The sequence below is a fragment of the Oculatella sp. LEGE 06141 genome (assembly GCF_015207605.1).
In the GTDB taxonomy this organism is placed as follows: domain Bacteria; phylum Cyanobacteriota; class Cyanobacteriia; order Elainellales; family Elainellaceae; genus Oculatella.
In genome coordinates this window covers 115,343-170,259 of sequence record NZ_JADEWO010000007.1, presented here as the reverse complement: position 1 = coordinate 170,259, position 54,917 = coordinate 115,343, and the positions used below count along the sequence as shown (strand labels likewise).

Here is a 54,917-nt window from a genome sequence, read left to right as displayed (position 1 = left end):
TTTGGAGCGAAAGACGAGACTCGAACTCGTGTCTCCTGGTTGGAAGCCAGGGATGCTTGCCGCTGCACCACATTCGCATTCTGGGGCTGGTGACAGGAGTTGAACCTGCAACCGACTGTTTACAAGACAGTTGCTCTACCGTTGAGCCACACCAGCATCCGGTGACGGAGGTGAGAATTGCACTCACTGATGTGAAGGGTATGAACCTTCCGAGCCACTGTTGCTCCATCTCCGCATACCCCTGACAGGATTTGAACCTGCACCAATCCCGGTTTAAGCGGGCTACGTCTGCCAGTTGCGTCACAGGGGTATGTTTGGTGGGCTATGTAGGATTTGAACCTACGCTCTTCCGCTTAAGAGGCGGCTGCTTTACCGCTTAGCTAATAGCCCATTTGTGACTTGCTCAACTTAAAGTTGAACATGGGTCGCCCAGGGGTTGAACCTGGATCTCTCCGCTTAAAAGGCGGCTGCATATCCGCTCTGCCAACGACCCGAAGGGTCACCAGTGGTAGGGATCGAACCTACGACCTCCGGTTCCCCGTTGGCGAAGCCTGCCGTAGGCATACCGACGTGCTCCCACTGCACTACACTCAGATATTTGGTACACCGAGCAGGAGTCGAACCTGCTAATAACACGCTTATCGGGCGTGCGCGTCCACCACTTCCGCCTTCGGTGCTTGGTACTCCCAACAGGATTTGAACCTGCACAATCTAGGCTCTCGACCTAGCACGTCTTCCAGTTCCGTCACGGGAGCACAGTACCCTTGGTGGGACTCGAACCCACAAAATCTGGTCTCTGAAGCCAGCACGTATTCCGGTTCCGTCACAAGGGCAAATGGTCGGGATGGTAGGATTTGAACCCACGACTCCTTGGTCCCAAACCAAGGCTTCTGACCACTGAATTACATCCCGATGCCTGGTACTGCTGGTGGGATTTGAACCCACAACCTCTGGTTTCTAAGACCAGCACCTCTTCCAATTGGGCTACAGCAGCATGATTAGTACTCCTGGTGGGATTTGAACCCGCACAAGACTGTTTTTGAGACAGCCGCCTCTTCCGATTGGGCTACAGGAGTGAGAAATGGGAGGGATACAGGGGATTGACCCAGGCGACTGTTTACCTCCCAACTGCCCCGCCAGGGTTTGAACCTGAAACTTCGCTTTCAAAGAGCGACGTGGATGCCAGTTTCACCACAGGGCATTGAAATGGATGCAGGAGTTGGGGTCGTAGCTTGCTTCCCGAAGGGTACCAACCTCTCTCTGATTCAGAGTCAGAGCGACTTGCCAATCGTCCATCCTGCAATAAATGGCTGCCCCGACAGGGATTGAACCTGCGACCGTTCGCTTAACAGGCGACTGCTACTGCCACTGAGCTACGGGGCAATGAGTGGGAAGTGACAGGATTCTCCGAAGGAGACGCTTCGCGAACGAACTGCCTTCTCGCCGTCTTCAGCGGCACGTGAGCACCAGCTTCACCAACGTCCCACAAGCGGAGAGCAGAGGAATCGAACCCCTAGCCCAAGGACTACCCTAGTTTTCAAGACTAGTTGCCGACCATTCAGCAGTGCCCTCCATCATTGGCGAGAACGGAAGGAGTTGAACCTTCACTCTATGGCTACGCCACGCTACGCGAACGGTTTCGTAGACCGATGTGTTCATCCAGTTACACCACGTTCTTAGAGGCGGAGAGCAGTGGAGTCGAACCACAATTGTTCATCCATCTGTTTAGCAAACAGCGCCGTTAGCGAAGCTCAACGAAGTTGCTCGCCTGATCGATTTACTCTCCATAATTGGTAGGTCGGGCAGGAGTCGCACCTGCAACGCAAGAAGCGGCTGTTTTACAGACAGTTGCCCACGCTGATAGGCGAGCCGACCTATGTCGAATTTGGCAGTGCCGACGGGAGTTGAACCCGCAAGCGCAGGATTGAAAGACCTGTGGCTTTACCAATTTGCCTACGGCACCAAACTTTGAGATTTCTACGGCGTGCAAGTTTGAGAAGCTGTTTTTTCAGCCTCCAGGGTTAGCGGAGGCTGTAGGAATCGAACCTACTTCGCTGTTCAGGCGAGTGACCAGTATGTAGGCTTCTCGGATGAGGGCACACTGTAGAACGCACAGACCAGGATTTGAACCCGGACAAAAGGCTTTGGAGACCCTTGTGCTGCCGTTACACTATCTGTGCATTGGTCGCAGTGGTGGGAGTCGAACCCACATATCCTCGGTTATGAGCCGAGTACCTTAGCCGTTAGGTGACACTGCAATGATTGGACTCCAGGGAGAGAATCGAACTCTCGCTAGTTGGTTTTGCAGACCAACACCTTCCCACTTGGCGACCTGGAGATTTGGTGGAAACGTGGGGAATTGTAGGCTTTGCCTTCCCGGAGGGTACCCCAATCTTGCAACCGTCCATTTGTTGGTTTCGGAGCAAGTGATGCCAATCCGTTCCCACGAGCGAGGATGACAGGGATCGTAGCTTGCTTCCGCGGAGCGGTACCTGTGACCACTTGTCTCGGAAACAAGCACTCTGTCCATCTGAGTTACACCCTCATTGGAAGCATCGACGGGAGGCGTTCGGCGAGCTCAGCCGAGCCGTTGCACCCGCTTCTCCATGCTTGAGAGGCACGGCGACTTCTCTATACCCTTCGGGAAGCGAGCTACGTCCACGATGCTACAAAACGGGGGAGATGGGATTTGAACCCACGATCTTTCGCTCGACAGGCGACTGCTTTGAGCCACTAAGCTACACCCCCAAAGGTGGCATTTATGAAGTTTTCAAGGTTCAGGCTGGCTGATGAATCAGCAGGAATTAGAGGAAGCAACGCCGTTCCAGATAATAGATTTGCTGGATGTTCTGTCGCTTTTGTTTGTACTGAGTGAAAGATGAATTTCCCTGATTTGGTGAGTCGTCTTGAAGTGGCGTGGAAATGCCAGAAACATAAGTAGGTAATAACTCAAAGAGCTTCAAGTGACCATTGCTTTTAGTGAGGGAGTGAGTGTTCATTGGATTCGCTCCTCTGTGTTTCATCTCATACTACAAATGTAATACAGCATACTACAAGGTGTCAAGGGGGTACTACAACTTTTTTTGAGATGGGAGAGAACGACTCTCAGAAAATACTTGTATCGCTCTCTCCCGCTGGATCTACTCACTATGCTGGAGAGGAAATGTGGGCTTCGCTCATCTGCCACAGCTTGTAGATGAAACGCTCAATTCGATCGCTCATCACAGTCAGGAACATCCCTTCGTGAGCGTCCTTGTCCTCGGCAATCCAGCTTCCGCTGATTCCGACCTCGACATACTCCTCATCTACAGCAATGAGGGTGACTACTGAGCCGTACTCCCGGTGCAGCGCCATCTCCAGCACTTTCAGTTGGGGAATATCAGCAGGCAGCAGAAAGGAGGCTCGACTGGGTTCGATATGGAGCGATCGCCCTAGCCGCATTGCTAGAAGCACTCGTTGGGCAATCAACAGTTCGGGGTTGGTCATGGTTCGCTCCATGTACAGCCCAACGTCGGTGTAGTTCAGCTTCAACATCGGTCTTGCCTCCATTATTGGCTTGAGGTCAGGTGTCAACAGGGTGCTGTTCTTTCCAGAACAGCTCAGCGAACGCAATCGCAGGATGCATCGGTGCTTTGGGTTTGGTTTTGAGTACCATTCCGGTTTCATGTAGAAGGCGATCGCCCTTACTGGAATTGCACTTCTCGCACGCGGTTATCACGTTGTCCCAGGTATGGGTTCCGCCCTTCGAGCGGGGAACCACGTGATCCAGCGTCAGACGCTTGGTGCTGCCGCAGTATTGACAAGTGTGGTTGTCGCGCCGGAAGACTTCCCGACGATTCACGGGAGGGACTTTCCAATGCCGCTCTGGATTGCAGCTCGTCAACCGGATGTGATCTGAGATTTGTAGTACGACACTGGGAGAGCGAACTTCCCATTGCTGGGTGCTGCTGAACTCCAGGGTCTCTGCCTGTCCAGTGACCAGGAGTACGATCGCCCGTTTAAGGTTGATCCGTGCCAGGGGCAGGTAGTTCTTAGAGAACACTACGACCTGGTTTTGGAGTATTGGAATTTTCTGTCGCTGCTGAGTTTGCATCAGTTTTCTCCTCAAAAAATAACCCCCCGCCTCTGACGACCAGGAGCGGGGGTTGGGGAAGTGGATATGCTTTTCCCTATGTCGGTGTCAGGATTGCCCTGCACCTCCCGCTGCTAGCCAGTAGATCCGGATTGAGCCATTCGGCGATGTTGCTATCAATGCCTTCGCTGACGGATTTACCGCCGTTAAATCGATACGTTCCCTCAAACGAAAACAACGCCAATGCTCTGCCCGAACCTGAATGGGGTTGGCACTGCATGGCGCTGGCTAAGGGGGTGAGGATGCGTATCATGGAAGGCTGTAGTATTTGTATTACAATTCTGGATGTCTACATACTACACTTGTAGTATTGACTTGTCCACTCTTTTAGAAAAATTAAGGCGTTGGTTATGAATACACCCAAACGAGGTAGCACTTCGGAAATGCAGGTCACAAGTATCCGACTAGAAGCGGAACTGAAGGAGCGATTGCGGGAAATCTCCGGAGAGCAGGGGTATCAGACCCTCATCCGAGACGTACTCTGGCGGTTTGTGGAACGACAGGTGCGACCAGACGAGTTACGACATGACGGGAGTTGGCAATTACCCCCAAAGGAAAACGTCTCCACACTGCCCTCCTACCCCTCGATGTTTTCCATATCAGATATTCGAGCGACGTTTAGGGCTGTTGCCCAGCAAGAACAGCAATGTGTGATTACAGGTCAACTGATCCGTCCACAACAACCCATGTGGTTGGGATTGACAATGACTGGAGATATGGTTCCTCTGAGTTGTGAAATGACTGTTTATGGAGAGTGAGGCGTTTACTCCGAAGGGAGAACTGCTTCGTATCGCCAGTAATTGGCACAACCAGCCGATTGCGATGGCTAGTCGTTGCTGTCTCAATATTCACCGTCAAGGCAGACACAAGCGATCAGGGATGGGGAACACACCACGCCAACGTAAAAGAGCGGCAGCATGGGCTTTGTATAACATGAAAAATCTGCCTGCGATCGCAGTTCTACCAACTCCACTTGCTCTGATGGAGTAAGAGTATGTTCCTTGTTACGCTCCAACAACTCGAAATGCTGTGCTATATCCTCCTCAGTTTTATGACCTGTGGCAACCTTCCATAGAGCCTCATCTTCCAATCGGTCAAGAGCGGCCAAATCTGACTGAAACTCGTCGGGTGCATTCTCCCAATTTGGAGGACTACCAACTTTCAGCGCATGGAGTATAACCTCTTCAAGCGATCGCAACAGGATCTGATCATTCCCTCTATCGTTTTAGCCTCACCCCTGTTGAGATTGCTACCACTTTTAACGTGGCCGCAGGTATGGTTTAAAGAAAGCAACTCCAGCATTGTAAACGTCTGCCCACCCTGTCGTTGGCAGCAAATAGAGATCCGGTGGGATAAACATCCCTTCTCCATTTGGCCCGGTGGGGGTAAATTGCTTCCCTTTCTGCACCAGTTTGGTGAATTCGGCATCGTGTTCTGCTTCAGACGGATACACTTTGTCGATCGCCGGCAGTACTTCTTCAGTGACGTAAGTATTAAACGCTGCTTCTGTCGCGGGAGGTAACTTGGCGAGCTGCTTAAATCGCTCGGCGGTTTGCCTAAATGCTTCAATTTGCACTTTTGCCAGGACAGCATTGTAGGCTCTTACCTTGTCCAACGCCTCGCCTGATAGCCCATCTAACTTTTTGCGAGGATAGGTATCTCGAATTGAACCATAAGCAATATCTGCAAAGTCGTAATACATGAATGCCAAACCCGTTCCAGAACGATCGGCATTTGGAAAACGTTGGGTAATGGGTTGCAGATCTAGCCCATCCTTAACGACTCCAATGGAAACATACTTGATATTGGGATTGTCGTTACCTCGCAACACTTCACGGCTGTTGATGCGTTGGCGAACCACATCATACAAATCGGGATAGTTATCTTCACCGTTTTGTTCTGCTAACCTCTGGCGCAGTTGTTCAATAAACGTTTTGGTCAACAACGTTGTTGTGCCAATGTTGATGCCAGCACTGACTAATTCAGCACAGTAGGCCGTGTTGCGGCTTTCACGCAACCAACTGATGGCCTTTGGATCGCCATAAACCGCCAGAATTAACTTCTCTCCGGCCTCACGCACTTTTTCCTGATTGTGAATCCCCAGGGGATCATTGCCATTGAAGTTACTATCAGCAAAGGGAATGAATGTGTTGGCGATCGCCATCATTGTCACAATATTTTTCTCATAGGCCAGCACTTCTTCTGGTGTTGTCCCGGTGGGAAAGTTGATTTTTTGCATAAAGAAGCAACCGTAGCCACCTCCTTCAAATGCTCCTTTGAGGTAAGTTTGAGGGTTGTTGATGGTCATTACACCCTGCTGTTTGACCATGGTTAGCTGACCATTGACCTGTTGCTCTACCTCACGCTCCACCCCAACGGCCAGACAAGCATGGCCAATATTACGCTTATGAGGAATTTCATTTTCATGCAATTCCGGATAGTAGCCACCTACGGCGATCGCAATGTCACCGGGTGGAATCAGGCGGGCTAAATCCTGCTGTTCAAACGGGTCGCCGCTGGACTTTACCAAAAACAGTTTTAATGAGGCATTGGGATCGGGTAAAGCAGGATGTCCAATGATCTGGATGCTTTCATTGACGGGCGTTACGATCGCCAAAGCATCTTGCACGGTCGCGATACCGCTGTCTGGATTCCACTCATAGCGAGAGGGAACCTCCTCGCCGCTAAATGGAACCGTTCTCACAGGACTCGTAGCAGCCGGAGATGGTTCTGGAGTTGCTTCCGGAATACCGTCTGGAATACCTGCCGGAGTCGCTTCCGGGATACCTGCCGGAGTTGCTTCCGGGATACCTGCCGGAGTTATAATGTCCGAGGCTGAAGGCTCTTTAGTAGAAGACGGTTCAGATGGAAGCTCAGACTTGTTGGATTCTGGGTTTTGAGACTGCATAAGATTTAGTACAGATTAGGGCAAATTAGTACAACAATGTTTTACAGAGTAATTAAACGAGTACAGCCGTTAGATTGAATGGACGAAACGATTCTCCTCCAACCTTTAGCATGGTTAAACGATGTTGTCGATGAGGGTTAAAGCGGCGCGATCGCCAATATTCTCTCTCAAAGACGGATGAGCTTCACCCCTTCAAGGGTTTTGCTGCAACTTGGAAAAGCATCCCATTCACAAAGCGTTATACTCTTCCTCCCATGAATGGACGCAAACCATCATTGCTAACATCTGATTGCGCCACAACGCTACTCCGATCGGATGGGTCGGATTGGTTAGAAGCATGTAACGGTTACAACATGTGGCAAGGTCACATCGCGCTCCAGAGGATGTTTAACGGTGCTGATTGCTCAAACCGCTCCCTTTTCTGGCTTGGCGCAGGAAGCCCTTAATGTTGGGGACTTTGCAACAGAACCAGCTCGGAAGTCTCTCAAGGCTGAGGAATTTAAGGGTGAATGCATCACATTCTATACGTTTAAAGCAACCGCTCAGGAACAAAATGGTGCAACAACATTCTGGATCAAATAGAAATTGATCCAGAAAGACAATTTTTTGCGTGAGAACTATCAGCATTGCCTATGAACTAAAACAGACGGTTAACCCAATTTCTCTGTGCTTCAACTGGCGTGAATTCTGCGAATCAGGGGTTGCTGTTTTGCAATGAGCAGCCTGAAGCTGATCTCCAGGATTTCTCGTCCTGCAAACGGAACTGCATTTGTGTTGCAATTGCTACTCAGTGGTTCGTCATTCAAAATAAGTATTGACAGTTATAGATTTTACAATAATTTTGGCTAGGTAAGCATTTATAATGAGGTTGATCTCGTTTTGAGCGTCAAATCAAGAATACTCAAGACTTTTTGATACATAATTGATACGTTAGGGTTGCATCACTTCATCAAGCTAGCAGTAGACTACAACGCCATCAAAGTATATTCGAACACTCCGAATATCAACCAAAAGCGTTATGGTTCAGTGATAGATAGGACTACGGCTGTGAGAGTTGTGACCATGCCCCTGGTATCTGTAATTATTCCTGCATACAATGCCGAACCATTTCTTGAACGAACATTAGAGTCGGTTTTGTCACAGACCTACAATCATCTAGAAGTTCTTGTCATTGATGATGGTTCTACCGATCGCACCGTTGAATTAGTCCAGTCGGTAGCTCAGCGCGATCGCCGAGTCCGCCTGTTGCAGCAGCCCAATTCAGGTGTGGCGATCGCCCGCAACTCAGGCATTCAAGCCGCGCAGGGTGAGTTCATTGCTCCCATTGATGCCGATGATATCTGGTATCCGCAAAAGCTTGAAAAACAAGTGCGGGTCATGCTCCAAGACACATCCGCCGGATTGGTGTACACCTGGTCAATTTACCTCAATGAAACAGGCGAACTGACGGGGGGTTACAAAACGTCCAGGCTAGAGGGAAATGTCTACTTTGCCCTCATCCAGGGAAACTTTGTTGGTAATGCCAGTGCCCCTTTAATTCGCCGCACTTGTTTTGATCAGGTTGGAACATACAACCATCAGTTAAAGGCGCAGAATGCTCAGGGATGCGAAGACTGGGATCTGTACTTGCGAATGGCCGAACGTTACCCATTTCGGGTGGTGCCTGAGTTTCTGGTGGGATATCGCCAAACGGTGAGCAGTATGTCTCGCAACTATGCGGCAATGTCCAGGTCTCACTCCCTCACAATGGCCGAGGCTCGGCGACGAAATCCAGATGCGCCTGCTGTCGTTTATCGCTGGTCTAGCAGCCGTTACTGTGCTTGTTTGGCAATGCAGAGCAGTTGGTGTGGCGATTACCAGGACAGTTTGGTTTGGATGTGTAAGGCGATCGCCCTCGATCTCACTCTTCTGCTCCAGAAGCAGACGTACGAACTGTTGTTCAAGAGTGCTTTAAAGCAAATGGCTCGCCCGTTCGTTTCCGGGATGGGTGGCGATCGCGGCAGTGGGCTATGGGCTAAACGTCGGGTTGAGATGAGTCGAACGGGGGTGTCGATCGCCGAACTAAACACCCGCGCCGTTGAGGAAACCCAGCCCCAGAGCTGGTATCACACCGTTCAAGCCCGTCGGTGGCAACGAATAATTGAGGGTGCATCTACACCGTTTCCACAAGGACAACAGCAGGGTTAAACCAGACTTCAGCGAGTGTTGCAATGCTTGTATTTGTGATCCCTCTTGTAAGCTCAGAGATTGCTAATTCCTGGGAGCAGGTGTGTCGGCTATTTGAACGGTGTGTCAAATCGATTTGCAACCAAACCTCTTCAAACTTTAGAGTGGTGGTGGTTTGCAACGAAAAACCTGCCATTGGGTTTGAACATCCTTCCCTTTCATATATCACGGTTGATTTTTTACCCGACGCTAAGAATATCGAGGCTAAAACACTCGATCGGGGACGAAAAATTCTGGTAGGGCTGAATTGGGCTAGAAAGCTAAATCCAACCCATGCAATGGCCGTAGATGCAGATGATTGTGTCAGTAAACGTTTAGCTACATTCGTTGAACAACATAGCCAGAGCGATGGCTGGTTTATTAATCAAGGATACGTATACAAAGATGGAGCGAAAACGATTTATTTCAAAGGCAAGAAATTTAATGATATTTGTGGAACCTGCAATATCATCAAATACAGCCGTTACGACTTGTATGAACGGTTAGAAGAGCGAGATGTAACGCATACACTCCAGTATTACGGAGGGCACAAATACATCCTGAAGGAATTAGAAACCAAAGGAACTAACATTCAACCTCTGCCCTTTCCTGGCGCAGTTTACGTGGTTGAGAATGGCGAAAATTACTACAATCACAATTTTGGTAACTTAATGGTTCCCAAACGAATGTTTAGTCGGTTGCGATCGATGAAAAACTACCGGATATTAACCCCCTGTATTCGCAAAGAGTTTGGTTTAGTCAACGAATGAGAACAAGCCATGAGGCTAAAGCGTGTAGCAGTGAATGATGATTAAGCTTCCAGAGTCAATTAAACCATTGATCCCCTTACTCAGGCTTTATCCCTGGGCAATGCCAGTGATTGTGACGCTAGGGATTTTGTCGTCTCTTTCTGAAGGGTTGGGAATCAGTTTATTTATTCCACTACTACAAAGCTTGCAGCAGGCCAATACCGGAACCAGCAACAGCTTTTTCTTTGTCAATGCGTTTGACAGGTTGCTCACTCAGGTCGCTTCAGATTACCGATTTATAGTCATTGCCGCATTGATTTTTGGCAGTATTTTAGTCAAAAACATTCTTGCCTATAGCAACACTGCCGTTTTTTCCTGGCTCAATTCTCGAATTACCCATCGATTGCGTTCAGGCGTGTTTGACCAGCTTTTGAACGTCAGCTACAGTTTTTTTGAGGGTCAAGAATCAGGAAAACTGTTGAATACGCTGGCAACGGAAACCTGGCAGACGGGCAAAGCCTTGAGCTTGCTGGTGAATCTAATTATTAGCGTCTGCACAATTCTGGTGTTTGTTGTATTGATGGTGCTCATCTCCTGGCAGCTAACCCTGCTGGTGGGTACGGCAATGTTACTCATTTCACTGACCATTCATGTCGTCGCTCGTAACGCCAAACTGTATGGGCAGCAAGCTGTTCAGCTCAACAAAGTTTTGGCTAGCCGCATGTGGGAAGGCTTTGGCGGTATGAAGGTGATTCGGCTGTTTGGCCGTGAAGCAGATGAGCAGGAACGGTTTGATCACGCTTCCATTAAAGTTCGTGATGTTTTTCTCCAGCTCGATTTGCTCTCTGGCATCGTTAACCCCCTTTCCGAAATCCTCTCAGCGCTGTTACTGCTCTGTATTCTGGTCATTGCCCTGCTGCAAAACCAGGCGGCATTGCCAACGTTGCTCACGTTTATTTTCATTCTCTATCGTCTCCAGCCCAAGGTGAAGCAGTTTGATTCTGCTCGAATTACGTTGATGAGTTTGACGAGTTCGGTCGAGGATGTCATGTCGTTTCTGGAGCGATCGGATAAGCCCTATATTCACTCTGGCCATAGCGCATTTCAACGCTTAGAAACGGGAATTTCCTTCGAGGCGGTTGGCTTTTGTTACCAGGCTCAGGAGGAGCCAGCGCTACAGGATATTTCGTTTTGTATTCCCAGAGGAAAAACCACTGCTCTGGTGGGGCCATCGGGGGCAGGAAAGTCTACCTTGCTCAACTTAATCTGTCGGTTTTATGACCCCACAGTGGGGCAAATTTGCGTCGATCATCGGCCGTTACAGCAACTCAATCTTCACGATTGGCGCAGCCGCATTGCCGTGGTTAGCCAGGATGTCTATCTGTTTAGCGGCACGATTCGCGAGAATATTGCCTATGGCCGATCGCCCGTCACCGACCATGAGGTAATTACGGCAGCCAGACTAGCCAACGCCGATGAGTTTATCACCCAGCTTCCCTACGGCTACGAAACCAAGGTGGGCGATCGCGGCATTCGGCTATCGGGAGGGCAACGGCAACGAATTGCCTTGGCTCGCGCCATTGTTCGCAATCCCGATATTTTGATTTTGGATGAAGCCACCAATGCGCTCGACAGCATTTCCGAAAATTTGATTCAGGAAGCCCTTAATACCTTGAGCAAAGACCGAACTGTAATTGTAGTGGCGCATCGGCTGTCCACCATTGAAGAAGCCGATCAGATTATTGTGCTGGAACGGGGTCGCGTGGTGGAGCAAGGCAATCTTCAGGATTTGCTGAAGCGGAACGGGCTATTTACCAACTTGTACAACTTGCAATATCGCAATACTCAAGCCTGCGAAAACTAGGTGAGCCATGCCCTATTCCATCATTGAGATTGAAACGACGCAGACCTTACCCACCCTGATGCTCTCGGAGGCAGAGAACGGTGTGGCGCTCATTGTGCGGCGAAACGGCAGACCGATCGGGTTCATGATGCGATCGCTCCCTTCCACCCAGACCGTTGCCCCCGACGAGCTGGCTCAATGGATTGCCCAGGCGGTTGGAACAAAGCTCATTCAGGAAAGTCTGAAAGAGGAACTGTTGCCACCCATCGCTCAACCGTCATTCCCTTCTGTAACAGTGGCAATTTGTACAAAAGATCGTCCCGATTACCTGGCACGGTGTTTAGAGACCTTACTACAACTGCAACTTGACGGGCAACCATCCCCTCGCTTCGAGATTGTGGTAGTGGATAATGCACCCTCCAATGAGCAAACGAAGGAACAGGTGGATTTGCTGCCAACGGTTCGCTATACCCGAGAACCCAGACCTGGGTTAGACTTTGCCCGTAATCGTGCTGTGCAGGAAGCAACGGGTGAGATTTTAGCCTTCCTGGATGATGACGTAACAGTCGATCGCCATTGGCTGGATGGACTAATGGAAGCGTGGGCTGAAAATTCCGATGCGGCTGCGTTTACCGGATTGGTTCTACCCTATGAACTGGTCACAGAGGCGCAGATCTTGTTTGAACAACGGGGGGGCTTCCGTCGCGGCTTTGAAAAAATTCGCTATGGTCAGGCATTGAAGGGAAGTTCCCTTTACCCCTGCGGTGCAGGCATTTTTGGCGCGGGGTGCAACATGGCCTTTCGCAGAGAGATTCTACTCAAGCTCGGCGGGTTTGATGAAGCGTTGGACACCGGAGCGCCCCTGCCGGGCGGTGGCGACCTGGATATGTTTTATCGGGTGATTCGGGCAGGCTATCCACTGGTGTATGAACCCCGCTATCTCGTATTTCATCAGCATCGACGAGACACGAAACAGCTTCGCCGCCAATACTGGAGTTGGGGGTTGGGGCTAATGGCATTTGTGGTTAAATCCAGCCGTACAGATGCATCCCGACGCGTTCAGTTCTTCCGACTGGTGCTGTTTTGGTTTCAAACGTTAATACAACAGCTTTTTAGGAGCGTTAGAGGACGGCATACCCTACCGCCCGATTTCATCCTGGCGGAGCTGTGGGGTAGCGTGGTCGGGCTTTTGGGTGCCTACTCTCGTTCCGTCAGACGCACTGAAACGATTCGGAAACAGTTTTCATGATGAGGTTAGCGTAGATTCATTGACAATGACATACATGATTACAGCTTGATTATGCAAACCAGGTAACACGATGGATGAGCCAATTCAGTTTCGCGCCACCATTGCCCCGGTGCCAGACGATCATCGACCGTTGTGGTCGGTGATGATTCCCACGTACAACTGTGCTACCTATTTGCGGGAAACGCTGGCCAGTGTCTTAGCCCAAGCGCCAGAACCCGATGTCATGCAGATTGAGGTGGTGGACGACCATTCCACTCAAGATGATCCAGAAGCGGTGGTGGCCGAGGTCGGCCAAGGACGGGTTGCCTTTTATCGCCAGCCGGAGAACCTGGGACATGTTCGCAATTTTGAGACATGTTTGCAGCGATCGCGCGGCCATTTAATCCACCTGCTGCACGGCGATGATTGTGTGCGATCGGGCTTCTATGACAAACTGCAATCCGCCTTTGCCACCCATCCTGAGATTGGTGCTGCGTTTTGCCGCCATATCTTGATGGACGAACGGGGACACTGGCAGGATTTTTCTCGTCTGGAGCAATCTAAAAGCGGCATTCTTGACCAGTGGTTAGACCGCATTGCCATCACCCAACGGCTGCAAACGCCATCCATGGTGGTGCGACGAGAGGTATACGAGCGCCTGGGTGGGTTCGATCGCCGCTTAACCTGGACAGAAGACTGGGAGATGTGGGTGAGAATTGCGGCTCAGTATCCTGTCTGGTTTGAAGTAGAACCCCTGGCCGCCTACCGAATGCATTCTGCCTCCAATACAGGAAATGCGGTGCGAACAGGTGAAAACATTCGAGATGTGTGCCGGGCGATCGATCTCTTTCAGCCCTACCTGCCCGAACCACAGGCCAACAGACTCGCCAACCAGGCCAGAGAGCATTGGGCGCTGTATGCCCTCACCGTTGCCAGACAAATGCTAACGACGCATGACGTGGATGGAGCGATCGCCCAAACGCGAGCAGCGCTCAACTGTAGCCGATCGCCAGCGGTGGTTCGAGCCTTCTTGCGGCTACTGGCGAAGCTGTCCAGGCAATCGCTGCAAATGGTGGGAGGAGAACTGCTGCTTCCTTTAAATCAGTTCATCCGCAAGCGGTTCAGCCGTCTTTAGAGGGTGTTTGAAAAGTATCTTTTACGTCTCGGTAGGGGCGAAGCATTCAAATATAGCTGGAACAACCGAGAAATTGTCTACCGAATGCTTCGCCCCTACACCTATCTTGATTCATGTCATTTAGCAAAGAGTTTCAATGGTCATTCTCAGTACATTGCCACTCGCCAGCGTCAATTCGGTTCGTCCACCCGTGCCAACAGATGAGCGGTTTCTGCATCGTGCCGTGATTGCTCCAGTACCAGAGGAGTGCGATCGCCCCCTGTGGTCGGTGATGATTCCCACCTACAACTGTGCGGCCTACTTGCGCGAAACGTTGACCAGCGTGTTAGCACAAGCCCCTGCTGCTGAAGAGATGCAGATTGAGGTGGTGGACGATCACTCCACTCAGGATGACCCGGCAGCGGTAGTAGCAGAAGTAGGACAGGGACGAGTTGAGTTCTACCGCCAGCCCCAGAACGTCGGCTACATCCGCAACTTCGAAACCTGCTTGCAGCGATCGCGTGGTCACTTAATCCACCTGCTGCATGGCGATGATGGCGTGCGAGACGGCTTCTATCAGACGATGCAACGCAGGTTCGACGAACATCCTGAGATGGGTGCCGCCTTCTGTCGCCACATCTACATGGATGAACATGGCCACTGGCGGAGACTGTCCCCCTTAGAGCAACCCACCAGCGGTCTGTTTGAGCAGGGGCTAGAGAAGATTGTGGTGCGCCATCCCATCCAAACGCCTTCGATTGTGGTGCGTCGCAGCGTCTATGAGCAGTTGGGTGGGTTCGACCGTCGCTTTTCCTGCTGTGGGGAAGATTGGGAGATGTGGGTCAGGATTGCGGCAGCCTACCCGGTGGGCTATGAGGTGGAGCCTTTGGCAATCTATCGTTCTCATTCCACCTCGCTCAGTGGTCGATCGGTGCGATCGGGTCAAAATATTCGAGATGTGCGGTTAGCCAGTGAAATCATTGAGCCGTACTTGCCCCCTGCCGCTGCGGGTCAACTCTCTAACAAAGCCAGGGAACTTTGGGCACTCTGGGGGCTTCATTGTGCCCGCGAGCTGCTGGCGAACCGCGACGTTACTGGGGCGATCGCTCAACTGCAAGAAGCCCTGAACTGTAGCCGATCGCCCACCGTCCTTTTTGCTGCCGCTCAGCTTTCGACCAGGCTTGGCAAGCGCTGGTTACGGCAGAACGTCCGCAGACCCAACGTTCAGAATGCACGGCACTAGAGAGACTATGACCCAGCCCCCCTCCCACACTCATGCTTATAGAGACACCATTGCCCCGGTACCAGAGGAGTGCGATCGCCCCCTGTGGTCGGTGATGATTCCCACCTACAACTGTGCGGCCTACTTGCGCCACACCCTGACCAGCGTGTTAGCCCAGGCTCCTGCACCCGATCTCATGCAGATTGAGGTGGTGGACGATCACTCCACTCAGGATGACCCCGAAGCGGTGGTGGCTGAAGTGGGACAGGGTCGCGTAGCCTTCTACCGCCAACCCCAGAACATGGGCTACATCCGCAACTTTGAAACCTGCTTGCAGCGATCGCGTGGTCACTTGATTCACCTGCTGCATGGCGATGATGGCGTGCGATCGGGCTTCTATGTCACTCTGCAACAACCGTTTGAGCAGCATCCTGAGATCGGTGCGGCCTTCTGTCGCCACATCTACATGGACGAGAACGGCCACTGGCGACGGCTATCACCGTTAGAGCAACCCACCAGTGGCCTGTTTGAGCAGGGCTTGGAAAAGATTGTGGTACGTCATCCTATCCAAACGCCTTCAATCGTCGTGCGGCGCGAAGTATACGAGCAGTTGGGCGGGTTTGACCGTCGCTTTTCCTGCTGTGGAGAAGATTGGGAGATGTGGGTCAGAATTGCGGCGGCTTATCCGGTGGGCTATGTGGTCGAACCGCTTGCAATCTATCGTTCTCATTCCACCTCGCTCAGTGGTCGATCGGTGCGATCGGGTGCCTATATCCGGGATATGCGGCTGGCGAATGACATTGTGCAATCTTACCTGCCGCAGTATTTGCCGCCCGATCGAGCGATTGGGTTGTTGATGCAAGCGAGAGAAGCCTGTGCGGTGGGTAGCCTCAACTTTGCCCGCCAGTTCTTTGAACAGTCGGATAGGAAAACGGCTCTGCTGTATGTGCAAGAAGCGCTGAAGTGCAGCCAGTCGATTCGGGTGATGCGAACGACAGTTCGTCTCATTGTCAAAGCGGCACTGCGCGGAATCTGGAGAAAGTTGCGATCGCCCCTATCCCGTTCTCGTCGTCCAGCTTTGCAACACACCACAGGTCAATCATGATCATGAGCGAACAGGCTCACCGAGCCACTATTCTTCCTGTGCCAGAGGGAACGAATCGACCGTTATGGTCAGTGATGATTCCCACGTACAACTGTGCCGCTTACCTGCGCGAAACCCTGACCAGCGTTTTAGCACAAGCCCCGGTTGCTGAGGAAATGCAGATTGAAGTGGTAGACGACCACTCAACCCAGGATGATCCAGAAGCGGTGGTCACTGAATTGGGAAAAGGCCGTGTCACGTTTTATCGCCAGCCGCAAAACGTCGGCTATATCCGCAACTTTGAAACGTGCTTGCAGCGATCGCGCGGTCAATTAATTCACCTGTTACATGGGGATGACGTAGTCCGAGACGGGTTCTATCGAACGCTGCAACGAGGATTTGAGCAGCATCCTGACACAGGTGCCGCTTTTTGTCGGCACATTTACATGGATGAACACAGCCATTGGGAAAGTTTCTCGCCGTTAGAGCAACCCACCAGCGGCATTCTTGCCAACTGGCTGGAAAAAATTGCGGCAGGCCAGCGGCTTGCTACGCCTGCTATGGTGGTGCGACGCGATGTTTATGAACAACTGGGTGGGTTCGATCGGCGCTTTTCGCGGGCAGGTGAAGACTGGGAGATGTGGGTCAGAATTGCCACACAATATCCCGTCTGGTTTGAGGTCGAACCGCTGGCGCTGTATCGGGTTAAGCGGTCTGGTTCGCTAACGGAAGATTCTGCCTTTACTGGTCAGTTAGTCCAGGAGATGCGCCTTGCCACTGAAATCATTGACGCCTACTTGCCGAGCTATTTACCTGAACCCCGCGCCACCGAGCGGCTAAACCTGGCCAGGGAGATGTATACCCGCTGGTCAATGGATACGATGCAGCAGATGATTGCCGCCGGACAGTTCAACCGGGCGATCGCTCAGGCTCAAGAGGTGCTTCGTCACAGCCCGTCCCCTAAAACGGTGCGTGCAGTTATGTCGTTATTTCTGTGGCATAGCTTGCGCTGGAGCGGGCGATCGCTCTATACAAATGCTCTGGTGTCGTCCATCCCATGAAATCGTTTCTCAGCATCCAACCCATAGTTGATATCAGTTCGTCCTGTTTTGAACGCAGAAAGAGGCCATACGGATGAGTTGCTTTAAGCCCTGGAGGGTTGTCCACCTGGAGTTAAGTGACGGTGTTCCTACCTTAGCCGCCGAACCAAATTATCAAGGGCTGTATGTTGTATTTTGGTGGCACCGCATTCCCCTGGGGCACCAGGAGATTCTGGCGGCTCAGCTTCCCATGCCTGCTACCCAGCTAGCCAACCTGATGGTGCAAACCATTGCTCCGGGGGTGGGCGATCGCCTCCTGGCTCAAGGCTTCCATGCTCCTTTACCGGGAATAGCACAATCGCCGACCACAGAGCCTCCTGACTTACAATCTCTTCTGGCGTTAAACCAGCCCTTGGCGATGCTCCAGGCACAGGAGGAACAGAAAATAACAGGGGATATGCCGTCTGTTTCTGTGGTGATTTGTACGCGCGATCGCCCCGAACCGTTGGCACGCTGTTTGCAAGCGCTACAAACCCTATCCCATCCGCCCTCCGAAATTGTGGTGGTGGATAATGCGCCAGCCTCAGATACAACTCGTCAGCAGGTGGCTCAAATGCCCGGAATCCGCTATGTTGTGGAACCGCGTCCGGGGTTGAGCATCGCCCGCAATACCGGAATTGAGCATAGTACAGGCGAGATCATCGCCTTCACAGATGATGATGTTCAAGTTCATCCAGACTGGATCAAGCGATTGCAACAGGGGTTTCACGATCCCAAGGTGATGGTTGTAACGGGTCTCGTCTTACCCGTTGAACTGGACACTAAAGCACAACTGCTGTTTGAAAAACGCTGGGGCTTCAGCCGTGGCTATCAGCCGTTGGTGTTTGATCAGCAGTTCTTTGAGCAGACCCAGCATCGCGGCGTTCCGGTGTGGCACATTGGTGCGGGTGCCAATATGGCAATCCGGCGGCAGGCGTTTGATTTAGTCGGCGATTTTGATGAACGGCTGGGGGCGGGCGCTTCCGGCTGTAGTGAAGATTCGGAATTATGGTATCGGGTGCTGGCCGCAGGCTGGAGTTGCCGCTACGAGCCAACGGCTGTGGTATATCACCAGCATCGCCGCGATTTGCAGGGACTAGGCTACCAATTGCATCAATATATGCGTGGCAATGCGGCATCGCTCCTCATTCAATTTGCGGAGTCCGGACACTGGGGCAATTTGCATCGACTGTTTGTGTCAAAGCCCATTTACTATCTCAAGGTTCTGCCGCGTCAGTTGCTTAAACAACTTTTGAAAAACGAGTTTGAAACCGGATTAATAGAAGTCACAGGGTTGCTATCAGGGGTGCTTTTTTATCTAAAGAATAGGCATCGTCAAGGAGTTTAAGCGTGCGTTCATCGTTTGGCGATCGCCCTCCCTTTCCTATTTCTATACAAGATTTTTGAAACAGCAAAGCATCGTTCATTAACCAGATCAATGACATCAACTCACCCGCCTGCTTCCGTTCAAAAAGAAGGAGTGTATAAAGCATCCTTGGGCAATTTTTTGGGACATAACCCGTTTGCCGATCCGCTGACCCAGGGCTTTTTTTACCGTGAAAAAATGCGTGCAATTCATCGCATTGCGCCCGATCGCCCATTTCAAGCCATTCTTGAGGTTGGAGGAGGACAAAGCGGTTTAACGGCGTTTCTCTATCCGCAAGCGCACATCACCAACCTGGATTTCAATCCCGATTATGCTGAATCGCACCGCAACCAGCAAGCACGAGTCCGCTTTGTCTGTGGCGACGCAACGAATCTACCCTTTGATGATGACTCATTTGATGCAGTCACCATGTTTGATGTTTTAGAACATATTCCTGATGACCAAAAAGCCATATCAGAAATGATTCGAGTTCTGCGACCCGGTGGCTTTTTCCTGATGAGTACGCCTAACGAAAATTGGCGATTTCCTTATTACGGATTGATGAAACCTATTTGTCCTGATGAAGCCGACGTGATGGCCGAGTGGGGACATGTTCGGCGCGGTTACACCTTGGATGAACTCAAACAATTGATTCATCTGAATTATCAAAGTCATGCCACGTTTATTAATCCAGTGACGGTACTGTGTCATGATGTTGCCTTCTCACGCTTGCCCCGACGATTGCGACAGTTGACGTGCCGCTTGCTCAGTCCAGTCACCTGGTCGAGCTATTACCTGCATCGCCCCCAATCGTTGGGTACGGAAACGGCATCGGCTTGGCAAAACGGGAATGAGTAGCCATTTGCCACCGTCGATCGCACTCCTGCACTGGGGAGATGTGTGGGAAGACTTTTTAGACCCCATTGGCGTGTCGCTGGATGCTTTCTGCACCGAAGGCCCCAGCGGTTGGATGTTAGGATACATCCAGGCTTTACAGACCACTGGTATCCGCACCGTTCTGGTTTTGATTTCGGCTCGTGTGACCGAACCAGTCCGGTTTAATCATGCTGCCACGGGTGCCACGATCGCCGTTTTGCCAGCATCCTCTCTATATCGGCTGATCCGGCGACAAATGCTGAATCCCCACGGGCAAACCTTAAAGGACGTATTCGGCTCGGTGGCAGAAATCCGGCCAATGCGTCCCCTGCTGGCATTGCTCAACGATGCGGCCTCTTATTGTGCGACACCATTGGTCTGGCTCTCGCGTGAACTGAAACGCGAAGGCTGTCGGGCGATCGTTTGCCAGGAATATGAATACGCTCGATTTGATGTTTGTGTAGGGCTGGGGCAATGGCTACACCTGCCCGTGTTTGCGACGTTTCAGGGTGGAAACTTCCAGGTGAGCCGAATAGAGCGGTTTTTGCGTCCGCTGGCCATGAAAGCCTGTGCCGGGTTGATTGTGGCAACGGGGACAGAGGCTCAAAGAGTTCAGTCTCGTTACACTATCCCTGCCGAGAAGCTGGCCTGTATCTTCAACCCGATCGACGTGACAACCTGGCAAGCGATCGATCGCTTCGAAGCCAGACGTGCGGTTGGTATCCCGCTGGAGGCTCAGGTTGCGGTCTGTCATGGACGAATTGATATCCACCGCAAAGGGCTGGATATTCTGATCGAGGCGTGGGAAAAGGTTTGTCGCGATCGCCCTCAATGGGATTTAAGGCTGTTGCTGGTTGGAACCGGCAGCGATGCTGAGCGGCTGCATCAACTCATTTCCACCAAACCGTTGCGTGGGCTGATGTGGATTGATGAATATATTCGCGATCGCACCACTATTCAACAGTATCTCTCAGCCGCCGATGTTTATACGCTTCCCTCTCGGCACGAAGGGTTTCCCGTCGCGCCAATTGAAGCCATGGCCTGTGGCTTACCGGTTGTAGCAACGGATGCGCCCGGTGTACCCGACATCTTGGTGGATGGTGAAGCGTCGGGTGGGTTAGTCGTTCCCAGCGGCGATGCCCTGGCGTTAGCGTCAGCTCTGGGTCGCGTATTCGATAACGCGGCCTGGGGAAGAAAGGTGGGTCAACAGGCTCGATACCGGGTTGAGCAGTGTTTTTCGCTAGAGGCGATCGGCCAACAACTGCATGATGTCTTGTTTAACCCAAAGTGACCAGGCCACCAGACTATCATGAAGTTGCTGGCACCGTTATGAAATCGAACGACGTTCCCCAGGGGGGGTAGAAACAAATTTCCCGTAATACAGGCTAAACCGCCAGAAGGCTTTTAGCGCACGAACGACTCGATTCTCAGGCTTTAAGACGTCAAGATGATTTGGGTTGTGATGGGCAGAAGACCGTAACATAATTGCCTCCAAATTCTCGAAAACTACACTCGACTCATGGCTACATGAGACAGAGAGTTGAACCAGTTCCAAGAACAGCAATTTTTCGAAGCGCTTCTGAAGAATAGCTGTGGTTGATTCCTACACCTTAAGCATAGCGATCGCCTATTTAATCATCAAAGCAAATTCTTCATTTGCTCTATGAATAGAATTAATACAAAAAAAGAGACGTTCTAAAAGGAACGTCTCTCCCATTGCACGGAATAAAATAGCGCAGGAACGGTTAACCGCCCATACCGGGAATGAAACTGGTGCTTAACCGCTTCAGGGCACGACTGGCCACGTCGCCATATTTCATCTCGCCACAGAGAATTTTGCCCATTCGTTCTGCGGCACCGGGACGCTTGACACCCACCTTGTAGCCAATACCAGGGACTCGATAGAACACGCCAGAGAGCCGCTGTGCCCAGGCCATATCCGTACCCCATTCCTTGCTGACGGTTTCGGTGTAGTCCGCCAGCGCATTGGCATTGCCTGCTAGCGCTTGGTCGATCGCCTCTGCGGCCTTGACCCCCGTGAAGATCGAGGGGCGAATGCCTTCTGCGGTGAAGGGGTCTACCACACAGGCGGCTTCCCCTGCTAATACAGCATTTTGCGTATGTAGCTTCTGGTCGCCATCCCAGAGGCAAATGGGATGACCGAACTGCTTAGCCGTTTTCATATCAATGCCAAACAGCGTGGCATATTCATTCAAAATTGCTTTAAAGTCTTGAGGCTCACCGCCACGGAAGGTGCCCACACCAACAGAATATCCATCCGCTTTGGGGAAGTTCCAAACGTAACCGTTTTTCACCAGGCCAAATTCAAAGTGAGCAGACTGTGAGCCGCTGAGTTGGGCGGGTGCTTCTGCTTCTAGTGCGCCTGCCAGGCGACGCTTGCGCTCTTTGAAACCCAACCATTTTGCCATTGGGCCTTTCGCGCCATCGGCAGCGATCAGATAGCGAGCTTCAAAGGGGCCGTTTGAGGTGTTGACTTGCCAGCGATCGCTCTTAAACTCAATTCCAGTGACTTCGATACTGTCCTTTAGCTCTGCGCCTTGCTTTTGCGCTTGCTGCACCAGGAAGTGATCAAACACATCGCGACGTACCATCCAGATCGGTTCTGGTGTATTGAGCTTGGCATCTACCGGGTCGCCCATCTTCCATGTACAGCGAATGGCATCTACCTTAATTGAAATCGCAGGTGAAAAGTCAAAATCGAACCATTGGGCGACTTGGGGAGACACGCCACCACCACAGGGCTTGTAACGGGGCAGAGACTCTTTTTCTAGAATTAGTACCGATCGCCCGCGTTTTGCCAGGTGATATGCGGCAGATCCTCCTGCTGGCCCTGCGCCTACAACAATACAGTCATACATAAGGCTAAGTTTTGCTCCTGAGTACACCAAACTGAACTGTATGGTCACTTGGGTGACCGGTTGCCCTATCCAAGGATGGACATTAGACCTATACCCAGATTGTTGGACTTTAGGCTGAATTTGCCGAATTATAGCTTCTCAGCCTCAATGTGCTGCAAGATTAGTCGGTTCTAAATCAGCAGCCCATTGTTTCAGCCCGACCGTTTAAATTTGCAGCCTGTAGTCCACAGTCTAAATTCCAACACACCTGGGAGTGTATGTTTCCCGGAAAGTTTTCGTGACCTTTCTTAAAGCTGCTTTGAAGAATTCAGTATTGATTCCGCATGAATCGCAACGCAATTGCCCGCATGTAGTGTAATTGCAGGCATTCAGTGCAGTTTGATGAAGCGAGGTACTACCGATCGATCGGTTCATTGCATCCTGTCTCAGTAATGTGCAGGAAAACAAGGTCATTACTTCTACCAGCGTCGTCTTATCTACTGATGTCGCTCTCGGTGGGGTAATGGACTATTTGTTTGCTGTAAAGACCGAAGTTTCCAGAGGCAAGCTCAACGCTGCAAGCGTTTCAAGCCAATAAATGGTTCCGTTGCATTGGGCAGGGTTGGGGTCTGGCGGCTGGGCGATCGCTTCTCTCTAGTCACAAACTCTGAAGAAAAAACGGTCATCTGAGTGCTGCTTAATACGGGTTTGGTGTGGCAATTGCTTTCCACAATTCGCCATTTGCACGGAGTCCAAACTTGAGTAAAGTTCATACGATATTTATGAAGGGCAGATGAAGCTACAGAAATCTCCCGACTCCGTCACTCTTGGTTGAGGAAAGCATCATGGTTTGGCAACTCTGCATTCAGTATTCCAACGGCAGTGAGCGTGTGTTACGGTCTTACAGAAGCCGGGAAACGGCTCTGAGATGTGTGGATGCGATCTACAACGCCAATGGGTATCCGCTGCACCTGGCCTATGTGGTGCGTTCTGCCCAAGCGGTGGTTCCTGTTTCGGTTGCAGCCTAACCCGGTGAATTGCAGCGTAGGGGCTTACCAACCGCTAGAGATAGATATACATATTGCAAAAAAGGTTAACGAGTTTGAGTCTTAAGTTACTTATGGGACGTAACTCAAAACTCAAAACTCAGTAGCGATCGCCCACTAAACCGTTGTAATGTCAACTTCTTTTTCTGCCAGCAATTCATCAATTTTGCTAACGTACTTGTCTGTTAGCTTTTGAATGCTGTCCTGAGAATCGCGTGATTCGTCTTCGGAGATGTCGCTGTTTTTCTCTTGTTTGCGGATGGAGTCGATCGCATCACGACGAATATTGCGAACCGAAACCTTTCCTTCCTCGGCATACTTAGCGGCAATTTTGACGAGTTCTTTACGGCGATCGCTGGTTAGGGGTGGAATGTTCAACCGAATCACAGAGCCGTCGTTGCTCGGCGTTAGACCCACATCCGACAGGGAAATGGCCTTCTCGATCGTGCTTAAGCTGCTGCGATCGTAGGGTTGAATCAGGATGGTAGTTGCATCAGGAGTGCTAATTCCAGCGATGGTTTTTAACGGGGATGGTGTACCGTAGTATTCCACCGTGATTTTGTCTAGAATAGCCGCGTTGGCGCGTCCTGTGCGGATGGTGTTGAAAGAGCGCTGAGTAGACTCAACGGCCTTTTGCATATGGCTTTCAACTTCAGATAATTTCACAAGACCCTCCGACAATGGTTCCAATGGGTTCGCCCATCACGGCTCGACGGATATTACCGGAAACCGAGAGGTCGAACACAATAATAGGGATGTTGTTATCTTTGCACAAGGCGATCGCTGTGCCATCCATCACGCGGAGGTCTTGTGTCAACACATGACCATAGGTGAGGCTAGTATATCGGCGGGCGTTGGGGTTTAAGGTTGGGTCAGAGTCGTAAACCCCGTCTACTTTCGTTGCCTTGAAGACGACATCAGCGCTGATCTCCGCTGCTCGTAGAGCTGCTGTCGTGTCGGTGGTGAAAAACGGGTTACCGGAACCCGCTCCAAAGACAACGACCCGTCCCTTTTCGAGATGGCGAATGGCACGGCGGCGAATGTAGGGTTCCGCGACTTCTTTCATTTCGATCGCCGTCTGCACCCGTGTTGGAATGTTAATTTGTTCCAGGGCATCCTGTAAGGTCATGGCATTCATGACGGTTGCAATCATGCCAATGTAGTCAGCCGTTGCCCGATCCATGCCTGCCGCAGCACCCTTGACCCCGCGAAAAATATTGCCACCACCTACGACGATGGCCGTCTGAACTCCAGTTGCGACGATGTCTGCCACTTCCTGAGCAATATTTTGCACAACGGTAGCATCAATCCCGTAGGAGAGATCGCCCATCAGTGCCTCGCCGCTCAGTTTCAGCAGAATGCGCTGATATGTTGTCCCCATGCAGTGATAATTTTCTTTACTTAAGGTGCTTTCACCTAAGATAACAGTAGAGACGCTCTCTGTAATCTGTATGGGTATCCACTCGTTAGATTGTCTACTGTCGCCACTTGATAGAGCAGCCAGTCGGTTCTGTTGAGTTGAGGGTAATGGCTTTGCCAGCAAGGAGTTGGGCGATCGCGTCTCGCAGGTAAAACGTTTGTACCGCCTGTGCGCTTTGCGGATTGTCATCGATTGCCCCTCGGTAGCACAGCGCACTCGACTGATCGAGCAGGTAGGCTTCTGGTGTGCGCTGCGCCCCAAACCCGTGCGCGACATCCTGGGTCATATCGCGCAAATACGGGAAGTTGAGCTGTTGCTCGGCAGCAAAGCGTTTCATCTGCTCGAAGCTGTCTTCGGGAACGGCGCGATCGTCGTTGGCATTGATGCCGATCAGGGTAAAGCCCTGGTTTTGGAACTCCGTTTGGATCTGTTTGAGGCGATCGAGATAGAGCCGCACAGAGGGACAATGGTTGCACATGATGATGACCCCCACCGCCTGATACCGCCCCAAATAGCGACCCAAATGATGAACAGCGTTGTCGATGCCCGGTAATTCAAAATCTGGGGCGTAGCTGCCGATCGCGGTACCCATTTCCATTCAGGTTAACCATCCCTTTGCCACGGTTTGATAGCCAATGAGTTTATAGACTAACTTGGCGGCAGTAAACTCTGAAACAACGGAATCGGGAATTGGAGCCAGCTCCATCACATCACAGCCGATGACATCGTGGGTTTCAAACACGCGCCGAATAAAGGTGGTGAGGGAGTACCAGTTTAAGCCGCCCGGTTCTGGCGTGCCTACGGCCGGAATCAGCGTTGGATCGATGCCGTCCAGGTCGATGGTAAAGAACACTTTTTCGGTAGAGATGCTGGCGATCGCCCGTTCTAGCCAGTCGGGCTGCATGGCAATTTCCCGCGCCCGAAAGACGGTGAGCTGCTTTTCTTTGATTAGATCCGCTTCTTCTTTGCAAATGCTGCGAATCCCAATTTGAACGGTGGGCAACCCCATATCCACCACACGCCGCATAATGCAGGCATGGTTGTGGATGGAGCCTTCGTATTCATGGCGCAGATCGCCGTGGGCATCAATTTGAACGACGGTAAACGGTTCGTTGGGGTTGGCCTGCCGATAGGCTTCTACCAGCCCGGTGGAGATGCTGTGTTCGCCACCCAGGGCGATCGCAAACTTACCGTCTTGAATCAATTTGCACACGGTTTTTTGGGTCACGTCCAGCATCTCTTCGGCTGAAACGGGGCTGTTGCGCGTATCGGCGATCGCCTCGTGAGTATAGATGCCAACCGGCCACACTTCCTGCTCTAGTTCTTCGTCGTAATATTCAACTTGCTGGGATGCGTCGAGAATGGCATCCGGGCCGTTTTCGCAGCCGCGACGGTAGGTGGTGGTCGCTTCGTAGGGAATCGGCAGGATCACAACACGAGCCGCTGCATAGTCAGCAGCAACATCGGCACCCAAAAACGGCAGTTCGGCAGTAGATACTTGCGTCAGCATGACAAAGACCTGGTAGCAACGAAATGGTTTGAAAAATAACCCGATTCTAATGCTAACGATAAAGTGCTGAACTGGCCTAAATCTTGTGTTTTGTGTTGAACTCGAAGGTTTGACCTCTGAAGTCGAACCTTTGACCTTGAAATTTTGAGATTTGAACTCGAAGCTTTGGCCTTTGACCTTAACGTTTTGAGATCTGAACTCGAAGCTTTGGCCTTGACCTTGACGTTTTGAGATTTGAACTCGAAGCTTTGGCCTTTGACCTTAACGTTTTGAGATCTGAACTCGAAATTTTGACCTTAGAACTCAAATGGTCGGCTTCTAAACTCGAAACATGGAGTTCAGAAGTCGGTTCTCTCACCTCAGAACAGCACTTTTGCAGAGTAGAGGGTCGATCGCCCCCATCCTGCACAATCGCACCACTATCTACATTCTTAAACTCAGCAAAAATCAGCTTGTCTCAGTACAGTGAGAGTTGACCCGCGCGCAAACCCGTTTCAGTCCGATGCAGAATTCCCCACAACCCATCGTCAAAGACCTCGTTTTGATTGGAGGGGGGCACAGCCACGCGATCGCCCTCAAGTCATTTGGCATGAATCCCCTGCCGGGAGTGCGAATCACGCTGATTACGGATGTGTCGCACACGCCCTATTCCGGAATGCTGCCGGGTTACATTGCTGGACTGTATCACTATGACGATTGCCACATTGACCTGCGACCGTTAGCCAATTTTGCTCAGGCTCACATGATGGTGGACCGGGCGATCGGACTGGATTTAGAACACAATCGCGTCATTTGTGCCAACCATCCGGCGATCGCCTTTGATGTGCTGTCCATCGACATTGGCAGCACGCCAACCGCCTCACCCGTACCGGGAGCATTGAAATACGCTACTCCGGTTAAACCCATTTCGCAATTTCTGGCCTATTGGGATGAGCTGGTGCAAAACGTGAGGCGATCGCCAGAGCAACCCCTGCGGTTAGCAATTGTGGGCGGTGGTGCCGGGGGAGTGGAACTGACGCTATCCGCGCAGGCGCACCTGAGCCGCATTTACCAACAGGCCGGACAACCCGCCACGCATTTAGAAATGCATCTGTTTCATCGGGGCAACCAGCTCTTGCCGGGGCGAAATGCCTGGGTGGGAAAACGGTTAGAGAAAATGCTGACCCGTCGCGGTGTGCAGGTGCATCTCAACGAAGAGGTGAGTGAAATTCAGCCTGATTTGATTCAATGCCGCTCGGGGTTAAGCGTTGAGTGCGATCGCGTCTTTTGGGTCACACAAGCTTCAGCAGCACCGTGGCTGCAAGCATCGGGACTGGCTACAACCGATCAGGGCTTTGTGCAGGTGAGCGATACGCTGCAATCCACCTCGCATCCTCACATCTTTGCGGCTGGGGATGTCGCCACAATGGTCAACCATCCTCGCCCCAAGGCAGGGGTATTTGCGGTGCGGCAGGGCAAGCCATTAGTGCAAAATCTCCGTCGTGCCCTGCTCAGCCAATCCCCCAAACCCTTCACACCACAAAAGCAGTTTCTGATTTTAGTGGGAACGGGCAACGGTGCGGCGATCGCCTCTCGCGGGTTATTCCATCTTGGCCCCCATCCTCTGATTTGGCAGTGGAAAGATCGGATCGATCGCCAATTCATGAATCAATTCAGCGATTTAACGCCAATGGCAGCGGTGGAGCCAGGGAGTACCGGAGACACCCCACCCACTCCATCCATGTATTGCTCTGGTTGCGCTTCTAAGGTGGGCAGCACTGTTCTAGAACGAGCGTTGCATCGGGTTAAACAAGACTCACTCGGCTGGATCGATCGCGACGATATTTTAATTGGGTTAGATGCCCCGGATGATGCGGCGGTGGTTAGTGTTCCGCCCGGTGAGGTGATGGTGCAAACGGTAGACTATTTTCGAGCGTTGATTAACGATCCGTTTCTGTTGGGGCAAATCGTCACCAATCATTGCCTCAGCGACATTTTTGCGATGGGAGCTGTGCCGCAGAGCGTGATGGCGATCGCCACATTGCCCCACGCCACCGAAGCCAAATTAGAAGAAACCCTGTATCAACTGTTGTCTGGAGCGATGAAGGTTTTAGGCCAGGTTAATGCGCCCTTAATTGGCGGTCACACCACCGAAGGAACCGAACTGGCGTTTGGGTTGGCGTGCAATGGTTTAGTTCGACCAGAACACCTGTGGCGCAAAGGCGGGATGCAGCCCGGTCACAGTCTAATTTTGACGAAGGGCTTGGGAACGGGAACGCTCTTTGCAGCGGATATGCGCCTTAAGGCTAAAGGCCGCTGGATTGAACAGGCGATTCAGTCCATGCTGCTTTCCAATCAAGCGGCGGCAGACTGTTTGCGGCAGCACCAGGTAACAAGCTGTACTGATGTAACGGGGTTTGGCCTATTGGGGCATCTGGTTGAAATGGTTCGCGCATCGCAAGTTGCAGTTGAGCTGGATTTAGATGCTCTGCCTGTTTTAGCCGGAGCAAGAGAAATGGTAGAGCAGGGAATTTTGAGTTCTCTACATCCGCAGAATGAGCGATCGGCTACTTCCATCGAAAACCGGGAGCAGGTGCGCGATCGCCCCCTTTATCCCCTCTTGTTTGATCCGCAAACCTCTGGCGGCTTGCTAGCTTCACTTCCTGCGGATCAGGCCAACGGCTGTATTGCGGCCTTACAGGCAAAGGGACATTACCATAGCCGCATCATTGGCCGAGTTCTGCCTCACCGTCCAGGGCAACCACCCGTTAGGATCGGTTAGAGAAGCAAGCATTTGTCCAGGTTGTCTCATCTGATGTCCCAATCCCTGACTGTCACTGATTTTCTCCATGCTCCCGGTGTCCTGCTCGATGTTCGTAGCCCGGCAGAATATGCTCAGGCTCATATTCCGGGTGCCATTAGCTTTCCCCTTTTTACCAATGAAGAACGGGCACAGGTGGGGATTTGCTACAAGCAACAGGGGCGAGATGCAGCCGTAGAACTGGGATTTGCCATTACTGGTCCCAAACTAGCCGGATTGGTTGCCACCGCGAAAGAGCTAGCGCCCGATCGCCAGGTTCGGGTTCACTGCTGGCGCGGAGGAATGCGAAGTGAGTCGGTGGTATGGCTGCTCAACATGGCAGGAATGCAGGTTTCGGTACTGGCAGGAGGATACAAGGCGTTTCGCCGTTGGGTGCGATCGACCTTTGAAACACCTCACTCCATCATCATTCTGGGTGGCATGACCGGAACGGGTAAAACCGATATGCTCACAGCGCTAGCGGCTCACGGCGAGCAGGTGTTGGATCTAGAACATCTGGCAAATCATCGGGGTAGCAGCTATGGGGCGTTGGGTTTGCCGCCGCAACCCAGCAACGAACACTTTGAAAACCGGGTTGCGCTAGAGTGGGCTACGTTCGATTCCTCTCGCCCCGTGTGGATAGAAGCCGAAAGCAAGCGCATTGGGTTGTGCCGCGTTCCCGATGAGATATTTGCCCAAATGGAGCGATCGCCCGTCCTGGAAATTACGCGATCGCGTGGCGAGCGCATTGCCTTGCTGGAAACCGTTTATGGAGAAGCCGACCCGATCGCGCTCATTGCGGCAACCGAGCGGTTGCGAAAACGGTTGGGCGGCTTGCGAACCCAGCAAGCGGTTGACTGGATTCGCCAGGGAAACCTGGCTCCTGCCATTGAGATTACGCTGGATTATTACGATAAAACCTACACCTATGATTTGAAGCGGCGGCAGGTTCCCATTTATCCCGTGGATGTAGCCGGACTCACACCCAGGGACGGGGCTGGGTTATTGCTCGATCGAGCCAGCAAACTGGTAGCATCGTCTGCGTTTGAACCGTTACAGCCAGTTAGCCGCTAGCTTGAGCCAACTGGAATCGCGTGGTATCGATGCTCATGGAGAAACCGTCGAATCTATTACTTAAACTGAGTCGGCACTTGTTTGACGATGGGGCTGAACGCGATCGCTTTGTCGAAGCGTTGACCGATCCCAGGCCGTTTCATCCCTGCATTTTGTGGACGCAGCCTAGACCGGATGAGAATCCGTTTCAGGTTGAACCTCCGGTCGATTGGCAACCCGAATTTGTCGATCGCCTTGGGTTGAGCGATCGCCCCGGACAACACCCCCTGCACCGGGAGGGCTATTTTTATTGCTTAGACTTTTCCTCGGTGTTTGCTGCATCTACGTTGCTTACCCTTCCTCAACCTGTGGAAGTAGTGTTTGACATGTGCGCCTCACCGGGCGGCAAAAGTCTGTTTGCCTGGAGAGCATTGCAACCGAAACACCTGATCAGCAATGAGGTGATTGGCAAGCGCATGGGAGCGCTAATCTCTAACCTGAAACGATGCAAAGTGGAAGGGGCGATCGCCCTCAGCCTGGACTCGAAAATTCTGGCATCAGACCTGCCCAACACGGCTGATGTGGTTATTGTCGATGCGCCCTGCACAGGCCAATCATTGTTAGCTAAAGGTGAAAAAGCGCCTGGATGTTTTCATCCCGTTAGCATTAATAAAAATGCCAATCGGCAGAAACGAATTTTAGCCAACTCTGCTCAAGTAGTTGCCCCCCAGGGCTATTTGGCCTATATGACCTGCGCCTACTCCATCGAAGAAAATGAGCAGGTGAGTGAGTGGTTGTTAAAGCAGTTTCCTCAATTTCAACCTGTGACTATTCCCCATCTGTCAAACTATCAATCTCAGTTAACGGAGTTGCCCTGCTATCGCATGTTGCCCCAATTTGGCTTGGGTGCCGGGGGCTTTACCGTGCTGTTTCACAATACAGAACCGGGAGAAAAGCAACCCAGTTTAAGCAGTGCCCTTGAGCAATACAGGCTTACTCGCATTTAGGCAAAATCGTTAATTCGTTGAATCCGGTTTGCTCGTCTGCTTCCCTGGCAAACACAAGATGGCTAATTTCCCCAATCACCAGTTCAGCCGTGGTGTAAATTAAACAGCCGTCGTCTAAATGGCCTCCGATCGTTTTGCCAGTTCGGTCGGCCAGGCTGATGTGCAAATGAATGCCGTGAACGGATAGCGTTCCCACCAGTGACACAATCTCGAATGGCTCCTGAAACACGGTGCTGCTGGCCTGGTTGGCAAACCGAATGCGGGCTTGCTTCAAACTGCCCACTGCCGTCAAGATGAAGCTGGCCTGCCAGCCGTTTGCTTCAGCCAGTTCTCGCAGGCTTTGCTTCAAATCTTGGTTGGGCTTGAGCCGAACGGCGATCGCTTTCATAGGTTCGCTTTCATAGGTTCGCTTTCATGAGTTCGATTGCTAAAACGAAACCGTTGGGTGCCATTGATGAAATCCTTGCACCAGTTTTCAACTTCGCTTGCTGCTAGCAATCTTCATAAAGTATCGTAAATAACTATTGTAGAAATCTGTTTCCCGCCAAGGTTCCGGAAGCGGGATCGCGGATGCATCTTGTCCTGACCGATCACGCTCTTACATAACGTCAACGCTGCTAATTCAACGCAAGCAATTTATCAAACCACGCGAGGGGCTATAGCATGACCAACGATCAACGCGGTGTCACCATTTGGTTTACCGGATTAAGTGGTGCTGGCAAAACAACAATTCGGATGGCTGTAGAACAAGTGTTGCGTGCCCAAGGCAACAAAGTTGAAGTTCTGGATGGCGATATCGTTCGGCAAAACCTGACACACGGCCTGGGGTTTAGCAAAGAAGACCGCGATGAAAACATTCGGCGGATTGGATTTGTGGCGCATCTTCTGTCTCGCAACGGAGTGATTGTGCTAGTTTCAGCCATTTCACCCTATCGGCAGATCCGCGACGAAGTGCGGCAGCGGATTGGAGATTTTGTCGAAGTGTATGTCAACGCTCCCCTGGCGGTGTGCGAACAGCGCGATGTTAAGGGGCTATACAAGAAGGCCAGGGCTGGCGAAATTAAGCAGTTTACCGGAATTGATGACCCCTACGAACCCCCATTGAATCCGGAGATTGAATGCAAAACGGATGAGGAAACGCTGGAAGAGAGCGTTGCCAAAGTGTTAGGACGGTTGGAACAGTTGGGCTACATTCCAGCATCGGTAGCCACCAATCTGTAAGGCCGCAGTAGAGACGCGAGTCCTCGCGTCTCTACGAGGTAGCGATCTGCCAGTGGGATTCAGGGATAAAGTGGGGCGATCGCTCATTCCGTCTGCAAATTGGGACAAATCGTTTGATCGATACGATGCAGCGGAGGTTGCTCCTCCCAGCCCGATAAAATTCCTTGCAGTTCTGCTTTCAATGTTTCCAATGCTTCAATTTGTTCATACAGCGTTTCTAGCTTTGACTGTAGGTGCTGTCTCACTTCACCACAGGGCAGTTGACCCTGATCATGCACCACGAGAATTTGATGAATCTCGTTCAGGCTTAACCCCAGCGATTGGGCGCGGCGAATGAACGCCAGCCGATTTAATACCGACGGCTTAAACAAGCGATATCCTGTGTCCGATCGCTCTACGGTTGGTGCTAACAGGTCAATTTCTTCGTAATATCGGATAGTTTTAACCGGTAAACCGCTGGCGATCGACACCTCGCCAATTTTCAGTAGCTTTTGAATGGTCGTAGACGGATTCATTGCTCAAATGCAATTGACGGCTAGTTAGCGACGATCGTCGGTGGGCGGCAAACGGCCAGACGAATTTAGCATCGGCAGTTGAGGACGCGACGAGCGATCGGTCAAATAATGAATGGGTTTACTGGAGGGGAACTCAACCTGGGTTTGCTGGGTTCTCCACCAGCGAAATGCAACGGCAATACTGACAGCGGCAACGCCAAACGCAAACAGCGACCAGCGATAGCCAACCCCGCCAATGACCGCATCAACCATGCCGACCGTGATAATAAAACTTGAAATCGGCTCCTTGCGATAGGCTGACTTCAACATTCGAGACCATGCAACGTTCATTACAGTCTGTTTTTCCCAAGTGATTGCACTGAATCCAGATGAAGAACAGTTTTGTCAGCCATGTTCTTCATGGGGCAATTCCTCGCCTATCTCTAATTTAGCTCGGAACCCATAGGGAAATAGGCGCAGCATGAACAAAATAGCCTGTGCTGTGCTGGGTTGTACCCATTTCAGGCTCACCGAATAGCGCCCCTAATACAAACCCAACCACGAGAGCAATCCCTGCCCTGTGACATATTCAATAATCAGCGTAATCACAAATCCCACCATTGCCGCTCGACCGTTTAAGCGCTCGGCGTAGTCGTTGAAGCCAAATTTGGGTTCTGACAATTTGGGAGTTACCGTCGGTTGAGATTCAGTCATGGCTTGTTCACAAATCTTCACCTTCCATTCTACGGGGCAGGACTCTATCGTCAACTGTGGCGCAAACGGCAGCCGCTAGCAACGGCAAGCCATTTAAGGCGGATCGTCTTGCTAGTGACTGCAAATCAGCGCAATCTTAAGCTTTCATGACGTATGGACGTGATTCTGCTGCGGCAACTGCTATTCGATCACAGAAATTAAGCTAGAAGCATGAGTTGTTATAAGTACCTGATTATTTCCGAGGTAACAAATGCAGATCGGAGTGCCTAAGGAAACCAAAGACCAAGAATTTAGGGTCGGGCTAAGTCCTACCAGCGTTCGCGTGCTGAAGGACAACGGCCATGCCATTTTTGTTGAAACAGCAGCAGGAATGGGAGCGGGTTTCACTGATATGGATTACGTTCAGGCTGGGGCAACTATTGTCGCTACACCCGATGAAGCCTGGAAGCAGGAGCTAGTGATTAAGGTTAAAGAACCGCTGACGGCAGAATATCGCTTCTTACAAAAGGGGCAGTTACTCTTCACTTATTTACATTTGGCAGCCGATCGGGTGTTAACCGAGCATCTGATCGACTGTGGCGTGACGGCGATCGCCTACGAAACCGTCGAATTGCCCAACCGCACATTGCCCTTGCTGACCCCCATGAGCATCATTGCCGGACGCTTATCGGTTCAGTTTGGCTCGCGCTATCTAGAGCGGCAGCAAGGCGGACGGGGCGTTTTATTAGGAGGTGTTCCGGGTGTGCGATCGGGCAGGGTCGTTATTTTGGGTGGTGGTGTGGTGGGCACTGAAGCCGCCAAAATGGCGATCGGCATGGGCGCACAGGTGCAAATTTTAGACATTAACATCGAGCGGCTGGCTTTTTTAGAAACCCTGTTTGGCTCCAGGGTAGAGCTGCTCTACAGCAGCACGCCGCAGGTCGAAGCCGTGGTTCCCGATGCCGATTTACTGATCGGAGCCGTGCTGGTGCCGGGGCGACGCGCGCCAATTCTGGTCAACCGTAGCCTGGTTGAGCAGATGCGTCCGGGTTCCGTCATTATTGACGTGGCAGTCGATCAGGGGGGCTGCATTGAAACGTTGCATCCCACCTCTCATACTCATCCCATCTATGTTGAAGCAGGAGTGGTGCATTGCGGGGTGCCCAATATGCCCGGAGCGGTTCCCTGGACAGCCACCCAGGCGTTGAACAACAGCACCTTACCCTACGTTTTGAAACTGGCTAACCACGGCATGAAAGCGCTGGAGATGGATGAGCCGTTGTCTAAGGGGCTAAACGTGGACAGCCATCGGTTGGTGCATCCGGCTGTGCGGGATGTGTTTCCAGATTTAGCGCAGTCCATTTAACCCCTGCCGTATCAGTAGCCGTTCCAGGCTGTATCAAGCTCTACCGAACGCAGTGGCTAAATTCGTTAAGTTCATTCAAATGGGAACCACTGTGATGTAGATAATGCCACCATGCGCCTGGAACAGTTGCAAGCTTTTCTTGCGGTCGCTGAAACTGGAAGCTTTCAGCAAGCGACGCATCAATGCGGGGTGACGCAATCCGCAATTAGTCGTCAAATTCAAGGACTGGAAGCAGAACTCGGCTTGCCGCTGTTTCACCGCACTTCTCAAGCAAAGTTAACCCTGGCGGGGGAGCGGTTTCTCCCCCGTGCGCGCAAAATTTGCCAGGAATGGCGCACCGCTGTAACCGAGTTTGCCGATTTACTTGAAGGTAAGCAGCCAGAGCTTTGCGTGGCAGCGATTCATTCCATTTGCGCTCAATATTTGCCGCCGGTACTGCGCCAGTTTGGGCAAGACTATCCGGGTGTACAGCTACGGGTGACCTCGTTGGGAAGCGATCGCGCCCTGAAGGTACTCAAGGATGGCTTAGTCGATTTGGCGATTGTAATGCACAACCGCTTTTTAACGGCGAGTCCAGAAATGGTGGTCGATCCGCTCTATGAAGAGCCAGTCGAAGTGTTAATGGCCGCGAACCACCCGCTGGCAGAGTATAATCAAGTCCCCTGGGCAGAACTGGCAAAGCATCCCCAGGTGGTCTTTAAAGACGGCTATGGGATGCAGCGGTTAGTTCAGGAGCAGTTTCAGCGGCACTCTCTTACCTTAAATGCAGCGCTAGAGTTAAATACACTGGATGCCTTTCGCGGCATTGTGCGGCAGAGCGGACTGGTAACCCTATTACCCCATTCCGCCCTACTGGAAGCCCGTTCCGACCCGTCTCTGGTGATTCGTCCCACGGAAGAGCCAAGCTTGATTCGCCAAGTGGTGTTGGTGACGACGCACGATCGACTCGACATTCCCCCCATCAAGCACTTTCGTCAGTTGATACACCGTTTAATTGCGGCTCCGTTACTGCTTCAGGCTGATGCACCTGGCTCTGAGCCGATCGCATTTCAACCATCTTCGCCCTTAAACCTCTAGCCGACGCTGACCTCTATTTCTAACCCCTCCAAACTGATGAGTGACTTGTTTCGAGACCTGCTTCGCAAGATTGGCAGCGGTCCCCATACTGGCAAAAATTTGACCCGTGCTGAAGCCGCCGCTGCCACTCAGATGATGTTGCGGCAAGAAGCAACACCGGCTCAAATCGGAGCGTTTATGATTGCCCACCGCATTAAGCGTCCCACTGGAGAAGAACTGGCCGGAATGCTGGATGCGTATGATGCGCTTGGGCCGAAACTAAAGACCGTGCCAGCGGCTTACCCAACGCTGGTGATGAGTTTGCCCTATGATGGGCGATCGCGCACCGCTCCCATTAGCCCCCTGACGGCTCTGATTCTGGCCGCAGCAGACTGTCCGGTGGTGATGCATGGGGGAGACCGAATGCCGACCAAGTATGGCATTCCGCTGGTTGAAGTCTGGCAGGGGCTGGGTGTGGACTGGACGCAGCTCACCCTGGCGCAGGTGCAACAGGTGTTTGAGACAACTCGATTGGGGCTGGTCTATATCCCAACTCATTTCCCCCTGGCGGCTGGCCTGGTTCCCTACCGCGATCAAATTGGCAAACGGCCTCCCTTTGCCACGCTGGAGCTGTTCTGGTGCCCGTATCAGGGGGATGCGGTTCTGGCCTCTGGTTTTGTCCACCCCCCCACCGAAGGCATGGCGCAGGAGGCGTTTGCGCTGCGTGGGGTCAGTCAGTACATTACGGTGAAGGGGTTGGAAGGCAGTTGCGATTTACCGCGCGATCGCACCTGCATCATCGGCATCGGGCAAGCAGACGCTGAGTTTGAGCGGCTGTTGCTTCACCCGCGTGATTATGGTTTTGCCGATGTGGATGTGCCGCTCGGCTCAACCCCAGAACTGATTGCAGCGATGCAGGCCGTTTTAAAGGGGCAACCCAACCAGGAACACTCTGGCGGGTTGTTTCAGTCCGCCGTTTGGAATGGCGGCTTTTACCTCTGGCGCTGCGGCGTATGTTCTACCCTGGAGGCGGGTCTGGCTCAAGCGAAAGCCCTGCTCCAAAACGGAACGGTGTTCCAAACGTTAGCAGCGCTAACCGCCTCGGTCAGTGCGATCGCGCTGGATAGCAACAAGACATTTGCAGGCACTAACCCACGCTGATCTCGCTGGATCGCGCTGGATCTTTGGGGCTAGTCTACTGAATACCGTGTGAAGAAACCCACCTCCGCTCCTGGTAGGATGTCGAGACGCAACGGTGTAGAAACAAAAATTAAGCAATGCTGCTTGCTTCACTCATATTTTGACCCGTTGAGTTGCCAATCGTAAAAAAATGTAACAAGTACACGGGTAGAAGTCTCATGATAATCTCATAAATGTAGGTTGATAAATACATGAGTTCTTAACTCCAACCCTCTGGATTAGGTTGAGTCTCAGTTTATTAGATTAAGCAATTTTTAGGAGCGATCGCAGTAATGGGTTTTATCAAGAAATTGCTCGGCGGCATCCTAGCCTTTCTAGGGGGGCTGTTCGGCTCGTTAGGCAAAGCTGCGGGAATTGGTGGTAATAAATCTGGATACTACATGGAACTTGACGAGGCCAAAGCGGCTAAATCAGCGGAGTCAAATCCGTCTGCAAAAGCGGCTCCCGCCAAGGCAGAGTCTACAGATCAACCAGCACCGACTCAACCAACGAAGACGGAAGCAGTTAAACCTGCTGCTCCTGAAGCCAAGCCACAGCCAGTGAAATCTGAAGCGGCTGAGCCTGCTGAAGTACAGATGCCCGAGCCGCCGCCGAAGCCCGCTGTTTTAACGAAGCCAGCCGCTGAATCGACGTTTGCACCAACCTATTTGATGCAAACCTCTAACCGTAATGGCCGTCGCCGTCCGGGGCCAACCATGAGCTACTTTCTGGATATGGCAAAGCAGGTTAAGACCTGATAGGTATCGGGTTGAAATATGAGGTGAGGAGTAGCCTATCCATCCCTAAGCCAACCTGTAAAATCTCGAAAAAAGCCGATCGCTGCAATAGCGATCGGCTTTTTAGTACCTGTGGTTATTGCCGCAAGGAGTAGCGAAAGACCAATCCACTGTAGAGGTGAAACGCAGGGTCCCAGTTGCTCGGCTGTTTGCGAAATAGGGTGATGTAAGAATTGAAATCAACCAGCAAATCAAGATGTTCCAGAGCCGTTTCAGCAAACACCGTAAAGTCTGACCAGGTGACGGCATTGGGCAGCGAACTGTCCAGAAAGCGAAGCAGCATATTCCAACGGATGCGGGTTGTGGCTAAGCTGGCGGCTCCATCCTGGCTGGCATCAAACACAACCCCCTGCTGAAATTGGTAGCTTGTGTCGATCAAGCGCAAAATGGCGTTACGTCCGGGCAGGTGCAAGTCGCAGACTTGAGCATAATCCTGGGTTTGCTCCTTGCGGGTCAACTGGTTGCGAACGTTTGTATCAACCACATCCTCAAACACGGGCAACAGACCCTCAACCCGATTCGTTACCTCCGACCAATCGAAGGTGAGGGAACCCACCTGATCGGTTTCATTTTGACAAACAACGGTGGGGGTTGGAGAGGCTGAGTCTATATATTGCACCCGAAAGACGCGAATCGCTTGCAGGTTGGCTAACGATTCTGAAAAGGCAGGAATATTTGCTTTACAAAGATCCTGGCTGTAGATCTGCATCTCGCCAACGGCTCCGGTGCGGTATAGTCGCCAGCCTCGGCTCGGCAGATGTAACCGTGCGGTATACGGATCAAGGTTCATAATGCGGGCAAACAGTGGAGCAGCGGCAATCCGGGCTTCACTGCTTAACGGTTCTATCACTAAAAAACCGATGCCGCTGTTGAGCGGGTCAGCCGTTGCCTGGGCGATCGCCTGTTGCCGTTGTTCGCGGCTCGCGGCTTCTAACCGCTGCAAGCCCTGCCTTGCCTGCGTCACGATTTTGGGATTGGTTGTTTCTTGAAGCAGCAGCCGATAGGTTGTTTCCGCCGTTTCAGCGTTGCCAGACACCTCTTGCAACCGTCCCATATAGAGCCGTACCCAGGGATTATCGGGAGACTCTTGCCAGAGCTGTTTCAGTAAGTGGGCAGCCGTTTTGTAGTCCTGGCGATCGAACGCAGCAGCAACGTGTTGAATCATAGCTATCGGCAGTAGACGCTTTGCCTCCTAGCTTAAACGCTCTCCGATAGAACTGGGGAGGCAGCCCACCGTTGACCGATTCAAGCCTCTACCGTGGCTGAAACGATCGCCAGCGCCACAATGGGAGCCGTAACGGCTCGCAGGATACGTCGCCCCAGCGAAACAGGGTGATAGCCGACCGCGATCGCGGCCTCCACTTCTGGCTCTGTCCAGCCCCCTTCTGGCCCCGTAGCGATGACCATCGACGTTGCAGCCTTAATTTCAGCATGATGAGATAATTCGCCAGACAGCAACGGAACCGACCCACGGGCAACACAGATATAGCGGATGGGGGGCAGTTCAGATCCGTTTGCTGAACCCTGTAAGTATGCCGTAAACGGCAGCGCCTCGGCAATTTCGGGAACCACTTGCCGCTCTGATTGTTCAGCCGCCTCTTGAGCAATTCTGCGCCAGCGGTCAATCTTTTGGGGACTAGGGTTTAACAGCGTGCGATCGCTCAAAATTGGCACAATCGAAGCCACACCCAACTCCGTCGCCTGCCGCACCACCTCATCCATGCCGTTGCCCTTGGGCAAAGCGACTGCCAGCGTTACAGCCAACGGCAGCTCTGTTTCAACTGCGATCGCCTCTAGAATACGAGCTTGAGCGGGCTGCTCCGTCAACGCTGCCAACCACCACTGCCCCTGGCCGTTCATCACAATAAAGCGATCGCCCGCCCGCAAACGCAGCACCCGGCTGAGGTAGTGTTGCTGTTCAGCGGTGAGAACGCACTGCGACTGAGACAGTTGGGACGGAGCCACTACAAGCCGCTGAAGCTGAACCATATCTCACCATTCACCAGCCCTAGCATTTACACCGACCTGCCTTCTACCCTGTTCTCGACAGCATGAGCCGCTGGTCATCCGCTCAATTTGTCATCTCAAATTCACATCCTGAAGATGCGACTGACAAACCCCGTTGATATTCTAATTGGACAGGTGAATGAATGCTGTGGGAGAAATAATCACACTGGTTTCTGGGAAGTCTTGACGGAATTGCCCTAAGTGATTATTTCTCCCTTTTTCTAATGTTTGCGGACTAAATTCAATCTAACCCGACTGGTGCTGTGTTTAGCCTAACGCCACATCCAGGAACATCATCAGCACAAATCCGACCATCACACCGATGGTTGCGGCTTTTTCGAGTCCCAAACGGTGAGATTCGGGGATAATTTCGTCGCTAATCACAAACAGCATGGCACCAGCGGCAAAACCCATAGCAATCGGCAAGACGGGACGGGCGATCGCCACTGCTCCGGCTCCAATTAAACCACCCACGGGTTCAACCAATCCAGTTAAGAGGCTGATTGCGATCGCTTCTGGCTTCGTATATTTTTCAGATAACAGCGACAAGGCCACCACTAATCCTTCCGGAATATTTTGTAAGCCAATGCCCACCGTCAGGGCAACACCATTAGAAATACTGTCGCCCCCAAACCCAACCCCCACAGCCAACCCTTCAGGAAAATTGTGAATGGCGATCGCCGTGATAAACAGCCAGATGCGCCGTAGGTTGCTCAGGTTGCCGCCTTCTCGCCCTTTGAAGAAGTGTTCATGCGGAAAAAAGCGATTGGCGAACCACAAAAACAACCCACCCAGCAAGATACCCACCGAGACAATCAGCGCTGCAACCGTTTCACTCGTTCCGTCTTCCGTGGCCGCTTCAATGCCCGGAGTGATCAGCGAAAAGGCAGTTGCAGCCAGCATCACCCCGGCTCCGAAGCCAAGCATAATGCCCTGGGTATTCTGGGTAATTCGTCTCAAGAACAGCACCGGCAAGGCACCAACCCCAGTACATAGCCCTGCAAGCGTGCTGCCAATTAACCCCAGATAAACGGTAGGAATATCGTTCAACATGGTGCAATCAGGAGCGGTAGCTCCGCCCCCGCCACTCGGTAGGGTTGCGGATAGAAGACAGGAAAATGCGGCAGGCCGCTAACGGGTCAGCCAGGGGCGAGAACCAGAACGCCCATGCAGACCGATGAGAAAAGTCGTAGGAGGGCGCGATCGCCCACAATAGCCCAATGCGAATCATGACCAAACTGCTGTTGACCAGCAAGGCGGCAACCACGGGCAGATCGCGATACCCCAGAGCAACGGCGATCGCCAGCCCCAGCGTGGCAATAATCGGAATTCCCTGGACGGCAACCAAAAAACCTAAATCGCCCCATTTCTGCCCCGGAGAACAGGCATCCTTTAAATCGAGCGATCGTCCCCATTCGCGCCAGGTTTCAGCAGCACCTTCATACATGCGAACTTTAAGCACCTGAGCGCCATCAAAAAAGCCAACTCTTGCGCCCTGGCTAGCAGCATACCGAGCCAACGTCACATCATCACAAAACGAGCCGCGAGCGCTCGTATATCCGCCCAAGCCAGCCAACACCGAGCGGCGACAGAGAAAGCACTGACCATTAGCCATAACCCGTTCTGCCGAGTCAACCTCCGCACCAACTGGACCAAACCGATACAGCAACGTTAGCAGCAGAGAGGGTTGTAGCCACCACTCGCCAGGATACTTCAGCACGAACCGGGGCGAAAGGGAAATTAAGTCATATCCCTGCACTTGCGCCGTGTTCACTAGACTGGCAACTAACCCTGGCTGCGGCTGCGTGTCCGCATCAATGCCCAATACCCACTCACTTTGCTCTGAGGTGTGCAGAAACCCGGTGTGTAAGGCCCACGGTCGTCCCACCCAGCCAGCCGGAAGCGGATCATCGGTCATAACGCGAAAGCGTGGATCAAACCGTTGAGCCGCTTTCACCACATCAACCGTACCGTCCTGAGAACGGCTATCCACCACGATCGCCTCCCTCACTTCGTACCCCTGGCGGCTCAGTCCCGCCAAACAAGGGCCAATGCGGCTAGCCTCATTCAACGTGGGAATAACCACACTCACCCGACCCAGCAACTCCGGCGTTGCCTGTAACGGTTGGAGCGGTGGCGACCGTCTTGGCCCCTGTAATAAACGAGAGAGCAAAATCGCCCCGGCAGGAATCTGCACCAGCAGCAGCAGCAGAGCGATCGCCCCCAGAATGACATCAATCGACAGCGTCAACAAAACTTGGCTTCCGGCGAGGTGAACGCTTACTTGGTGCTAACACCGACAGTAGCCGCCGGTAATTTAGCCGTGAGTCCTTCTGCTTTGTCGGGCATCGACTCAACTTGCGCCAACTGCTCCCGCAAAGCGGTCGAGCGTGCCAATTGCCAACAGGCTACCGCTGGCACAACGCCCAACAACAAACCCAACACCACCGGAACCCAAATTCCAGCCGCCAGGCTCATCACCATAGCAAACACAAAATTGCCAATGTAAACCACTAGCGGCAAGTTGAGCTGGTCGAGGTTCAGCGAAATCGATTGCTTCCGCCAGAACAGCGCCGCCACGCTCATAAACACCGCTCCCGTGCCCAGCCAACCCGCGAAATTCTGATAGGGCATGCCAAAAAAAGCACCGGGCTGATGCCAATACCAGAAAGGCATGGCCGTTTGGCTCATGGCTGGGTCTAGCACAAAGTCCCACGAGGTGAGCAACAGCGAACCCAGAGCGATCGCCCCTAAATGCCGCACCCACACCATTGGAGTAGAGGTAGCCTCATTCTTAGAAAGCAGCCCCGCCCGTGCCAGTAGATAAGATGCCAACCCCAAATAAAACCAGGATAGGGGAATAGTGAACGGCACCAATCCGGCAATTTTGTAGCCCAAACCGCTGAGATAGCTGTAATCGCCAAACGGAAAGCCAACACTGGTTCCCAGCAACTCACTACCCAGCGACAAAAACACAGCCGGAATCATAAAAGCCAGCCAGTTGCGTAACCCCAGAGTGCGATAGGCATAAATTGCAACCGCGATCGTCCCCAACAAAATATAAACAACACCCCCTCCTGCCATACTCCAAGCAAACAACGTTTGCCCCGCAGGCAGCAGAGCCAAAAACTCAGGATGCGGCATCACCAGCAGCAACCCTGCCAGTCCAAATGCCATCGCTACCAAGTGACCAATTAAACAGAAGCGTTCAGCCACAACCAGTTGCTTCATTACAGACTCCCCAGAACCAAAGTTTGAACGCTGAGAGACCATTTTCTATAGTTTACAAATGTTAAAGAATGCTGGTGACAGAATACTACTGCAAAATCACAGGATTTGTAAATTTTCCTCTAGCAACATTACCCTTCTCCCCCAACGTCTAGCCATCTTAAAACGGCCTGGCTTATGAGCTTAAACGTGTTGGCTTAACTTAGACGCATTGGCCTAATTGGTGTGACAGGATAATTCTCGCTGTCGATGGGCAGCGATCGCTGCCAACCATTACCGATCCACCATCTACTGCCCCCTCACCGATGCGAAGCGACCCGTAAGCCTCCACCACCAACCCTTGCGGAGGGGGTGTGGGGGACGTGCTTCGTCCCCTGCTGGGGGTTTGGGGGCCAAGCCCCCAAGGCTGTTGCTCGGAGTCCCCACCCCCACCAGACCTGCCCTAGATCCACCCAAACAGAACCAGCGAACGCGATCGAGTTTTAGCAACTGCATTCAAGTCACCAGGCGCTGTTGCAACGTGGAATAATTTCGGTTCAGGCTCGCTTCCAGCGCTCCCAACTGCTCTAACTGCGGTTGGAGATCCGCCATTTTGCGCTTAAGTTGTACCTTGCGTTCCAACGCCGCCCTCGCCAAATCTTCTCGTCCACGTTGCAGCGCCACTTGAGCCACCCGCTGCCAACTATTCGCTTCCGTTTGCGCCTGATTGTACTGCGACTGGAGCCGAGTTCGCGCGATCGCCATATTCCCCATCGCCTGATTGAACAACCCCATCGCTGTCGCTGGCTCCGTTTCCTGCGCGATCGATGCAATCACCCGTTGCGAATCAGGCGTATTCAACCAGGCATGAGTGAATCCATAGTTAGCCAACTGCTGGCTTTCACTTCTACCCGTCTTGCACCAGTTCGCAAAATGTTCGCAGTTGTTAAAAACGAGATTATAAGTCTGCTCACCCAAACGGCTCTCGGCTCGCTCAATCACCACATCTGGAATGAACGCAACCGCAGGGCGCTTTACATAAATTGGCTGCCCATTGGCAAACGAGGCGATCGACGTACGAGCAACCGTAGCCACATCCGTCTTACGGTAATGAATAACCGTACCATCTCCACAATCAATTCCGTGATGCTCGTACACTCCATCCATCCCCATCAGAGGCCGCATCACATAAATTTGGTCTCCACGTGCCATAACTAACAAGGATTAACGCGACTGTCCTTTGCCTGCACTATACCCACCCCCCAGGCTACCGTCTAGCCTTAAGAGGTTTCTGCTTGCCCTATTTTATTTCTAGGCAGCCCAGCCCGCCGCCTTTAAAACCCTGGCAGCTTCAGGCTGGCTCTGATTCGTAATCTCCGTGGGGTTCAGCGGAGAAGCAGGTTGCCCAGCAATGGAGCGATCGATCCCACTCGTTCCAGGCAAATCTTTGAGAGCCGCTTCCCCCAGACGAATTTGAATATTAGGGCCAGAGCGAGCCAGCCGAATGATGGCACCATCCACTACGGGTACCTGAGTCACTCGTTTGCCGTTAAAGTACGTTCCGTTTGAGCCTAAATTCACCATTTCCCAACTGTTTCCAATTCGCCGCAACTCAACGTGGTGTCGCGACACCACAGCACTGTAGAGAATCACCTGATTGTCCGTCGCTCGACCAATACGGATGATGGACTCGTTTTCAAACGTCCATACTTGAACCGGCGTTTGCTGAACCGGATGCAGGAGAGTCAAGGTAATCACACGGTTATTGCACAATCTTGATAAGGGAACTCAGACCAAACCCGATGGATGAAATCCATCTCCATAGATTGCCGCGTTTGAAGTAAAACCAATCACTTCTTCACTAAGCGTTAAACAGCATAGCGGACTTAGACCGTTCGCTCCAGTCCACAGAGGCGATTCTAAGACATCGTTTAGTTTGCAAACTAAACGGACGGACTGGAGAAATGGCTAAAGCCGCGCTAACCGCATCTCAGATTATGCTAGCTGAAACAGAAACGTCATTTTGTCACCTTTCCCTAACGCAATGCGATCGCCCGGTCGTAAGCGGTGACGGTTGCCCACGGGCAACGGCAGGTTGTTGATGTACGTGCCGTTAGAACTTCCGACATCTTCCAGGTAGTAACTGTCTCCTTCCAAACGAATATCCGCATGAATACGAGACACGATTTCAGAATTGGGAAAGCCTGATACATCAATATCTGGAGGAACGCGATCGTTAGGCTTACCGATGTGAACCACCGAAAGATTTTGAGGCAACTCGATCGGACGACTCGTTTGAACGTGGAGCAATCGAGCCGTAATGGTTTGGAGTTGCGTGTGATAGTCTCCTCCGCTGGCAGGCGCACTGGCGGCAGGGGCAGCCACCACCGGCTGTGGCACCACCGGCGATTGCTGCGTTGGTGGTGGCGGTGGCGGTGGTGGTGGCGGTTCGCTGAGCATCGGTTCTGAATTAGCCGCGATCGCTTCTGTACCCACCGGGGGCGGGGGCGGCAGATTTTCCAGCAGAGGATCAGGAGCAACTAACGGTTCAGGCAATGACAAATCCGGAATGTCAAAATCAGGAGAAGCCGTTTGAGCCGTAGAGGTGGCAGCTTCTTCATCCGCAGCCGCAGCGGTTCGTAAATTGAAACCACACTGACCACAAAAGCTAGCATCAGTTTGAATGGCAGAACCGCAGTTCGGACAGGTTGTCATCGCGGGTAGAGGCGTATAGCACGCTTCACATTGAATTGCTCCATCTGGATTTTGATGAGTGCAATTGGGGCAGACAATCATGCAGTTTTCCCTCGTGTCACCACAATCGTAAATTCAGTTTGACTCAAGGGAAGGATGATTCTAATTGACCAATCCATTTGAATCAAGGCTTCAATGATTGAGTCAGCCATAGGCTGATAGAAGTTCCCTACCCTGAGAGTGGGTCAAGCCAGCAATTGGTTGGCAACTATTGCGCCTGACGGTAAGTCTATGGATGTTTTAATTTTAACTTTCACGTCTTCCAACAACGACGATCGGGCACTCAATAATTTTTGACATGCACCGTTCTCAATCAACAGGGAGGTTTGGCGCACCCAGCTAACCCCACCCCAACACTTGCCCCTGTTAATACCAAGGTTTGCAGGAAACTAAGCAATGGCAGGTATCGTTTCACCTGCGGCCTGGTCGAGCAGCCACCATAACTCGCCTTCCGGCTGAATTAACCGCGCCGGATACGTCATCTCGTCAGCCGTTGGCGCAAAAATTTGGCTTAAGGCGGTTTGCTTACTGGCTCCAGCCACCATAAAGGCCACACAGCGCGCGTGGTTAATTAACGGTGCCGTGAAGGTGATACGAGGCTGTCCATCCTTATTGCCCACGGTGATGAGGCGATCGTGCACCTGTAGCGCCTCTGTATGCGGAAACAGCGAGGCAGTATGGGCATCATCCCCAATTCCTAACAAAATCAAATCCAGGGTAGGAAACTGCCCCGGCTGAAGCTGAAAAAACTGCTGAAGTTGCTGTTCATGTTTTTGAGCAGCATCCACCGGATCGGCCTCATCGGTGGGCATGGCATGAATATTAGCCGCCGGGATCGGTACTTGATCCAACCAGGCTTGACGCGCCATCCGCTCGTTACTATCGGGATGGTCGGCAGGAACGTACCGCTCATCGCCCCAAAAAACATGGATTTTGTCCCAGGGCAGAGATTGAGTTGCGATCGCCTCGTACAATGGCTTAGGAGTACTGCCGCCTGACAAGGCGATGGTGAACCGTCCTCGTTCAGCAATAGCCGATTGCAGCTTAGTTAAGACAAGGTCGAGCGATCGCTGAATTAATGCAGTCTTATCCGGTAAAACTTCTACGGTAGTGTTCATCAGTTAGGGCAGTAGAAATGCTATGCTCAGAGGCTTTGTTGAATGCCAAACCCTCTCTCAAGACCCTAGCAGATTGCTTACCCAGATTCAGCCCCCTTGAACGACTAACTTGAATCACGAACCGTTAAGCTGCGATCCTGATGAGACTGCTGATGGCAGTGGCCAAAACCAGGAGCATAATGGTTAATTGCGTTGTCAGTTCACCTGCGAACTAAAACAAACTGATTTGTATGTGGATATAGCCTCACCATGACTTCTTCTAAAGCATCCAGTAGCCGCTCAAATTCTGCACTGATCGCCCTCATCTTAAAAACGGTAGGCATCGTCATTATTCTGGCGGCATTGCTCGACATCATCGTTGTGCCACTGCCGTTTCAACCGCTGAATACAGAATGGCGCGTCAACTTTACAGAGGCAGTTGTCGATCGCGGAATTGTGCCATTAGTGGGGCTAGCACTGTTGTTTACTGGATTCTGGTTTGATGGGACTCGCCGCACGGGGGGACGGCGCAAAGCATGGCAATCGCTGCGCTTTTGGGCACTGCTGCTTGCTGGCATTCTGGGGCTGTTTTATCTAATTTTGTTTCCGTTTCACCTCAACAATGTTCGGTTAAGTCAACAGCAATTTGTGCAACAAATTGACCAACGGGCAACCCAAGCTGAAGCAGAGCTAGACAACCGCTTGAGCGGTGAATTAACCCAGCGGCGTGCCCAGATTGGGCAACTGTTAGCCAATCCAGATCAGCTTGATCAGGCGATCGCCAGTGGTCAACTTCCCCAGGAACAGGCCGATTTGTTGCGCCAGTTCCAGCAAAATCCGCAGGCGTTAGATACCTATTTGGATCAGCAAGTAGACCAATTGCGAACTCAATTGCAAACCCAGATTGGCGTTGAGAAACAGCAAGCCCTCGGACAGGCTAGAATTAGCGCTCTGAAATCGGGGTTGCGGATTGGGATTGGTAGCCTGCTACTGGCGATCGGCTATTTGATTGTTAGCTGGACCGGGCTAAAGAGTTTTGGCAAATCCGCCAGACGTACCGGTTAAGCCATTGATTACGCTTTTCAACAGATGATGCCAAAAGCGTAACGCTTCATTGCAATTTCCAAAGCAGGTTTACCTTGCGTGATACGTTCAATAACGTTGACCTACCAGCAACGTTTAGAGAGGAAGAACACCTTGGCTTTGCATTCTGATCAAAATCTGGCACTGCGGGAAGACTTCAGCGAGTATGTAGCCCATCTACAACTCCACATGACGCTACAAGCTCGTAATTTAGTCCCTACTCTTACTCAGACCGTTGACAGTCGTGAACAGTTGCTCCATCAAACCCAGGCTAACTTTGAAAAATTTGTGTCTCGTCAAGCGCTCTAAGCCAATTTGGTGATGAGCTGTTTATCCTCAAGTAAAGGTTAAACCAGAGCGAATTCGCTCTGGTTTTTCTGTTTCAGGCGTTTCAATTAGCCTGGTAGTTTGTATGGCCGGATGCGATCCTGTTTTACCAGGAAGGGCAACCATAACAAAACGGGTGGAACCTTTGCAGATCCACCCATAACCCTCTCCTACAGTGTCCTGTTAAACGGGCTAGGAGGGATTCGAACCCCCGACACCGTGGTCCGTAGCCACGTGCTCTAGTCCACTGAGCTACAAGCCCTCGTCAAGAGTTTTATATTACCACACCTTTGAGAAACATGTCACACGATTCCAATATCTCGTCTCAGTTGTCTGCTCAAGCCCTGTCCCATCTCGATCCGCAGGGGCAAGCGCAAATGGTGGATGTTTCAGCGAAACGGGCAACCATACGGACGGCGATCGCCGCAGGACAAGTACGCATGCAGCCCGAAACCCTGGCCGCGATTGAGGCAGGGAATGCGCCTAAGGGCGATGTGATTGGCACGGCTCGACTTGCAGGCATTATGGCAGCCAAGCAAACGGCAAATCTGATTCCGCTGTGTCATCCATTGCCCATTCAAAAAGTAGAGGTGCAGATTACTCCCAATCCGCAGTTGCCGGGATACAACATTGAAGCTGAGGTGAAAACGAAAGCCGAAACGGGCGTGGAGATGGAAGCGTTAACGGCGGTTTCAGTGGCGGCTCTGACGCTCTATGACATGGCCAAAGCGCTGGAGAAATCCATGCAAATTGAGGCGATTCGGCTGCTGAGTAAAACGGGTGGCAAGTCGGGTGATTTTATAGCCAGTGAGGCAGAGTGAGGCGCGGCAGCACTATTGCCTGCCATCTCCCATCTGCCATCGCCTACAATGTTGTATTCACTACAGTTCCTAACCCTGGCCTGACCAACAATAAGGGCTTAAGCGAATCGTCTGCTGCCCGCGTCCGGCTGAATTATGAAACCCCGAATCATTATTTGCGGCATGGGTCGCACTGGGTACAAAATCTTTTGCTTGCTGAGGCAGCAGGGAGCGTCAGTGGTGGGGGTGAGCGATCGCCCTCTCTGCACCGATATTGTCGGCGCAGACACCAGCATCGTGAAAAATGATACCGATGCCAGCATTCTTGTAGGAGATCTTCGCACAGCCGATGTGTTGTTGGCGGCAGGTGTAAAAGAAGCACAGGCACTTGTGCTGGCCTCTAGTGATGATGCGCTGAATCTGGCGGTGCTGATGCAGGCGCGGGTACTCAACCCCCACATTCGCATTATTAATCGGTTGTTTAACACCGGGTTGGGCGATCGCCTCGATCAGTCATTGCCCCATCATTTCAGCATGAGCGTGGCAGCATTGGCGGCTCCCGTGTTTGCCTTTGTTGCTATGGGTAACAAGGCGATTGGGCAACTGCAACTGTCTCAGCAAACCTGGCCGATCCACGAAGAATATATTGATGAACATCATCCGTGGTGGGGGCGCAAGCTGGCTGACCTGTGGGATGAGCGCTCTCGGATGCTGATTTACTATCTGCCAGTGGACAGCCGCATGGATTTGATCTCAGCCGTGGTGGGGGGGCAACTGTTACAACGGGGCGATCGGCTCATTATTGCCACCCAACCCAAAATACAGACGACGCAGCGGCCGTTGCGGCTGAAGCTAGTTGAGCTAGTCAACCGCTTGCGTCAGTTCCAGCAGCACATTCGCCCTGCTGTGTTTGTATTGATGGCACTGTTGCTCACCATCTGGTTCGCCACATTAACTTACACAGCAGCCAATAGCCAAATCGCGTTTGTAGATGCGCTGTATTTCTCGGTTGGTATGATTACGGGCGCAGGCGGCAAAGAAGACGTAGCAGAACATGCCCCGGCCAATATCAAACTGTTTACGGTGGTGATGATGTTGCTGGGGGCAGGCGTGATCGGCATTTGCTATGCGCTGCTCAACGATTTCGTCTTAGGCACTCGCTTCCAGCAACTCTGGAGTACGGCTCGCATTCCTCACCGCCATCATTACATCATCTGTGGCCTGGGGGGGTTAGGCATCAAGACGGTGACTCAGCTTCATAGCAATGGCTGCGAGATGGTGGTAATTGAAAAGGATGCCAACAACCGATTTTTAAACGTGGTGCGATCGCTCAAAATTCCGGTAATTCAGGGGGATGCCAGCCTTACCGCTACGCTACAAGCGGCCAACATTGCCAAAGCCACAGCGGTTCTTGCGGTGACCAGCAGCGATGTTGCCAATCTGGAAATTGCGCTAACAGCGAAAGGGCTGGTTCCCAAAATTTCGGTGGTGGTGCGAAATCAAGACCCCCAGTTTGCACCGCTAGCACAGCAGGTATTTGATTTTGAAGCCGTCCTTAGCCCCACCGAGCTGGCGGCTCCCTCGTTTGCGGCAGCGGCTCTCGGCGGACGGATCTTGGGCAACGGCATGACCGCTGATAGCCTCTGGGTGGCGCTTGCCACCCTGATCACGCCAGAGCATCCCTTTTGTGGCAAGCGAGTCAAAGAGGCAGCGATGGCCGCAGACTTTGTGCCACTTTACCTAGAAACAAAATACCAGACGATTCATGGCTGGAATTTGCTGGACATCAGCTTGAATCCAGGTGATATGTTGTATCTCACGATGCCAGCAACTCATCTAGACCAGATGTGGCGAGATAATCACTCTGCTCTGGCGGCAGTGGAGGAAGTGATTGTGGTCAATAGCGATTGATACCAGCCTAGCTGCTGTAGAGGAGGTGCTGTAGAGGAGGTGCTGTAGAGGAGGTGCTGTAGAGTGAGATGCTTCTACTCGACTCCAACGGGTTTAGTCGGGGCAGGATTGAGATAGCCTGCGGCAATGCAGTCCTCAATCACCTGTGTTACAAACGGCCATAGTTGGGGCGCACCCATCTCAACTGGCTGCATTCGCTGTAGGACGCGATCGCCCGTGATCCCATGCAGTTGCCAGGTGCCGCCTTTGTTGTGTTGGTTATGTAGCAACGGTTGGAGGCGATCGAGTGCGGTGGCAAACCTGGAACTCGGTGTTTCTTGCGCTTCAAATTCATCCCACAGGTGGCGTAGCTCCGCCGCTTGGGTTATGGGCAATAGACCAAACAGGCGATCGGCAGCCTGCAATTCGCGAGCCGTTTTGTCGCCATTGCCCTGAACGTCGTAGCAAAAGGTGTCGCCTGCATCGATTTCCACCACATCGTGAACCAACATCATTTTGATCGTTCTCAGCATATCTACACCAGCAGGAGCATAGTCCGCCAGCACGATCGCCATCATTGCCAAATGCCAGGAATGTTCTGCACTGTTTTCCCGCCGCGAACCGTCCATCAACAGCGTTTGACGAAGCACCTGTTTCAGGCGATCGATTTCAACAATGAACTGAATTTGCTGCATCAGTTGGCTATTCTGCACCTTAACTCTCCCTACTGGTCTGGAATTTATAGTCTGGAGTTTATATCTTGCATCGGGGTTGACAGACTAATCTTTATGTAGGCTGGGTGAACATGGTGAAACCTCAACCTCCTGTTTTGTCCGTCAATCAGATTTTGCATCCTATCCTCTATTCCTTAACCGATGTTAAACAGGAATAGAAAACCTGACTGCCTTCATTAGTTCTCCTGGCAACCGTTGTGAAGAACCTTCCCTGGCTTTCCCTGGCGCTGCTGTTAGCGGCTTACAGCACATTTAGTTGGTTTTTGTATCACTCTACTGCCCCCTGGCTGGTTTGGACGTTTGCGTTTGTGCTGGCGTTCGGGCAAGCACTGCTGCTAACCACCTTCTCTGAGGGCTTCAGGGTGTTTTTAGGCCGCTGGTTAGAGTCGGATGTAGGGTATTTCACTGTGGTTTTGTGCAGCGCGTTTTTGGTGGCGTTTGCCCTGGTGTGGATTCAAATGGTGGGCTATATCGTGGTTTTAGTCGCGTCCGAAGTTCTGGCGCGGCTGGACCTCCAAAATACCGGGTTTAGCCGATCGCAATCCCTGGGTGTTTTAACGACGGTATCGCTTGTGGGTTTGGCGATCGGGTTTATCGCGAGTCGATTGGTTGGGTAATTCAAGACGAGTGGAACGGTTTAACCCATCCTTGCTGAAGTGCCCAATCTAACACCAGACGGGCGATCGCAAATAAGACGACACTTTCTGCGGCCAAAACGATGAGCGTCAGGGGGCTGTCTTGCACCGCAACGCCCATATCAACCTGAGCTAAGCCGCGCACTAACCCAAACGCCAGTACCGCCCCCGATTTAAGATGCGAGTTTTGATCGGCTCGAATGACATACCGATAGGTAACTCCAAACAAAAAACCAGCGAATACCGCATTGGCAAAACTGAGTATCCCCGTCCAGCTCATCAGCCGTGCTGGAACGCTGAGCAAGGCCGAATTGAGCTGCGGCAGCAGGGAATGCCCAACCAAACAGCTCGTATAAACTAGCGCCGTGGCGATCGCTCCTATCAATCCCGCTTTCAGGGATTCAATCCGCTCCAGGTTATTCACAGTCCTTGATTTGCAATGTGGTTGGCAACATCCCGAATTACCTGGCGAACCGCGAATTCGTTCCCGCTAAAATCGAGCGCAACCGACATCACATAGGTTTCCTCATTAACGCGAAAGGCAAGCGTTGTCCCCAACACGTCTGAGTTTTGCCCCGTTTTTTCACCCAGCCAGATCGCTTTAGTGGGTTTTAAGCCTTCATACCCCAACACAGTATCGTACTGGCTCGACAGGGCTTCCATTAGCACTTCATCTCCCGGATGCTGATGCGTGTAGATTTGCCGCATCATTTCCGTTAGCTCATCGGTGGTCGTTTCATTGGGAATAGAGCCAAGATTCGCGGGCTGGATCGCTTCACCAACCAGCTTCATGTCAATCAACGTTACCTTGTAGCCCCGCTGGCGCATGACCTGGTTGATGTAATCTTTGCCAACGTAATCAATAAGCTGGTTGGTGGCAATGTTGCTGCTTTGATTAATCATGCGAATAAGAATGTGTCGCAGCGAATATTCGCTGCCGATCCAAACGTCGGAGGCATCCTCGGTGTAGTTGTCTGGACTCACTACAATTTTGGTGTTGAGATTGATGTTCTTGGCGATCGCTTTGTCCATAAACGCGATCGCCACTGGCATTTTAATCAGGCTGGCGGGGCTGGCTAGCTTCTGATTACCATTGAGCCGTCGGCACTCGCCAGAGGAATGGCAAACCGTCAGTTTAACTTGCGACAGGGGCAACCCCGTTTTTTCGGCAATGGGCTTCAGGTAACCAGAGCGAGCCGTGTCATATTTGTAAGCGGCGGCGGCGAGTCTGGGTCTATATTCCTGAAGTTTTTGGGCAGCTTGTTCCCCCAACAGCGACTTGTCGGGCACTTCTTGCAGGAATTGAACCGCTTGCTTCCAGGCCGTGTAGCTCGCTTTGGCTGCGCCCAACGATGGATTGGCTTTTCTGTCGAGCAAATCGGCTTCAACCGCTGACCGCATTGCTTTGTTCCAGTTCTCCTGAGCCGTTTCTTCAATCAGGATACGAATTTCGAGTGCCTGCAACAGTTGCAGCGGGTTGGGAAACGAAAAGGTATTACTGGCAGCGGCTACTAACGTTCCCGACGACTCTTTCATTTGGTCGTGGAGGCGATCGCGCATCTGGTAAAGCTGCTGTAGCGATTCGGATTCGGGCGGTTCCGGCAGCGCTGCACCGATCGTTTCAATCACCGGAGTGTGGGCCAAAGGAGGACGGAGTGCCGCTAATCCTACTAAAACGCCGATAGCGCCCACCGGAGCCACTAGCCAATAAAGGAATCGAAGCATGGACACTCCTCTCACACCTGGAATAGCAAAATCATAGTTCTGTCTGTTTAGTCCAGCAAACGCAACTAAAATTAACCATGAATCAGCGGTTTGAATCTGTAGAGCGGGACACTTCCGCTTCAGCCGATGATGTGAATGCAATAGGTGCTTTATCCGGTCAATGAGTCTTTTTTCATTTGACGTTCCACAGCCTACCGTAGTTTGCAGCACACACGGGCAACCTGGAAATGCCGTCCAGAACAAACACGCCAGTTGTAGCTTAGACCAAATTGATTCACAGGTTAAGATTATTTACATAAAGGGAACTGGCTATTTGCAATTCAAGACTACCGCAGCACTTTTGACAATTCCGCAAACAAAGTAAAACTTCCTC

General features: G+C 52.0%; 54 protein-coding genes and 22 tRNA genes. 27 read left to right on the top strand and 49 right to left on the bottom strand.

The annotated features are described in order from the left end of the window. Nucleotides 1–2 precede the first annotated feature (2 nt). The 25 genes from IQ268_RS07790 to IQ268_RS07675 form a co-directional block, all read right to left on the bottom strand. Nucleotides 3–77, bottom strand: a tRNA-Gly gene (locus tag IQ268_RS07790). Nucleotides 78–81: 4 nt separating this feature from the next. Then, nucleotides 82–156 (bottom strand) — tRNA-Thr (locus tag IQ268_RS07785). Between the two features lie 80 nt (nt 157–236). Then, nucleotides 237–310: transfer RNA gene (locus IQ268_RS07780), tRNA-Leu, on the bottom strand. A 5-nt stretch (nt 311–315) separates the two neighbouring features. Next, nucleotides 316–390, bottom strand: a tRNA-Lys gene (locus IQ268_RS07775). 31 nt (nt 391–421) lie between these two features. Beyond that, a tRNA-Lys gene (locus IQ268_RS07770) sits at nt 422–493 on the bottom strand. Between the two features lie 106 nt (nt 494–599). Further along, nucleotides 600–677: transfer RNA gene (locus IQ268_RS07765), tRNA-Ile, on the bottom strand. Between the two features lies 1 nt (nt 678). Beyond that, nucleotides 679–755 (bottom strand) — tRNA-Leu (locus IQ268_RS07760). Between the two features lie 4 nt (nt 756–759). Further along, nucleotides 760–833, bottom strand: a tRNA-Leu gene (locus IQ268_RS07755). Nucleotides 834–836: 3 nt separating this feature from the next. After that, nucleotides 837–912, bottom strand: a tRNA-Pro gene (locus IQ268_RS07750). Between the two features lie 5 nt (nt 913–917). Next, nucleotides 918–994: transfer RNA gene (locus IQ268_RS07745), tRNA-Leu, on the bottom strand. Between the two features lie 8 nt (nt 995–1,002). Continuing rightward, nucleotides 1,003–1,076: transfer RNA gene (locus IQ268_RS07740), tRNA-Leu, on the bottom strand. A 52-nt stretch (nt 1,077–1,128) separates the two neighbouring features. Beyond that, nucleotides 1,129–1,201, bottom strand: a tRNA-Gln gene (locus IQ268_RS07735). A 106-nt stretch (nt 1,202–1,307) separates the two neighbouring features. Further along, nucleotides 1,308–1,383 (bottom strand) — tRNA-Asn (locus IQ268_RS07730). 107 nt (nt 1,384–1,490) lie between these two features. After that, nucleotides 1,491–1,573: transfer RNA gene (locus IQ268_RS07725), tRNA-Ser, on the bottom strand. Between the two features lie 218 nt (nt 1,574–1,791). After that, nucleotides 1,792–1,876, bottom strand: a tRNA-Tyr gene (locus tag IQ268_RS07720). Nucleotides 1,877–1,886: 10 nt separating this feature from the next. After that, a tRNA-Glu gene (locus tag IQ268_RS07715) sits at nt 1,887–1,963 on the bottom strand. 146 nt (nt 1,964–2,109) lie between these two features. Next, nucleotides 2,110–2,180, bottom strand: a tRNA-Trp gene (locus IQ268_RS07710). Between the two features lie 2 nt (nt 2,181–2,182). After that, nucleotides 2,183–2,258: transfer RNA gene (locus tag IQ268_RS07705), tRNA-Ile, on the bottom strand. 5 nt (nt 2,259–2,263) lie between these two features. Continuing rightward, a tRNA-Cys gene (locus IQ268_RS07700) sits at nt 2,264–2,338 on the bottom strand. Between the two features lie 112 nt (nt 2,339–2,450). Continuing rightward, nucleotides 2,451–2,545, bottom strand: a tRNA-Arg gene (locus tag IQ268_RS07695). A 129-nt stretch (nt 2,546–2,674) separates the two neighbouring features. Next, a tRNA-Asp gene (locus IQ268_RS07690) sits at nt 2,675–2,748 on the bottom strand. Nucleotides 2,749–2,804: 56 nt separating this feature from the next. Then, nucleotides 2,805–2,999 (bottom strand): hypothetical protein, encoded by a 195-nt coding sequence (locus IQ268_RS32145; protein ID WP_228035170.1) that lies wholly within the window; start codon nt 2,997–2,999, stop codon nt 2,805–2,807. A 148-nt stretch (nt 3,000–3,147) separates the two neighbouring features. Beyond that, a complete protein-coding gene (locus tag IQ268_RS07685) occupies nt 3,148–3,534 on the bottom strand; it encodes an alr0857 family protein (RefSeq protein ID WP_193877187.1) in 387 nt (128 codons plus the stop codon). 28 nt (nt 3,535–3,562) lie between these two features. After that, nucleotides 3,563–4,093 carry an HNH endonuclease gene (locus IQ268_RS07680; RefSeq protein WP_193877185.1) on the bottom strand — a complete coding sequence of 177 codons (531 nt, stop codon included), beginning with the start codon at nt 4,091–4,093 and terminating at the stop codon, nt 3,563–3,565. Nucleotides 4,094–4,169: 76 nt separating this feature from the next. Then, on the bottom strand, nt 4,170–4,385 hold the full coding sequence (locus IQ268_RS07675) for a hypothetical protein (RefSeq protein ID WP_193877183.1): 216 nt from the start codon (nt 4,383–4,385) through the stop codon (nt 4,170–4,172). A 97-nt stretch (nt 4,386–4,482) separates the two neighbouring features. Here IQ268_RS07675 and IQ268_RS07670 point away from each other — a divergent pair, with 97 nt between their 5' ends. Beyond that, complete coding sequence (locus tag IQ268_RS07670; RefSeq protein WP_193877181.1) at nt 4,483–4,890, top strand: hypothetical protein; 408 nt, start codon at nt 4,483–4,485, stop codon at nt 4,888–4,890. 83 nt (nt 4,891–4,973) lie between these two features. Here IQ268_RS07670 and IQ268_RS07665 read toward each other — a convergent pair whose 3' ends face one another. Beyond that, nucleotides 4,974–5,330, bottom strand: a complete 357-nt coding sequence (locus tag IQ268_RS07665) for a hypothetical protein (RefSeq protein WP_193877179.1) — start codon at nt 5,328–5,330, stop codon at nt 4,974–4,976. A gap of 60 nt (nt 5,331–5,390) precedes the next feature. Further along, complete coding sequence (locus IQ268_RS07660) at nt 5,391–7,040, bottom strand: hypothetical protein (RefSeq protein ID WP_193877177.1); 1,650 nt, start codon at nt 7,038–7,040, stop codon at nt 5,391–5,393. Between the two features lie 393 nt (nt 7,041–7,433). On the opposite strand from IQ268_RS07660, the gene IQ268_RS07655 reads away from it, so the two are divergent. From IQ268_RS07655 to IQ268_RS07600, 12 genes are all read left to right on the top strand, one after another. Further along, entirely contained in the window at nt 7,434–7,622 is a 189-nt protein-coding gene (locus tag IQ268_RS07655; protein ID WP_193877175.1) for a hypothetical protein, read from the top strand. A gap of 480 nt (nt 7,623–8,102) precedes the next feature. Further along, on the top strand, nt 8,103–9,227 hold the full coding sequence (locus IQ268_RS07650; protein ID WP_193877173.1) for a glycosyltransferase family A protein: 1,125 nt from the start codon (nt 8,103–8,105) through the stop codon (nt 9,225–9,227). A 23-nt stretch (nt 9,228–9,250) separates the two neighbouring features. Further along, on the top strand, nt 9,251–10,015 hold the full coding sequence (locus tag IQ268_RS07645) for a glycosyltransferase family A protein (RefSeq protein WP_193877171.1): 765 nt from the start codon (nt 9,251–9,253) through the stop codon (nt 10,013–10,015). Nucleotides 10,016–10,049: 34 nt separating this feature from the next. Next, the gene (locus tag IQ268_RS07640; protein ID WP_228035169.1) at nt 10,050–11,858 is read left to right on the top strand and encodes an ABC transporter ATP-binding protein; all 1,809 of its coding nucleotides are present in this window, start codon (nt 10,050–10,052) and stop codon (nt 11,856–11,858) included. A 7-nt stretch (nt 11,859–11,865) separates the two neighbouring features. Beyond that, nucleotides 11,866–13,086, top strand: a complete 1,221-nt coding sequence (locus IQ268_RS07635; RefSeq protein ID WP_193877169.1) for a glycosyltransferase family 2 protein — start codon at nt 11,866–11,868, stop codon at nt 13,084–13,086. 70 nt (nt 13,087–13,156) lie between these two features. After that, nucleotides 13,157–14,200, top strand: a complete 1,044-nt coding sequence (locus IQ268_RS07630) for a glycosyltransferase (RefSeq protein WP_193877167.1) — start codon at nt 13,157–13,159, stop codon at nt 14,198–14,200. 136 nt (nt 14,201–14,336) lie between these two features. Beyond that, nucleotides 14,337–15,422 carry a glycosyltransferase gene (locus IQ268_RS07625; protein ID WP_193877165.1) on the top strand — a complete coding sequence of 362 codons (1,086 nt, stop codon included), beginning with the start codon at nt 14,337–14,339 and terminating at the stop codon, nt 15,420–15,422. A 7-nt stretch (nt 15,423–15,429) separates the two neighbouring features. After that, a complete protein-coding gene (locus IQ268_RS07620; RefSeq protein WP_193877163.1) occupies nt 15,430–16,506 on the top strand; it encodes a glycosyltransferase in 1,077 nt (358 codons plus the stop codon). After that, the gene (locus IQ268_RS07615; protein ID WP_228035168.1) at nt 16,503–17,546 is read left to right on the top strand and encodes a glycosyltransferase; all 1,044 of its coding nucleotides are present in this window, start codon (nt 16,503–16,505) and stop codon (nt 17,544–17,546) included. Before IQ268_RS07620 ends, IQ268_RS07615 begins: the two co-directional genes overlap by 4 nt. A 73-nt stretch (nt 17,547–17,619) precedes the next feature. Beyond that, nucleotides 17,620–18,912 carry a glycosyltransferase family 2 protein gene (locus tag IQ268_RS07610; RefSeq protein WP_193877161.1) on the top strand — a complete coding sequence of 431 codons (1,293 nt, stop codon included), beginning with the start codon at nt 17,620–17,622 and terminating at the stop codon, nt 18,910–18,912. A gap of 90 nt (nt 18,913–19,002) precedes the next feature. Further along, nucleotides 19,003–19,788, top strand: a complete 786-nt coding sequence (locus IQ268_RS07605) for a class I SAM-dependent methyltransferase (RefSeq protein WP_193877158.1) — start codon at nt 19,003–19,005, stop codon at nt 19,786–19,788. Then, entirely contained in the window at nt 19,781–21,097 is a 1,317-nt protein-coding gene (locus IQ268_RS07600; protein ID WP_193877156.1) for a glycosyltransferase family 4 protein, read from the top strand. The genes IQ268_RS07605 and IQ268_RS07600 overlap by 8 nt, the downstream gene beginning before the upstream one ends. A gap of 454 nt (nt 21,098–21,551) precedes the next feature. Here IQ268_RS07600 and IQ268_RS07595 read toward each other — a convergent pair whose 3' ends face one another. Further along, nucleotides 21,552–22,685, bottom strand: a complete 1,134-nt coding sequence (locus IQ268_RS07595; protein ID WP_193877153.1) for a geranylgeranyl reductase family protein — start codon at nt 22,683–22,685, stop codon at nt 21,552–21,554. 824 nt (nt 22,686–23,509) lie between these two features. On the opposite strand from IQ268_RS07595, the gene IQ268_RS07585 reads away from it, so the two are divergent. Beyond that, entirely contained in the window at nt 23,510–23,692 is a 183-nt protein-coding gene (locus IQ268_RS07585) for a family 2 glycosyl transferase (protein WP_193877148.1), read from the top strand. A 135-nt stretch (nt 23,693–23,827) separates the two neighbouring features. Here the strand turns inward: IQ268_RS07585 and frr are convergent, their stop codons facing one another. From frr to speB, 4 genes are all read right to left on the bottom strand, one after another. Next, a complete protein-coding gene (gene frr, locus IQ268_RS07580; protein WP_193877145.1) occupies nt 23,828–24,376 on the bottom strand; it encodes a ribosome recycling factor in 549 nt (182 codons plus the stop codon). Next, nucleotides 24,363–25,091 (bottom strand): UMP kinase, encoded by a 729-nt coding sequence (gene pyrH, locus IQ268_RS07575; protein WP_193877143.1) that lies wholly within the window; start codon nt 25,089–25,091, stop codon nt 24,363–24,365. The genes frr and pyrH overlap by 14 nt, the downstream gene beginning before the upstream one ends. 94 nt (nt 25,092–25,185) lie before the next feature. Beyond that, complete coding sequence (locus IQ268_RS07570; protein WP_193877141.1) at nt 25,186–25,728, bottom strand: thioredoxin family protein; 543 nt, start codon at nt 25,726–25,728, stop codon at nt 25,186–25,188. After that, a complete protein-coding gene (speB, locus tag IQ268_RS07565; RefSeq protein WP_193877138.1) occupies nt 25,729–26,640 on the bottom strand; it encodes an agmatinase in 912 nt (303 codons plus the stop codon). 502 nt (nt 26,641–27,142) lie between these two features. Between speB and selD the strand changes: the two genes are divergently transcribed. From selD to IQ268_RS07550, 3 genes are read left to right on the top strand one after another with little or no spacing between them, the layout of a single operon-like run. Next, nucleotides 27,143–29,401 (top strand): selenide, water dikinase SelD, encoded by a 2,259-nt coding sequence (gene selD / locus IQ268_RS07560; RefSeq protein ID WP_193877136.1) that lies wholly within the window; start codon nt 27,143–27,145, stop codon nt 29,399–29,401. 33 nt (nt 29,402–29,434) lie between these two features. Next, a complete protein-coding gene (gene mnmH / locus IQ268_RS07555; RefSeq protein WP_193877134.1) occupies nt 29,435–30,493 on the top strand; it encodes a tRNA 2-selenouridine(34) synthase MnmH in 1,059 nt (352 codons plus the stop codon). Nucleotides 30,494–30,528: 35 nt separating this feature from the next. Then, nucleotides 30,529–31,479 carry an RsmB/NOP family class I SAM-dependent RNA methyltransferase gene (locus IQ268_RS07550; protein ID WP_193877132.1) on the top strand — a complete coding sequence of 317 codons (951 nt, stop codon included), beginning with the start codon at nt 30,529–30,531 and terminating at the stop codon, nt 31,477–31,479. Here IQ268_RS07550 and IQ268_RS07545 read toward each other — a convergent pair. Continuing rightward, nucleotides 31,466–31,867, bottom strand: coding sequence for a PPC domain-containing DNA-binding protein (locus IQ268_RS07545; RefSeq protein WP_193877130.1), 402 nt, complete (start codon nt 31,865–31,867; stop codon nt 31,466–31,468). The genes IQ268_RS07550 and IQ268_RS07545 overlap by 14 nt on opposite strands. Nucleotides 31,868–32,142: 275 nt before the next feature. Here IQ268_RS07545 and cysC point away from each other — a divergent pair, with 275 nt between their 5' ends. Further along, complete coding sequence (cysC, locus tag IQ268_RS07540; RefSeq protein ID WP_193877127.1) at nt 32,143–32,700, top strand: adenylyl-sulfate kinase; 558 nt, start codon at nt 32,143–32,145, stop codon at nt 32,698–32,700. An 83-nt stretch (nt 32,701–32,783) separates the two neighbouring features. Here the strand turns inward: cysC and IQ268_RS07535 are convergent, their stop codons facing one another. From IQ268_RS07535 to IQ268_RS07525, 3 genes are all read right to left on the bottom strand, one after another. Next, nucleotides 32,784–33,215, bottom strand: a complete 432-nt coding sequence (locus tag IQ268_RS07535; protein WP_193877124.1) for a heavy metal-responsive transcriptional regulator — start codon at nt 33,213–33,215, stop codon at nt 32,784–32,786. A gap of 24 nt (nt 33,216–33,239) precedes the next feature. Next, nucleotides 33,240–33,545: a hypothetical protein gene (locus IQ268_RS07530; RefSeq protein WP_193877122.1), complete on the bottom strand. Its 306-nt coding sequence runs from the start codon at nt 33,543–33,545 to the stop codon at nt 33,240–33,242. 192 nt (nt 33,546–33,737) lie between these two features. Further along, on the bottom strand, nt 33,738–33,908 hold the full coding sequence (locus IQ268_RS07525; protein ID WP_193877121.1) for a hypothetical protein: 171 nt from the start codon (nt 33,906–33,908) through the stop codon (nt 33,738–33,740). Between the two features lie 250 nt (nt 33,909–34,158). Between IQ268_RS07525 and ald the strand changes: the two genes are divergently transcribed. From ald to IQ268_RS07505, 4 genes are all read left to right on the top strand, one after another. Further along, nucleotides 34,159–35,253 carry an alanine dehydrogenase gene (gene ald / locus IQ268_RS07520; protein ID WP_193877119.1) on the top strand — a complete coding sequence of 365 codons (1,095 nt, stop codon included), beginning with the start codon at nt 34,159–34,161 and terminating at the stop codon, nt 35,251–35,253. Between the two features lie 111 nt (nt 35,254–35,364). After that, the gene (locus IQ268_RS07515) at nt 35,365–36,330 is read left to right on the top strand and encodes a LysR family transcriptional regulator (protein WP_193877116.1); all 966 of its coding nucleotides are present in this window, start codon (nt 35,365–35,367) and stop codon (nt 36,328–36,330) included. Nucleotides 36,331–36,366: 36 nt separating this feature from the next. Further along, nucleotides 36,367–37,470, top strand: a complete 1,104-nt coding sequence (locus IQ268_RS07510) for an anthranilate phosphoribosyltransferase family protein (protein WP_193877114.1) — start codon at nt 36,367–36,369, stop codon at nt 37,468–37,470. Between the two features lie 311 nt (nt 37,471–37,781). Beyond that, nucleotides 37,782–38,246 (top strand): hypothetical protein, encoded by a 465-nt coding sequence (locus tag IQ268_RS07505; protein WP_193877111.1) that lies wholly within the window; start codon nt 37,782–37,784, stop codon nt 38,244–38,246. A 115-nt stretch (nt 38,247–38,361) separates the two neighbouring features. Here IQ268_RS07505 and IQ268_RS07500 read toward each other — a convergent pair whose 3' ends face one another. The 9 genes from IQ268_RS07500 to pgl form a co-directional block, all read right to left on the bottom strand. Continuing rightward, on the bottom strand, nt 38,362–39,450 hold the full coding sequence (locus tag IQ268_RS07500) for a tol-pal system YbgF family protein (RefSeq protein WP_193877109.1): 1,089 nt from the start codon (nt 39,448–39,450) through the stop codon (nt 38,362–38,364). 80 nt (nt 39,451–39,530) lie between these two features. After that, a complete protein-coding gene (locus tag IQ268_RS07495) occupies nt 39,531–40,274 on the bottom strand; it encodes a 16S rRNA (uracil(1498)-N(3))-methyltransferase (RefSeq protein WP_193877107.1) in 744 nt (247 codons plus the stop codon). Nucleotides 40,275–40,559: 285 nt separating this feature from the next. Continuing rightward, nucleotides 40,560–41,333 carry a ZIP family metal transporter gene (locus tag IQ268_RS07490; protein WP_193877234.1) on the bottom strand — a complete coding sequence of 258 codons (774 nt, stop codon included), beginning with the start codon at nt 41,331–41,333 and terminating at the stop codon, nt 40,560–40,562. A gap of 19 nt (nt 41,334–41,352) precedes the next feature. Beyond that, nucleotides 41,353–42,546, bottom strand: coding sequence for a 2'-O-glycosyltransferase CruG (cruG, locus tag IQ268_RS07485; RefSeq protein ID WP_228035166.1), 1,194 nt, complete (start codon nt 42,544–42,546; stop codon nt 41,353–41,355). A gap of 26 nt (nt 42,547–42,572) precedes the next feature. Beyond that, nucleotides 42,573–43,523, bottom strand: coding sequence for a gamma-carotene 1'-hydroxylase CruF (gene cruF, locus IQ268_RS07480; RefSeq protein WP_193877104.1), 951 nt, complete (start codon nt 43,521–43,523; stop codon nt 42,573–42,575). Nucleotides 43,524–44,015: 492 nt separating this feature from the next. After that, nucleotides 44,016–44,711: a lecithin retinol acyltransferase family protein gene (locus tag IQ268_RS07475; RefSeq protein WP_193877102.1), complete on the bottom strand. Its 696-nt coding sequence runs from the start codon at nt 44,709–44,711 to the stop codon at nt 44,016–44,018. Between the two features lie 99 nt (nt 44,712–44,810). Continuing rightward, nucleotides 44,811–45,257: an FHA domain-containing protein gene (locus IQ268_RS07470; RefSeq protein ID WP_193877100.1), complete on the bottom strand. Its 447-nt coding sequence runs from the start codon at nt 45,255–45,257 to the stop codon at nt 44,811–44,813. A 237-nt stretch (nt 45,258–45,494) separates the two neighbouring features. Continuing rightward, on the bottom strand, nt 45,495–46,295 hold the full coding sequence (locus IQ268_RS07465) for an FHA domain-containing protein (RefSeq protein ID WP_193877092.1): 801 nt from the start codon (nt 46,293–46,295) through the stop codon (nt 45,495–45,497). A 347-nt stretch (nt 46,296–46,642) separates the two neighbouring features. Continuing rightward, the gene (gene pgl, locus IQ268_RS07460) at nt 46,643–47,371 is read right to left on the bottom strand and encodes a 6-phosphogluconolactonase (RefSeq protein ID WP_193877084.1); all 729 of its coding nucleotides are present in this window, start codon (nt 47,369–47,371) and stop codon (nt 46,643–46,645) included. Nucleotides 47,372–47,620: 249 nt separating this feature from the next. On the opposite strand from pgl, the gene IQ268_RS07455 reads away from it, so the two are divergent. Beyond that, a complete protein-coding gene (locus IQ268_RS07455; RefSeq protein ID WP_193877082.1) occupies nt 47,621–48,415 on the top strand; it encodes an HpsJ family protein in 795 nt (264 codons plus the stop codon). Nucleotides 48,416–48,547: 132 nt separating this feature from the next. Continuing rightward, entirely contained in the window at nt 48,548–48,742 is a 195-nt protein-coding gene (locus IQ268_RS07450) for a hypothetical protein (protein WP_193877080.1), read from the top strand. A 206-nt stretch (nt 48,743–48,948) separates the two neighbouring features. On the opposite strand, the gene IQ268_RS07445 is transcribed toward IQ268_RS07450, so the two are convergent. Beyond that, nucleotides 48,949–49,022: transfer RNA gene (locus IQ268_RS07445), tRNA-Arg, on the bottom strand. A 37-nt stretch (nt 49,023–49,059) separates the two neighbouring features. Here IQ268_RS07445 and moaC point away from each other — a divergent pair. After that, a complete protein-coding gene (gene moaC / locus IQ268_RS07440) occupies nt 49,060–49,581 on the top strand; it encodes a cyclic pyranopterin monophosphate synthase MoaC (protein ID WP_193877078.1) in 522 nt (173 codons plus the stop codon). Between the two features lie 135 nt (nt 49,582–49,716). Beyond that, the gene (locus tag IQ268_RS07435) at nt 49,717–51,471 is read left to right on the top strand and encodes a TrkA family potassium uptake protein (protein ID WP_193877076.1); all 1,755 of its coding nucleotides are present in this window, start codon (nt 49,717–49,719) and stop codon (nt 51,469–51,471) included. A 74-nt stretch (nt 51,472–51,545) separates the two neighbouring features. On the opposite strand, the gene IQ268_RS07430 is transcribed toward IQ268_RS07435, so the two are convergent. Beyond that, on the bottom strand, nt 51,546–52,163 hold the full coding sequence (locus IQ268_RS07430) for an HD domain-containing protein (RefSeq protein ID WP_193877074.1): 618 nt from the start codon (nt 52,161–52,163) through the stop codon (nt 51,546–51,548). A 218-nt stretch (nt 52,164–52,381) separates the two neighbouring features. On the opposite strand from IQ268_RS07430, the gene IQ268_RS07425 reads away from it, so the two are divergent. Further along, nucleotides 52,382–52,801: a hypothetical protein gene (locus IQ268_RS07425; protein WP_193877072.1), complete on the top strand. Its 420-nt coding sequence runs from the start codon at nt 52,382–52,384 to the stop codon at nt 52,799–52,801. A gap of 1 nt (nt 52,802) precedes the next feature. On the opposite strand, the gene IQ268_RS07420 is transcribed toward IQ268_RS07425, so the two are convergent. Then, a complete protein-coding gene (locus tag IQ268_RS07420; RefSeq protein ID WP_193877070.1) occupies nt 52,803–53,243 on the bottom strand; it encodes a hypothetical protein in 441 nt (146 codons plus the stop codon). Further along, on the bottom strand, nt 53,240–54,544 hold the full coding sequence (locus IQ268_RS07415) for a serine hydrolase (RefSeq protein ID WP_193877068.1): 1,305 nt from the start codon (nt 54,542–54,544) through the stop codon (nt 53,240–53,242). Before IQ268_RS07415 ends, IQ268_RS07420 begins: the two co-directional genes overlap by 4 nt. Between the last annotated feature and the right edge of the window lie 373 nt (nt 54,545–54,917).

Bases quoted from the DNA above. Each gene is read 5' to 3' on its own strand.
- moaC (WP_193877078.1), top strand. From the start codon at position 49,060: ATGTCACACGATTCCAATATCTCGTCTCAGTTGTCTGCTCAAGCCCTG.
- IQ268_RS07465 (WP_193877092.1), bottom strand. From the start codon at position 46,295: ATGATTGTCTGCCCCAATTGCACTCATCAAAATCCAGATGGAGCAATT.
- IQ268_RS07570 (WP_193877141.1), bottom strand. From the start codon at position 25,728: ATGGAAATGGGTACCGCGATCGGCAGCTACGCCCCAGATTTTGAATTA.
- IQ268_RS07630 (WP_193877167.1), top strand. From the start codon at position 13,157: ATGGATGAGCCAATTCAGTTTCGCGCCACCATTGCCCCGGTGCCAGAC.
- IQ268_RS07525 (WP_193877121.1), bottom strand. From the start codon at position 33,908: ATGACTGAATCTCAACCGACGGTAACTCCCAAATTGTCAGAACCCAAA.
- IQ268_RS07495 (WP_193877107.1), bottom strand. From the start codon at position 40,274: ATGGTTCAGCTTCAGCGGCTTGTAGTGGCTCCGTCCCAACTGTCTCAG.
- IQ268_RS07595 (WP_193877153.1), bottom strand. From the start codon at position 22,685: ATGTATGACTGTATTGTTGTAGGCGCAGGGCCAGCAGGAGGATCTGCC.
- IQ268_RS07685 (WP_193877187.1), bottom strand. From the start codon at position 3,534: ATGTTGAAGCTGAACTACACCGACGTTGGGCTGTACATGGAGCGAACC.
- mnmH (WP_193877134.1), top strand. From the start codon at position 29,435: ATGTCCCAATCCCTGACTGTCACTGATTTTCTCCATGCTCCCGGTGTC.
- IQ268_RS07550 (WP_193877132.1), top strand. From the start codon at position 30,529: ATGGAGAAACCGTCGAATCTATTACTTAAACTGAGTCGGCACTTGTTT.
- IQ268_RS07535 (WP_193877124.1), bottom strand. From the start codon at position 33,215: ATGAATCCGTCTACGACCATTCAAAAGCTACTGAAAATTGGCGAGGTG.
- cruF (WP_193877104.1), bottom strand. From the start codon at position 43,523: ATGAAGCAACTGGTTGTGGCTGAACGCTTCTGTTTAATTGGTCACTTG.
- IQ268_RS07515 (WP_193877116.1), top strand. From the start codon at position 35,365: ATGCGCCTGGAACAGTTGCAAGCTTTTCTTGCGGTCGCTGAAACTGGA.
- IQ268_RS07545 (WP_193877130.1), bottom strand. From the start codon at position 31,867: ATGAAAGCGATCGCCGTTCGGCTCAAGCCCAACCAAGATTTGAAGCAA.
- IQ268_RS07635 (WP_193877169.1), top strand. From the start codon at position 11,866: ATGCCCTATTCCATCATTGAGATTGAAACGACGCAGACCTTACCCACC.
- IQ268_RS07500 (WP_193877109.1), bottom strand. From the start codon at position 39,450: ATGATTCAACACGTTGCTGCTGCGTTCGATCGCCAGGACTACAAAACG.
- IQ268_RS07415 (WP_193877068.1), bottom strand. From the start codon at position 54,544: ATGCTTCGATTCCTTTATTGGCTAGTGGCTCCGGTGGGCGCTATCGGC.
- pgl (WP_193877084.1), bottom strand. From the start codon at position 47,371: ATGAACACTACCGTAGAAGTTTTACCGGATAAGACTGCATTAATTCAG.
- speB (WP_193877138.1), bottom strand. From the start codon at position 26,640: ATGCTGACGCAAGTATCTACTGCCGAACTGCCGTTTTTGGGTGCCGAT.
- IQ268_RS07435 (WP_193877076.1), top strand. From the start codon at position 49,717: ATGAAACCCCGAATCATTATTTGCGGCATGGGTCGCACTGGGTACAAA.
- IQ268_RS07600 (WP_193877156.1), top strand. From the start codon at position 19,781: ATGAGTAGCCATTTGCCACCGTCGATCGCACTCCTGCACTGGGGAGAT.
- IQ268_RS07660 (WP_193877177.1), bottom strand. From the start codon at position 7,040: ATGCAGTCTCAAAACCCAGAATCCAACAAGTCTGAGCTTCCATCTGAA.
- IQ268_RS07530 (WP_193877122.1), bottom strand. From the start codon at position 33,545: ATGAACGTTGCATGGTCTCGAATGTTGAAGTCAGCCTATCGCAAGGAG.
- IQ268_RS07615 (WP_228035168.1), top strand. From the start codon at position 16,503: ATGATCATGAGCGAACAGGCTCACCGAGCCACTATTCTTCCTGTGCCA.
- IQ268_RS07650 (WP_193877173.1), top strand. From the start codon at position 8,103: ATGCCCCTGGTATCTGTAATTATTCCTGCATACAATGCCGAACCATTT.
- IQ268_RS07640 (WP_228035169.1), top strand. From the start codon at position 10,050: ATGATGATTAAGCTTCCAGAGTCAATTAAACCATTGATCCCCTTACTC.
- IQ268_RS07645 (WP_193877171.1), top strand. From the start codon at position 9,251: ATGCTTGTATTTGTGATCCCTCTTGTAAGCTCAGAGATTGCTAATTCC.
- pyrH (WP_193877143.1), bottom strand. From the start codon at position 25,091: ATGGGGACAACATATCAGCGCATTCTGCTGAAACTGAGCGGCGAGGCA.
- IQ268_RS07670 (WP_193877181.1), top strand. From the start codon at position 4,483: ATGAATACACCCAAACGAGGTAGCACTTCGGAAATGCAGGTCACAAGT.
- IQ268_RS07625 (WP_193877165.1), top strand. From the start codon at position 14,337: ATGGTCATTCTCAGTACATTGCCACTCGCCAGCGTCAATTCGGTTCGT.
- IQ268_RS07610 (WP_193877161.1), top strand. From the start codon at position 17,620: ATGAGTTGCTTTAAGCCCTGGAGGGTTGTCCACCTGGAGTTAAGTGAC.
- IQ268_RS07510 (WP_193877114.1), top strand. From the start codon at position 36,367: ATGAGTGACTTGTTTCGAGACCTGCTTCGCAAGATTGGCAGCGGTCCC.
- selD (WP_193877136.1), top strand. From the start codon at position 27,143: ATGCAGAATTCCCCACAACCCATCGTCAAAGACCTCGTTTTGATTGGA.
- IQ268_RS07605 (WP_193877158.1), top strand. From the start codon at position 19,003: ATGACATCAACTCACCCGCCTGCTTCCGTTCAAAAAGAAGGAGTGTAT.
- IQ268_RS07455 (WP_193877082.1), top strand. From the start codon at position 47,621: ATGACTTCTTCTAAAGCATCCAGTAGCCGCTCAAATTCTGCACTGATC.
- IQ268_RS07505 (WP_193877111.1), top strand. From the start codon at position 37,782: ATGGGTTTTATCAAGAAATTGCTCGGCGGCATCCTAGCCTTTCTAGGG.
- IQ268_RS07585 (WP_193877148.1), top strand. From the start codon at position 23,510: ATGGTTTGGCAACTCTGCATTCAGTATTCCAACGGCAGTGAGCGTGTG.
- cysC (WP_193877127.1), top strand. From the start codon at position 32,143: ATGACCAACGATCAACGCGGTGTCACCATTTGGTTTACCGGATTAAGT.
- IQ268_RS07680 (WP_193877185.1), bottom strand. From the start codon at position 4,093: ATGCAAACTCAGCAGCGACAGAAAATTCCAATACTCCAAAACCAGGTC.
- IQ268_RS32145 (WP_228035170.1), bottom strand. From the start codon at position 2,999: ATGAACACTCACTCCCTCACTAAAAGCAATGGTCACTTGAAGCTCTTT.
- ald (WP_193877119.1), top strand. From the start codon at position 34,159: ATGCAGATCGGAGTGCCTAAGGAAACCAAAGACCAAGAATTTAGGGTC.
- IQ268_RS07475 (WP_193877102.1), bottom strand. From the start codon at position 44,711: ATGGCACGTGGAGACCAAATTTATGTGATGCGGCCTCTGATGGGGATG.
- IQ268_RS07620 (WP_193877163.1), top strand. From the start codon at position 15,430: ATGACCCAGCCCCCCTCCCACACTCATGCTTATAGAGACACCATTGCC.
- IQ268_RS07675 (WP_193877183.1), bottom strand. From the start codon at position 4,385: ATGATACGCATCCTCACCCCCTTAGCCAGCGCCATGCAGTGCCAACCC.